Annotated in this window: 43 protein-coding genes and 2 rRNA genes (1 of these 45 only partly in view); 18 read left to right on the top strand and 27 right to left on the bottom strand. The window is 66.7% G+C overall.

Features of this window, described 5'->3' with window-relative positions; genetic code table 11:
• The 3 genes in view from ARC63_RS08335 to ARC63_RS08345 are tightly spaced (at most 10 nt apart) and all read left to right on the top strand, a layout consistent with a single transcriptional unit that may run on beyond the window.
• Positions 1 to 695, top strand: partial view of a TolC family protein gene (locus ARC63_RS08335; protein WP_010482369.1) — the 3' portion only. 559 nt of this gene lie to the left of the window's left edge; only the last 695 of its 1,254 coding nucleotides appear in the window; the start codon falls outside the window, past its left edge; its stop codon occupies positions 693 to 695.
• Positions 692 to 1,897: an efflux RND transporter periplasmic adaptor subunit gene (locus tag ARC63_RS08340; RefSeq protein ID WP_057503010.1), complete on the top strand. Its 1,206-nt coding sequence runs from the start codon at positions 692 to 694 to the stop codon at positions 1,895 to 1,897. The genes ARC63_RS08335 and ARC63_RS08340 overlap by 4 nt, the downstream gene beginning before the upstream one ends.
• 10 nt (positions 1,898 to 1,907) lie before the next feature.
• Positions 1,908 to 5,117, top strand: coding sequence for an efflux RND transporter permease subunit (locus ARC63_RS08345; protein ID WP_057503011.1), 3,210 nt, complete (start codon positions 1,908 to 1,910; stop codon positions 5,115 to 5,117).
• A gap of 59 nt (positions 5,118 to 5,176) precedes the next feature.
• On the opposite strand, the gene ARC63_RS08350 is transcribed toward ARC63_RS08345, so the two are convergent.
• The 9 genes from ARC63_RS08350 to ARC63_RS08390 form a co-directional block, all read right to left on the bottom strand.
• On the bottom strand, positions 5,177 to 6,949 hold the full coding sequence (locus ARC63_RS08350; protein WP_049413225.1) for a DUF885 domain-containing protein: 1,773 nt from the start codon (positions 6,947 to 6,949) through the stop codon (positions 5,177 to 5,179).
• A 161-nt stretch (positions 6,950 to 7,110) separates the two neighbouring features.
• Positions 7,111 to 7,458: a lipid-A-disaccharide synthase N-terminal domain-containing protein gene (locus ARC63_RS08355; protein WP_008267433.1), complete on the bottom strand. Its 348-nt coding sequence runs from the start codon at positions 7,456 to 7,458 to the stop codon at positions 7,111 to 7,113.
• Positions 7,458 to 8,180: a glycosyltransferase family 2 protein gene (locus ARC63_RS08360; protein ID WP_043399632.1), complete on the bottom strand. Its 723-nt coding sequence runs from the start codon at positions 8,178 to 8,180 to the stop codon at positions 7,458 to 7,460. Before ARC63_RS08360 ends, ARC63_RS08355 begins: the two co-directional genes overlap by 1 nt.
• 89 nt (positions 8,181 to 8,269) lie before the next feature.
• Complete coding sequence (locus ARC63_RS08365) at positions 8,270 to 9,235, bottom strand: NAD-dependent epimerase/dehydratase family protein (protein WP_005411650.1); 966 nt, start codon at positions 9,233 to 9,235, stop codon at positions 8,270 to 8,272.
• 51 nt (positions 9,236 to 9,286) lie between these two features.
• Complete coding sequence (locus ARC63_RS08370; RefSeq protein ID WP_057503012.1) at positions 9,287 to 10,018, bottom strand: suppressor of fused domain protein; 732 nt, start codon at positions 10,016 to 10,018, stop codon at positions 9,287 to 9,289.
• A gap of 126 nt (positions 10,019 to 10,144) precedes the next feature.
• Positions 10,145 to 11,068 carry a ParB/RepB/Spo0J family partition protein gene (locus tag ARC63_RS08375; RefSeq protein ID WP_049413186.1) on the bottom strand — a complete coding sequence of 308 codons (924 nt, stop codon included), beginning with the start codon at positions 11,066 to 11,068 and terminating at the stop codon, positions 10,145 to 10,147.
• Positions 11,068 to 11,865, bottom strand: coding sequence for a ParA family protein (locus ARC63_RS08380; RefSeq protein WP_010482381.1), 798 nt, complete (start codon positions 11,863 to 11,865; stop codon positions 11,068 to 11,070). The genes ARC63_RS08375 and ARC63_RS08380 overlap by 1 nt, the downstream gene beginning before the upstream one ends.
• A 112-nt stretch (positions 11,866 to 11,977) precedes the next feature.
• Positions 11,978 to 12,616 carry a 16S rRNA (guanine(527)-N(7))-methyltransferase RsmG gene (gene rsmG, locus ARC63_RS08385; RefSeq protein WP_057503013.1) on the bottom strand — a complete coding sequence of 213 codons (639 nt, stop codon included), beginning with the start codon at positions 12,614 to 12,616 and terminating at the stop codon, positions 11,978 to 11,980.
• A 39-nt stretch (positions 12,617 to 12,655) separates the two neighbouring features.
• Positions 12,656 to 13,255: a 4'-phosphopantetheinyl transferase family protein gene (locus ARC63_RS08390; protein WP_057503014.1), complete on the bottom strand. Its 600-nt coding sequence runs from the start codon at positions 13,253 to 13,255 to the stop codon at positions 12,656 to 12,658.
• Between the two features lie 84 nt (positions 13,256 to 13,339).
• Here ARC63_RS08390 and ARC63_RS08395 point away from each other — a divergent pair, with 84 nt between their 5' ends.
• Positions 13,340 to 13,591, top strand: a complete 252-nt coding sequence (locus ARC63_RS08395; protein WP_005411656.1) for a GlsB/YeaQ/YmgE family stress response membrane protein — start codon at positions 13,340 to 13,342, stop codon at positions 13,589 to 13,591.
• Positions 13,592 to 13,672: 81 nt separating this feature from the next.
• Here ARC63_RS08395 and xth read toward each other — a convergent pair whose 3' ends face one another.
• Both xth and ARC63_RS08405 read right to left on the bottom strand, forming a co-directional pair.
• Positions 13,673 to 14,440: an exodeoxyribonuclease III gene (gene xth, locus ARC63_RS08400; protein ID WP_019337933.1), complete on the bottom strand. Its 768-nt coding sequence runs from the start codon at positions 14,438 to 14,440 to the stop codon at positions 13,673 to 13,675.
• Between the two features lie 170 nt (positions 14,441 to 14,610).
• A complete protein-coding gene (locus tag ARC63_RS08405) occupies positions 14,611 to 16,020 on the bottom strand; it encodes a coniferyl aldehyde dehydrogenase (RefSeq protein WP_057503015.1) in 1,410 nt (469 codons plus the stop codon).
• A gap of 1,509 nt (positions 16,021 to 17,529) precedes the next feature.
• Between ARC63_RS08405 and ARC63_RS23175 the strand changes: the two genes are divergently transcribed.
• The 3 genes from ARC63_RS23175 to ARC63_RS08420 all read left to right on the top strand — a co-directional run bounded on the left by ARC63_RS23175 (position 17,530) and on the right by ARC63_RS08420 (position 19,370).
• Positions 17,530 to 17,970, top strand: coding sequence for a hypothetical protein (locus ARC63_RS23175; protein WP_139042397.1), 441 nt, complete (start codon positions 17,530 to 17,532; stop codon positions 17,968 to 17,970).
• A 99-nt stretch (positions 17,971 to 18,069) separates the two neighbouring features.
• On the top strand, positions 18,070 to 18,681 hold the full coding sequence (locus ARC63_RS08415; RefSeq protein WP_057503017.1) for a hypothetical protein: 612 nt from the start codon (positions 18,070 to 18,072) through the stop codon (positions 18,679 to 18,681).
• 44 nt (positions 18,682 to 18,725) lie between these two features.
• Positions 18,726 to 19,370 (top strand): hypothetical protein, encoded by a 645-nt coding sequence (locus ARC63_RS08420; RefSeq protein WP_057503018.1) that lies wholly within the window; start codon positions 18,726 to 18,728, stop codon positions 19,368 to 19,370.
• 255 nt (positions 19,371 to 19,625) lie between these two features.
• On the opposite strand, the gene ARC63_RS08425 is transcribed toward ARC63_RS08420, so the two are convergent.
• Positions 19,626 to 21,287, bottom strand: coding sequence for an MFS transporter (locus ARC63_RS08425; RefSeq protein WP_057503019.1), 1,662 nt, complete (start codon positions 21,285 to 21,287; stop codon positions 19,626 to 19,628).
• 110 nt (positions 21,288 to 21,397) lie between these two features.
• Positions 21,398 to 22,825, bottom strand: a complete 1,428-nt coding sequence (locus ARC63_RS08430) for a DcaP family trimeric outer membrane transporter (RefSeq protein WP_057503020.1) — start codon at positions 22,823 to 22,825, stop codon at positions 21,398 to 21,400.
• 245 nt (positions 22,826 to 23,070) lie between these two features.
• On the opposite strand from ARC63_RS08430, the gene acs reads away from it, so the two are divergent.
• Both acs and ARC63_RS08440 read left to right on the top strand, forming a co-directional pair.
• Positions 23,071 to 25,014: an acetate--CoA ligase gene (acs, locus tag ARC63_RS08435; RefSeq protein ID WP_049413195.1), complete on the top strand. Its 1,944-nt coding sequence runs from the start codon at positions 23,071 to 23,073 to the stop codon at positions 25,012 to 25,014.
• A gap of 121 nt (positions 25,015 to 25,135) precedes the next feature.
• Positions 25,136 to 25,801: a response regulator transcription factor gene (locus tag ARC63_RS08440; RefSeq protein WP_005420420.1), complete on the top strand. Its 666-nt coding sequence runs from the start codon at positions 25,136 to 25,138 to the stop codon at positions 25,799 to 25,801.
• 102 nt (positions 25,802 to 25,903) lie between these two features.
• Here ARC63_RS08440 and ARC63_RS08445 read toward each other — a convergent pair whose 3' ends face one another.
• Positions 25,904 to 26,359: an REP-associated tyrosine transposase gene (locus tag ARC63_RS08445; protein WP_057503021.1), complete on the bottom strand. Its 456-nt coding sequence runs from the start codon at positions 26,357 to 26,359 to the stop codon at positions 25,904 to 25,906.
• A gap of 346 nt (positions 26,360 to 26,705) precedes the next feature.
• Here ARC63_RS08445 and ARC63_RS08450 point away from each other — a divergent pair, with 346 nt between their 5' ends.
• Positions 26,706 to 27,668: an IS110 family transposase gene (locus tag ARC63_RS08450; RefSeq protein ID WP_019336818.1), complete on the top strand. Its 963-nt coding sequence runs from the start codon at positions 26,706 to 26,708 to the stop codon at positions 27,666 to 27,668.
• Between the two features lie 37 nt (positions 27,669 to 27,705).
• Here the strand turns inward: ARC63_RS08450 and ARC63_RS08455 are convergent, their stop codons facing one another.
• From ARC63_RS08455 to ARC63_RS08465, 3 genes are all read right to left on the bottom strand, one after another.
• Complete coding sequence (locus tag ARC63_RS08455) at positions 27,706 to 28,281, bottom strand: manganese efflux pump MntP (protein ID WP_010482394.1); 576 nt, start codon at positions 28,279 to 28,281, stop codon at positions 27,706 to 27,708.
• A 318-nt stretch (positions 28,282 to 28,599) separates the two neighbouring features.
• The gene (locus ARC63_RS08460; RefSeq protein WP_049454222.1) at positions 28,600 to 32,058 is read right to left on the bottom strand and encodes a hybrid sensor histidine kinase/response regulator; all 3,459 of its coding nucleotides are present in this window, start codon (positions 32,056 to 32,058) and stop codon (positions 28,600 to 28,602) included.
• A gap of 134 nt (positions 32,059 to 32,192) precedes the next feature.
• Positions 32,193 to 34,340 (bottom strand): S46 family peptidase, encoded by a 2,148-nt coding sequence (locus ARC63_RS08465; RefSeq protein WP_057503022.1) that lies wholly within the window; start codon positions 34,338 to 34,340, stop codon positions 32,193 to 32,195.
• A 122-nt stretch (positions 34,341 to 34,462) separates the two neighbouring features.
• Here ARC63_RS08465 and ARC63_RS08470 point away from each other — a divergent pair, with 122 nt between their 5' ends.
• Both ARC63_RS08470 and ARC63_RS08475 read left to right on the top strand, forming a co-directional pair.
• Positions 34,463 to 35,239 carry a hypothetical protein gene (locus ARC63_RS08470; protein ID WP_057503023.1) on the top strand — a complete coding sequence of 259 codons (777 nt, stop codon included), beginning with the start codon at positions 34,463 to 34,465 and terminating at the stop codon, positions 35,237 to 35,239.
• Positions 35,236 to 36,336 carry a hypothetical protein gene (locus tag ARC63_RS08475; protein ID WP_057503024.1) on the top strand — a complete coding sequence of 367 codons (1,101 nt, stop codon included), beginning with the start codon at positions 35,236 to 35,238 and terminating at the stop codon, positions 36,334 to 36,336. The genes ARC63_RS08470 and ARC63_RS08475 overlap by 4 nt, the downstream gene beginning before the upstream one ends.
• A gap of 51 nt (positions 36,337 to 36,387) precedes the next feature.
• On the opposite strand, the gene ARC63_RS08480 is transcribed toward ARC63_RS08475, so the two are convergent.
• The 4 genes from ARC63_RS08480 to glyQ all read right to left on the bottom strand — a co-directional run bounded on the left by ARC63_RS08480 (position 36,388) and on the right by glyQ (position 45,302).
• Entirely contained in the window at positions 36,388 to 40,248 is a 3,861-nt protein-coding gene (locus tag ARC63_RS08480) for a translocation/assembly module TamB domain-containing protein (RefSeq protein ID WP_057503025.1), read from the bottom strand.
• Positions 40,245 to 42,041 carry an autotransporter assembly complex protein TamA gene (locus ARC63_RS08485; protein WP_082587830.1) on the bottom strand — a complete coding sequence of 599 codons (1,797 nt, stop codon included), beginning with the start codon at positions 42,039 to 42,041 and terminating at the stop codon, positions 40,245 to 40,247. The genes ARC63_RS08480 and ARC63_RS08485 overlap by 4 nt, the downstream gene beginning before the upstream one ends.
• A 196-nt stretch (positions 42,042 to 42,237) precedes the next feature.
• Positions 42,238 to 44,313 carry a glycine--tRNA ligase subunit beta gene (glyS, locus tag ARC63_RS08490; RefSeq protein ID WP_057503026.1) on the bottom strand — a complete coding sequence of 692 codons (2,076 nt, stop codon included), beginning with the start codon at positions 44,311 to 44,313 and terminating at the stop codon, positions 42,238 to 42,240.
• Between the two features lie 77 nt (positions 44,314 to 44,390).
• Positions 44,391 to 45,302: a glycine--tRNA ligase subunit alpha gene (gene glyQ, locus ARC63_RS08495; protein ID WP_006403404.1), complete on the bottom strand. Its 912-nt coding sequence runs from the start codon at positions 45,300 to 45,302 to the stop codon at positions 44,391 to 44,393.
• A gap of 83 nt (positions 45,303 to 45,385) precedes the next feature.
• Here glyQ and ARC63_RS08500 point away from each other — a divergent pair, with 83 nt between their 5' ends.
• From ARC63_RS08500 to ARC63_RS08510, 3 genes are read left to right on the top strand one after another with little or no spacing between them, the layout of a single operon-like run.
• Complete coding sequence (locus ARC63_RS08500) at positions 45,386 to 47,221, top strand: GspE/PulE family protein (RefSeq protein WP_057503027.1); 1,836 nt, start codon at positions 45,386 to 45,388, stop codon at positions 47,219 to 47,221.
• Entirely contained in the window at positions 47,193 to 47,939 is a 747-nt protein-coding gene (locus tag ARC63_RS08505; protein WP_010482408.1) for a glutamine amidotransferase, read from the top strand. The genes ARC63_RS08500 and ARC63_RS08505 overlap by 29 nt, the downstream gene beginning before the upstream one ends.
• 50 nt (positions 47,940 to 47,989) lie before the next feature.
• Positions 47,990 to 48,901 carry a BPSS1780 family membrane protein gene (locus tag ARC63_RS08510; protein ID WP_010482409.1) on the top strand — a complete coding sequence of 304 codons (912 nt, stop codon included), beginning with the start codon at positions 47,990 to 47,992 and terminating at the stop codon, positions 48,899 to 48,901.
• An 85-nt stretch (positions 48,902 to 48,986) separates the two neighbouring features.
• Here ARC63_RS08510 and tatC read toward each other — a convergent pair whose 3' ends face one another.
• The 4 genes from tatC to ARC63_RS08530 form a co-directional block, all read right to left on the bottom strand.
• Positions 48,987 to 49,736 carry a twin-arginine translocase subunit TatC gene (gene tatC, locus ARC63_RS08515; RefSeq protein WP_057503028.1) on the bottom strand — a complete coding sequence of 250 codons (750 nt, stop codon included), beginning with the start codon at positions 49,734 to 49,736 and terminating at the stop codon, positions 48,987 to 48,989.
• On the bottom strand, positions 49,733 to 50,191 hold the full coding sequence (gene tatB, locus ARC63_RS08520; RefSeq protein WP_010482411.1) for a Sec-independent protein translocase protein TatB: 459 nt from the start codon (positions 50,189 to 50,191) through the stop codon (positions 49,733 to 49,735). Before tatB ends, tatC begins: the two co-directional genes overlap by 4 nt.
• Positions 50,192 to 50,206: 15 nt before the next feature.
• A complete protein-coding gene (gene tatA, locus ARC63_RS08525) occupies positions 50,207 to 50,434 on the bottom strand; it encodes a Sec-independent protein translocase subunit TatA (protein ID WP_005420453.1) in 228 nt (75 codons plus the stop codon).
• Positions 50,435 to 50,509: 75 nt separating this feature from the next.
• The gene (locus ARC63_RS08530; RefSeq protein ID WP_010482416.1) at positions 50,510 to 51,403 is read right to left on the bottom strand and encodes a lipid-binding SYLF domain-containing protein; all 894 of its coding nucleotides are present in this window, start codon (positions 51,401 to 51,403) and stop codon (positions 50,510 to 50,512) included.
• Between the two features lie 165 nt (positions 51,404 to 51,568).
• Between ARC63_RS08530 and hemH the strand changes: the two genes are divergently transcribed.
• From hemH to ARC63_RS08545, 3 genes are all read left to right on the top strand, one after another.
• Positions 51,569 to 52,531: a ferrochelatase gene (gene hemH / locus ARC63_RS08535; protein ID WP_057503029.1), complete on the top strand. Its 963-nt coding sequence runs from the start codon at positions 51,569 to 51,571 to the stop codon at positions 52,529 to 52,531.
• Complete coding sequence (locus ARC63_RS08540) at positions 52,528 to 53,382, top strand: alpha/beta fold hydrolase (RefSeq protein WP_010482418.1); 855 nt, start codon at positions 52,528 to 52,530, stop codon at positions 53,380 to 53,382. The genes hemH and ARC63_RS08540 overlap by 4 nt, the downstream gene beginning before the upstream one ends.
• Positions 53,383 to 53,672: 290 nt before the next feature.
• Entirely contained in the window at positions 53,673 to 55,778 is a 2,106-nt protein-coding gene (locus ARC63_RS08545; RefSeq protein ID WP_057503030.1) for a methyl-accepting chemotaxis protein, read from the top strand.
• 409 nt (positions 55,779 to 56,187) lie between these two features.
• On the opposite strand, the gene rrf is transcribed toward ARC63_RS08545, so the two are convergent.
• Together rrf and ARC63_RS08555 are read right to left on the bottom strand one after the other, a co-directional pair.
• Positions 56,188 to 56,302 (bottom strand): 5S ribosomal RNA (gene rrf / locus ARC63_RS08550).
• A 127-nt stretch (positions 56,303 to 56,429) separates the two neighbouring features.
• A 23S ribosomal RNA gene (locus ARC63_RS08555) occupies positions 56,430 to 56,548 on the bottom strand; the annotation flags it as partial.

Below are 56,548 nucleotides of genomic sequence, written 5' to 3' on the forward strand. Positions count from 1 at the left end.
AGAGCGAAGTAGCCAATGCCATGGCGTCGCTGGATGAAGCACAGGCGTTCCGCGATGCCGCGCTGGCCCGCCTGGCCGGCACCGCGCTGCTGGATGCGCCGGTGCAGTCGATCGACAACAGCCTGCTCGACCGCGCACCGCCGCTGCCGCGCGGTGCCACCGATACCGCACTGGCAGTGCGCATTGCCGAAGCCGAAGCCGATGCGGCGGGCAAGCTGGTCGACGTGGAGCGCAAGCGCGCCCTGCCCGACCTCAGCGTCACCGCCGCACAGACCCGCTTCCGCGAAGGCGGCGAGCGTGCCTACAACCTCGGGCTCAGCCTCAGCATCCCGCTGTTCGACCGTAACCGCGGTGGCATCCGCGCCGCCAATGCCGACCAGCGCGCGGCCGAGGCACGCCTGGACCAGCAGCGCCGCGACAGCGAGGCCGCACGCCTGTCCGCCGTGGCCGGGCTGAAGGCGGCCGGCAGCCGCACCCGTGCCGCCGATGAAAGCGTGGTCGCCGCCGAAGAGGCCTACCGCCTTGCACGCATCGGCTTCGACGCCGGACGCATCTCGCAGCTGGAACTGCGCAGCACGCGCAGCGCCCTCATCGCCGCCCGCGGCGCCGCCGTGGATGCGCGCCTGTCGCGCGTCGGCGCGGAAATCGATCTTGCCCGCCTTGAAGGGCGCGCACCTTTTGTGGAGGCCCCATGACTCTCTCCCGTACCTTCCCGCTGATCGGCGGCGTGCTGCTGACCGTGCTGCTGGCCGGCTGCGCAGGCAACGCGCAGACACCTGCAAATGAAGACCCCGCCGCGGCCAAGGCGGGCACCGACGATGGCCATGGCCACGCGACCGACAGCAAGGAAGCCAAGGCGGAAGCCGCCAAGGTGCCGGCTGACGCCGATGAAGGCGTGGTGCCGCTGACCCCGGAGCAGATCAAGGCGTCCGGTATCGAGGTGGTCGCCATCGGCCGCGGTGGCGGTGGCTCGACGCGCCTGTCCGGCCGCGTCGAGCCGTCGCTGGGCGCACGTGCCTCGGTGGCGTCGACCGTGACCGGCCGCGTCGAACGCGTGCTGGTCGCACCGGGCACCGCAGTGAAGCAGAACCAGGCCCTGGCCATCGTGGTCAGTGGCGAAGCGGCGGTGTTCCGCGCCAATGCGCTGGCCGCCTCGGCCGAAGCCGAGGCTGCGCGCCTGGCCTATGGCCGCGACAAGGCGCTGGTCGACCAGGGCGTGGTCGCGCGCCAGGAAATGGAAGCCTCGCGCGCACGCTCGCTCGCGGCACAGGCCCAGGCCGCCGCCGCGCAGGCCCAGGCCGCCGCCAACGGTGCGCCCGATGCCAGTGGCCGCGTGCGCATCACCAGCCCGGTGGCCGGCATCGTCGGCAACGTGCAGGTCACCCCGGGTGGTGTGGTCGCTGCCGGCAGCGCGGTGGCCGATGTCGCCGACCCGTCGATGAACGAGCTGGTGTTCACCGCACCGCCGGCGCTCGCTGCACAGGTCACGCCGGGCATGAAGCTGGAAGTGAGTGTGCCGGGGGGCAGCTTCACCGCCACCGTCACCGGCTCGGCCGCCGATGTCCGCCAGCAGGGCGGCGTCGCGGTGATCCGCGCCACGCCGGTGGATGCTTCGCTGCCGCCGGCCGGTTCGCCGGTGTCGGCCGTGGTGGTCACCGAAGGTCAGGACGGCTCGCTCAGCGTGCCCGCCGATGCGGTGCAGAACGTCGATGGCAGCAGTGTGGTGTTCGTCGCCGTCGAAGGCGGCTTCAAGGCGCAGCCGGTACTGGCCGGGCGTCGCGCCGGCGACCGTATCGAGATCCTCGGTGGGCTGACCGGCAACGAGCGCATCGTCGGTGCCAACGCCTTCCTGCTCAAGGCCGAACTGGCCAAGGGCGAAGCCGAGCACGGCCACTGAGGAGGCGACCATGTTCAAGCTGATCATTGAAACAGCGGTGCGCCACCGCTGGCTGGTGGTGTTCATGGCCGCGCTGATCGCCGCCGTGGGCCTGTTCCAGCTCGGCAAGCTGCCGATCGACGCGGTGCCGGACATCACCAATCGCCAGGTACAGATCAACACGGTGGCGCCAGCACTGACCCCGGAGCAGATCGAGCGGCAGGTGACCTATCCGCTGGAAACCGCGCTGGCCGGCATTCCCGGCCTGACCACCACGCGTTCGCTGTCGCGCAATGGCTTCTCGCAGGTCACCGCGATCTTCACCGATGCCACCGACATCTACTTCGCCCGCCAGCAGGTAGCCGAGCGCATGCGCGAAGCGTCGGAAGACCTGCCCGATGGTGCATCACCGATGCTGTCGCCGGTCACCACCGGCCTCGGTGAAGTGCTGATGTGGACGGTGGACTTCACCACGTTCGACCCAGCCAAGCTGGCCAAGCCCGGTGAAGCCGGCTGGCAGGCCGGTGAGGTCTACCGCACACCGGAAGGCAACCTGCTGCGCACGCCGGATGAACGCGCGACCTACCTGCGCACCGTGCAGGACTGGATCATCGCGCCGCAGATGCGTTCCAGTCCGGGGCTGGCCGGCGTCGATACGGTTGGCGGCTACGTCAAGGAGTACGGCGTGCATCCGGACAGCGCCAAGCTGGCCGCGCACGGCCTCGGCCTGGCCGACCTGGTCACTGCCCTGCAGCGTTCCAACGTGCAGGCCGGTGCCGGTTTCGTGCAGCGTGCCGGCGAGGGCCTGGTGGTACGTGCCGACGGCCTGGCGCTGACCACCGACGACCTGGCGCAGGCGCCGGTGGCCACCCGCAATGGCGTGGTGGTGCGCGTAGCCGATGTGGCCGACGTCGACCTGAGCCGCGCGCCGCGCCTGGGTGCGGCCAGCCGCAATGGCCATGAAGCCGTGCTGGGTACCGCGCTGATGATCGCCGGTGGCAACAGCCGCACCGTGGCGCAGGCAGCTGCGGCGCGCCTGGAACAAGTGAACAAATCGCTGCCGGCCGACATCGTGGCGGCACCGGTGCTGGACCGCAGCGTGCTGGTCAATTCCACCATCAAGACCGTGGCCAGGAACCTCACCGAGGGCGCACTGCTGGTGGTGGTGGTGCTGTTCCTGCTGCTGGGCAACCTGCGTGCGGCGACGATCACCGCGCTGGTGATCCCGCTGTCGTTCCTGTTCGCAGTGATCGGCATGAACCGCTTCGGCATCAGCGGCAACCTGATGAGCCTGGGTGCGCTGGACTTCGGCATCCTGGTGGACGGTGCGGTGATCGTGGTCGAGTCGACCCTGCTGATGCTGGGCCAGCGCCGCGCCGAACTGGGCCGTGCGCTGACCGCGATGGAACGCCTGCGCGTGGCCGCCGATTCGGCGCTGAAGATGGCGCGCCCGGCGGCGTTCGGCCAGCTGATCATCCTGCTGGTGTTCGCGCCGATCCTCACCCTGGAAGGCGTGGAGGGCAAGACGTTCCACCCGATGGCGGCGACCTTCATGCTGGCCCTGGTCGGTGCCTTCCTCTTCTCTTTCACCTTCGTGCCGGCGATGGCCGCACTGCTGGTGCGCGAGCCGAAGCTGAAGGACGGCGAGGCACACAGCGATGATGGCGAGCACGAAACCAAGCTGATCCGTGTACTGCGTGCGCGCATCGAGCCGGTGATCCGCAAGGCCGTGGCGCATCCGCGCACGGTGGTGGCCGGTGCGGTGATGATGGTGGTGGTGGGCATCGGCTCGTTCTCGCTGCTGGGCCGTGAGTTCATGCCGACGCTGGACGAAGGCAACGTGGCGATGCAGGCCCTGCGCGTGCCATCGACGTCGCTGGAGCAGTCACTGGCCATGCAACTGGCGTTGGAGAAGGTGATTGCCAAGCAGCCGGAAGTGGAGACGGTGTTCTCGCGTACCGGTACCGCCGAGGCGGCGATCGATCCGATGCCGACCAATATCTCCGACAGCGTGATCATGCTGAAGCCGCGCAAGGACTGGCCCGATCCGAAGCTGGACAAGGAAGCCCTGGTGGCGCGCTTCGAGAAACTGGCCGGCCAGCAGCTGGGCAACAGCTTCGAGTTCAGCCAGCCAATCGAGCTGCGCTTCAACGAGTTGATTTCCGGCGTGCGTACCGACCTGGCGGTGATGGTCTTCGGCGATGACTTCAGCCAGCTGCAGAAGGTGGCCGACCAGGTGGCGCTCAAGCTGCGTGCGGTGGATGGCGCTGCCGATGTGCGGGTGGAACAGATTTCCGGCCTGCCCACGCTGAACGTGGCGATCGACCACGTGGCGGCGGCGCAGTACGGGCTGACCGCCGCGGACGTGAGCGATGCGCTGTCCACCGGCATTGGCGGCACTGCGGCCGGCAAGATCTTCGAAGGTGATCGCCGCTTCAACGTGGTGGTGCGCCTGGACGATGCCTCGCGCAACGATCCGGACCAGCTCGCGTCACTGCCGATCGCCACGCCGTCGGGGCTGGTGATTCCGCTGTCGTCGGTGGCGCGCATCACGGTGAGCGAAGGGCCGAACCAGATCAGCCGCAACAACGGCAGCCGCCGCGTGGTGGTGCAGGCCAACGTGCGTGGGCGCGACCTGGGTGGCTTCGTCGGCGAGGCGCAGGCCGCCGTCGCCAACGTGGCACTGCCGCCGGGTGCCTACCTGACCTGGGGTGGCCAGTTCGAGAACCTGCAGCGCGCGGAGAAGCGGCTGGCGACGGTAGTGCCGGTGGTGTTCCTGCTGATCGGCAGCCTGCTGTTCATGGCCCTGCGCAGCGGCAAGGAAGCCATTCTGGTGTTCAGCTGCGTGCCGTTGGCGCTGGTCGGCGGCATCCTCGCGCTGCTGCTGCGTGGCATGCCGTTCTCGGTATCGGCGGCGGTTGGCTTCATCGCCGTCTCCGGCGTGGCGACCTTGAACGGCCTGGTGTTGATGCAGGCGATCCGCGAACGCCTGGATGCCGGCGACCTGCCGCTGCAGGCGGCGATCAACGGTGCCTCCAGCCGCATCCGCGCGGTGTTGACCACGGCGCTGGTGGCGATCGTCGGCTTCATTCCGATGGCGATTGCCAGTGGTTCCGGCGCGGAGGTGCAGAAGCCGCTGGCGACGGTGGTGATCGGTGGCCTGATCACCGCCACCGTGCTGACCCTGCTGGTGCTGCCGACGTTTGCCGCGCGCGTGGCCAAGCCGCGGTCGGTGGGGTGAGGTGAGAGGGGGTCGGAGCCCCGCCCTTCGGGCGGGGCTCTGACCCGATCACACGACGGTCAGGCCTTCTTGCGTTCGGCGATGTAGGCCTGGATCTGCTGTTCCAGCACCGGCAGCGGCACCGAGCCCTGCTTGAGCAGGGTGTCGTGGAAACCCTTGATGTCGAACTTGTCGCCCAGCTCCTTCTCGGCCTGCGCACGCAGGCGCACGATGGCGATCTCGCCCAGCTTGTAGCTCAGCGCCTGGCCCGGCCAGGAAATGTAGCGGTCCACTTCGGTGGTCACTTCATGCTCGCTCAGCGCGGTGTGGTCACGCAGGTAGGCCAACGCCTGCTCGCGGGTCCAGCCCTTGCTGTGCACGCCGGTGTCGATCACCAGGCGCGCGGCGCGCCACATCTCATAGGTCAGGCGGCCGAAATCCTCGTACGGGGTTTCGTAGATGCCCATCTCCACGCCCAGCTTCTCGCAGTACAGCGCCCAGCCTTCGCCATAGGCGGAGATGTAGGCGTTGCGGCGGAACTCGGGCAGGTTCTTCTGCTCGGCGGCGATGGCGCCCTGCAACGCGTGGCCCGGATCGGACTCATGCAGGGTCAGTGCCGGCAGGTTGTACAGCGGGCGCGACGGCAGGTTGTAGGTGTTGAGCCAGTAGGTGCCCATGCCACCGCGGCCGGCGGTCCAGAACGGCGCAATGTCCGGCGGCACCGGCACGATGGTGAAGCGGGCGCGCGGCAGCGTCATGTACTTGCCAAGCTGGCCATCGGCGCGCTTGGAGATCCACGCGGCACGCGACAGCAGCTCTTCCGGCGTCTTGGCGTAGAACTGCGGGTCGGTACGCAGGAAGGTCAGGAATTCGGCGAAGCTGCCCTTGAACTTCACCTGCTTGATGATGTCGTTCATTTCCTTCTGGATGCGTGCGACTTCATCCAGGCCGATGCGGTGGATCTCGTCCGGCGACAGGTCCAGCGTGGTGTATTCGTGGATCTGCTGCTTGTAGTACGCCTTGCCGTCGGGCATCGCTTCGGCGGCCAGGGTGGTGCGCGCCTGCGGCACGTACTCGTTGACGAAGAAGGTGCGCAGCTGCTGGAACGCGGGCACCACCTTGCCACTGATCGCTTCACGCGCCTGCGCCTGCAGCCTGGCCTGTTCGGCCGCCGGAACGGTGTTGGGCAGCTTCTTGAACGGCGCGTACAGCGGCGATTCGGTCGGGTCCTTCAATTCGGCGACGGTGGCGATGGAGACCTCGCGGCCATCGAGCACGGCACGCGGCACGCTGAAGCCGCGCTTCAGGCCGGCGCGCATGTTGTCGGTCTGCTGGCCGAAGTAGCGCGGCACATCGTTCAGCCGTGCGATGTAGTTCTGGTAGTCCTGCACGGTCTTCATCTCGCGCCGGGCCATGAAGGACAGGTTGGACCAGAACGAGGAGTCGGCGTTGAACGGCATCTCGTAGCCACGCAGGCGCGTCTCTTCGGCCAGGTTGAACACCTGGTCGTGGTAGATCGCGTAGTTGACCTGGTTGTCGGGCGACAGGGTCTTCGGATCGATCTTCTTCAGCGCGGCGAGGGTCTCGTCCCACACCTTCAGGCGCGCCTGCTGCGCGGCCGGGCCGACGTCGGGCATGCGGGTGGCGTTGGCCGGAGCGTCTTCGTCCTCGCTGGCCTCGCCGCCGCCATCCTGGCGCCACTTCCATTCCTTCTCGTACAGCGCGCGGAAGGCGGCATCGGCGGGCGATTCGGTGGCCACGCTGGCCGGTGCGGCGGTGGCGGGCGGCGCGGCCAGGGCCACGGCAGGGGCGGACAGGGCGATCAGCAGGGCAACGGCAAGACGGGTTTTCACGAGCACAGGTTCCCGGGAAGGCAGACCCCGATCATGGCACCGCTCATCGTCCGTGGCATGGGACGAAGGTCCTGCCTGCGCCGCGGACCGGGGCCCCGGTAGCGGCCAACCTGGGTTGGCCCCAAACCCAGCGCCGACCAAGGTCGGCATCTACCGGAGACCTAGTGGCTGGCCCTGTCCCGCTTCCAGCCCCGGTGCTTGATGTCCAGCTGCAGGCTGTACAGCGCGGTGAACGCCGGGAACAGGTTCTGCAGCACGCCCACCGAGTCCTGCTTGGCCGAGAACAGGAAGTAGCTCAGCGTCATCAGGCTGCCGACCACGCTCATGTACCAGAACAGCCGCGGGATCACCGGCTTGCCCGCACGCTTGGACGCGATGAACTGGACCAGCCAGCGGCCACCGAACATCAGCGCGCCGGTATAGCCGATCAGCTTCCAGCCGGTCACATGCAGGCCGGTCCAGTACAGCCAGGTCAGCGGCTGGTCGAGCCAGTGCAGTTCCAGCCCCATCACCGCTCTTCCACCGCAGTGCGCTTGCTGCGGGTGATCAGCCAGGCCACGCCGCGCAGATCACGAATGCCGACCAGCGCGCGGCCCAGATTGTTGTACTTGGACACGCCGGCGGTACGGTGGCGGTGGTTGACCGGCACGCTAGTGGTCTTCCAGCCAGCACGCTGCATCAGCGCCGGCAGGTAGCGGTGCATGTGGTCGAAGTACGGCAGGTCGAGGAACGCGCTGCGCTCGAACAGCTTGATGCCGCAGCCGGTATCGGGCGTATCGTCGCGCAGCATGCGTGCACGGATGGCGTTGGCCCACTTGCTGGCCCAGCGCTTGCTGCCGCTGTCCTGGCGGTTGACACGCCAGCCGGCGAACAGCTTCACCTGCGTCTCGGCGGCATCGCGCGCGGCCAGCAGTTTGGGAATATCGGCCGGATCGTTCTGGCCGTCACCATCGAGGGTGGCGATCCAGGGCGCCCGTGCGTGCTTGACGCCGGTGCGCACGGCGGTGCTCTGCCCGCTCTGGTTCACGTGGTGCAGCACCCGCAGTTCCGGCGTGGTCGCCTTCAGGCCCTGCAGCACAGACAGGGTGTCATCGCGCGAGTGATCGTCGATGTAGACGATCTCGAACGGCAGCCGCCCGCGCAGTGCAGCGGTGATTTCGGCAACCAGCGGGGCGACATTGTCGCGCTCGTTGAATACCGGGACGACAACGGAAAGCTCGGGTTGGCTCATAAGGCACTCGGCCAAAGGGGGACAAAGACCGCGCATTCTCCGAAGCCGAGGTTATCCGAAGATGAATCCGGCTGTGTGAGGATCCCTCCTCAGGCGCGATCACCAAAGTACTCGCGGCACCACTGCACGACGGGGGGCAACCCTTCTTCGATCGGGGTCACCGCATCGAAGCCGAATGCGTCATGGGCGCGCCGGGTGTCGGCCATCGTGCGTACCATGTCGCCGGGCTGCATGGGCTTGTAGACCTTCTGCGCGGGGCGGCCGGCCGCCTGCTCGATCACGCTGATGAAGCGCTCCAGCTCGACCGGCGTATGGTTGCCGAGGTTGAACACCCGGTGCGGTACCGGACCATCGGCCGGATGCGCGAGCGCGCCGAGAATACCCGACACGATGTCGGAGACATGTGTGAAATCGCGCTGCATGCGGCCTTCGTTGAACACGTCGATCGGCCGCCCCGCCAGCACCGCGCGCGAGAACAGCAGCGGCGCCATGTCCGGCCGGCCCCACGGGCCATACACGGTGAAGAAGCGCAGGCCGGTGGCATGCAGGCCGTAAAGCTGCGCGTAGGTGTAGGCCATCAGCTCGTTGGCCGCCTTGGTCGCCGCGTACAGCGAGCGCGGCTGGTCCACGCGCTGGTCCTCGGAGAACGGCGGCGTGGCCGAATCGCCGTAGACCGAACTGCTGGAGGCATAGACCAGGTGTTGCACGCCACGGTGGCGACACAGCTCGAGCATGTTGACGAAGCCGACCAGGTTGCTGTCGACGTAGGCATGCGGGTTTTCCAGCGAATAGCGCACGCCGGCCTGCGCGGCCAGATGGATCACCGCGGTCGGCTTCACTTCGTCGAACAGTGCCGCCAAGCCCTGCTGGTCGGTCAGGTCCAGGGTGCGCAGGTCCAGCGCCGGGCACAGCGCTGCCACGCGGTCGCGCTTGATCTGCGGGTCGTAGTAGTCGTTGAAGTTGTCCAGGCCGACCACCGGCTGGCCCGCCTCCAGCAGCGCGCGGGCGGTGTAGGCACCGATGAAGCCGGCAGCGCCGGTGAGCAGGATGGTCATGGCAGTTGCCTGGAGATCAATGAGTACAGGTGCAGAGGATACGCTGCGAGCTCAGAACAGCCCGAAACGCTTCTTGGCCACATTGGCGCGGCCGGGTTCGATCACGTCCTGGATCTTCTTCGCATCGAAGCGGTCGAGCAGCGCCTCGGCGCCCTTCTTCAGCTTCAGATCCATCTCTTCCGGATACAGCGGAACCAGGGCCATGAAGCTGATGGTCTTGCCGTCGTCCAGTTCCAGCGTGGCGAAGTCCTCCGGGGTCGTCACCGGCGGCAGCACAATGGCACCGTCGAAGCCCACGCCCTGCGCGTAGGGCTCGCTGGGGTGGCCGTTGGGAATGGTGTGGCCGAAGCCCAGCCAGGTGTCGTACTCGTGCGGCAGCCGCGCCATGCCCTTCAGCAGGCGCACCGGCCAGTAATTGCGTTCGTCCTCGAAGGCATCCTGCGAGATCGGCCAGTCAGCCGGCAGGGTCACCATCAGTTCCATGTAGCGGGGCACGTCCGCGTCCACCTCGGCGGGCACGGTCATCGGCAGGTCGCTCATGCCGGAGGTGACCAGTCGCAGGTACGGACACTGGTCAGTGGCCGGTACCACGTGCACGTCGATGTGCACCAGGTCGGAGATGATCTCGTGGAAGACACCGGACACCGGACCCAGATGGCGCTCGATGTGCGCGCCGATCGCCTCGATGTGTTCTTCGCCCTGTGGCGGGGTGAAGTCCTTCTGGCGGCTGTGCACCATGATCGGGCTGCCGCCCGGGCTGACGTCGTCGAATGTGTTGCTCATGTCCTGCTCCCTGGATGAGGCCACGGACCGGAGAGCGATGCATCCCCCGGCGCGCGCGGCGGTGCGTTCCCTGTCACCTGCAGGACGCGGCAGGAACAGGCCGCATCCCCTGGCGCTGCGCCGGGCTCAGCCCTGGCGCGTACGCAGCTTTTCCAGCACGCCGTCCAGGGTATCCAGGTCGGTGTAGTGGATGATCAGCTTGCCCTTGCCACCCCGGCCGTGGCTGATCGCCACCTTGGCGCCCAGCGTTTCGGACAGTTCGGTTTCCAGCGAGGCGATGTCGGCCTGCTGCACCTTCGGCGTGGCGACCGGGCGATTGCTCGGCACCTTGCCGGCGGCGAAGGCCTGCGCACGGCGCTCGACCTCGCGCACCGACCAGCCTTCATCGGCCGCTTCCTGCGCCAGCTTGCCGGCCAGCTCGGGGGCCAGGGTCAGCAGCGCGCGGGCGTGGCCCATTTCCAGGCGGCGGGTTTCCAGCAGCAGGCGGATCGCCACCGGCAGCTCCAGCAGGCGCAACAGGTTGGACACCGCCGCGCGCGAGCGGCCGACGGCCTCGGCGGCCTCGGCATGGGTCAGGGTGAATTCGCTGATCAGGCGCTGCAGCGCCTCGGCTTCTTCCAGCGGGTTGAGGTCTTCGCGCTGGATGTTCTCGATCAGCGCCATCGCGATGACGGTGCGGTCTTCCAGCTCGCGCACCACCACCGGCACTTCGTCCAGGCCGGCCAGCTGCGATGCGCGCCAGCGGCGCTCACCGGCGACGATTTCGTAGTTGCCGGCGGGCAGCTGGCGCACCAGGATCGGCTGGATCACGCCCTGCGACTTGATCGAGTCGGCCAGCTCGGACAGCTTGCCCTCGTCCATCTCGCGGCGCGGCTGGTACTTGCCCGGCTGCAACTGACCCACGGCCAGCTTGCGCAGCACTTCACCCGGCAGCGGCTCGATCACCGCGGTGGTGGCCTGCACCTGACTGACCGCGCCTTTCGGGCCCAGCAGCGCATCCAGGCCACGGCCGAGGCCTCGCTTCTTGGCTGCCGGCTTGCTGCTGGTCATCAGACGGTCTCCACGGCCTTGGTGGCCTTGTTGCGTTCGTTGTTGCGGCGGATGATCTCGCCGGCCAGGCCCAGGTAGGCCACGCCACCGCGCGAGGCGCGGTCGTAGCCGACGATGCTCTGGCCATGGCTGGGCGCCTCGGCCAGGCGCACGTTGCGCGGCACGATGGTGCGGAACACGCGGTCGCCGAAGTGCTCGGTGAGCTCGGCCGAGACCGCGTTGGCCAGGTTGTTGCGCACGTCGAACATGGTGCGCAGCACGCCTTCGATCTCCAGCGCCGGGTTAAGGTTGGCACGCAGCGCATCGATGGTTTCCACCAGCGCGCTCAGGCCTTCCAGCGCGTAGTACTCACACTGCATCGGCACGATCACCGAATCGGCGGCGGCCAGCGCGTTGAGCGTCAGCAGCGACAGCGCCGGCGGGCAGTCGATCAGGATGTAGTCGTACTCGTCGCGGATTGGTGCCAGCGCGCGCTTCAGCCGCTGCTCGCGCTCGCTCTGCGCCATCAGCTGGATCTCGGCGGCGGTCAGGTCGATGTTGCCGGGCAGCAGGTCGTAGCCTTCGGCGGTCTGCACGCGCACGTCGGCGGCGCTGGACTCGCCCAGCAGCAGATCGTAGGTGGAAGCGGCCAGCTCACGCTTGTCCACGCCACTGCCCATGGTCGCGTTGCCCTGCGAATCCAGGTCGACCAACAGCACGCGCTTGGGTGCGTTGGCCAGGGAAGCGGCCAGGTTGACGGCGGTCGTGGTCTTGCCGACGCCACCCTTCTGGTTGGCGATGGCGATGATGCGGGCCATGCGGGTGTGCCTCGTCGACGTGTGCTGGGACCGGTCATTATGCGTACAACCGGCCCCTTGCGGAAATCGTGAATCGCCAACCCGTTGTTCCACAAAGGGCTGGCGGCGGGAATCAGGGGCCTGTAACCGTGACCAGGTGGCGTTCGCCGGCCAGGCCGGGCACGCTCAACGGGGTCACCTCACGCACCTGCCAGCCAGCCGGCAGGTCCGCGATCTCCTCATGCGGGTAGACGCCCTTCATGGCCAGCAGTACGCCGCCGGGGCGCAGCAGGTGGCCACCAACGCGGACGATACCGGCCAGGGTGTCCATCGCGCGCGCGGTCAGCTGGTCGTAGCGGCCGGCCTCGTCCAGCGCCTCGGCGCGCGATTCGGCCACGCGGGCATTGTCCAGACCCAGCTGGCGCACGGCCTCGCGCATGAAGCGCGCCTTCTTGCCGTTGCTCTCGACCAGGGTGACCTGCAGGCCCGGGCAGGCGATCGCCAGCGGGATGCCAGGCAACCCGGGGCCGGTGCCGAGGTCGGCCAGGCTGCCATCAGCCACGAACCGCTGCATCGCCAGCGAGTCGAGCAGGTGGCGGGTGACCATCTCCTGCGGATCGCGGATGGCGGTGAGGTTGTAGGTGCCGTTCCAGCGGTGCAGCAGGGCCAGGTAGCGCAGCAGCGGCGGCGCCAATGCGGCGTCCAGGCCCATGCTGGCCAGGCCCTGTTCCAGCGTGGCGGCCACGCTGGCGGGAAGTGGGTGTTCGCTCATGCCGGCATTATCGCCGGTTTTGCGCGCTGATTCCCCGCTTCAGTGCGGATACCAGGCCAATGCCGCACGGAACTGGCCGCTGGCCTGCCATTCGTGCAGGTGCCAGCGCGCGGCCTCGCCCAGTTCCGGGTCGCACCAGCGCAGGTGCAGGGCGCCATCGGCCCCCGGCGCCAGCTGCAGGCGGTGCAGGCCGAACGAGATGCCCTGTCCATGCGCCTTCAGGATGGCCTCCTTGATGCACCACACGCGGAAGAACCAGTGCTCGCGCCCGACCTCGTCCAGGCTTTCCAGCCAGGCCACCTCCTCGGGGTGGAAGAAGCGCTGCACGATCTCCAGCAGGCGGGCCCGCGGCCGCAGCAGTTCCAGGTCCACGCCCAGCCGCACACCTTCGCCCAGCGCCACCAGCAGCACCTCGCCGCTGTGGCTCCAGCTGGTGCCGTAGTGGGCCAGTGCGCCGCTCAGTTCCGGCCGGCCCTTGTCATCGCGGACCAGCGGCAGCGTCTCCGGGTCGGCACCCAATGCCTGTGCCAGCACCTGCCGCGCCTGCGGTTCACCGCGCTGGCCCGGCACGTGCGGACGCCGCCAGACCGTCACCGGGCCGAAGCGCCACGGGCCATCGAGGGTGGCTGGCAGGCTCATCCGCACGCGCCCGTCACGCAATTGCACGACGGGTTCACAGCCCTGCGCGTCAACTGGTCACAGTTCCCCACCGGAGGTTCGATCATGGGCATCATCATCTGGCTGATCGTCGGCGGCATCGTAGGCTGGCTGGCCAGCATCATCATGAAGCGCGATGCCCAGCAGGGCATCATCCTCAACATCGTGGTCGGCATCGTCGGCGCGCTGATTTCCGGCTGGCTGTTCGGCGGTGGCATCAACGAAGCGATCACCATCCGCACCTTCCTGTTCTCGCTGATCGGTGCGGTGATCCTGCTGGCGATCGTCAACCTGTTCACCCGCAAGAGCATACGGTGATCTGGGGGGTAGCGCCGGGCCATGCCCGGCGTCACCCTGCCGCCGCTGCGCTCGCCGGGCATGGCCCGGCGCTACCTCAACTCAACCCAACTGTACCCACGCCGGCGCATGGTCGCTCGGGCGTTCCCAGGTGCGCGGCTCGCGGTCGATGCCCGAAGCCACCGCACCGCTCTTCAGCGCATCGGAGACCAGGGTCAGGTCGATGCGCAGGCCCAGGTTGCGACGGAAGCCGGCGGCGCGGTAATCCCACCAGCTGAAGGTACCCGCCTCGTCGTTGTGCAGGCGGAAGCCATCGTGCAGGCCCAGCTGCAGCAGCTTGTTCAATGCGCCGCGCTCGGCGGTGGAGGTCAGGATGTGGTTGTCGTTCCACACCGCCGGGTCGTGCACGTCGCGTGCGTCCGGGGCGATGTTGAAGTCGCCCATCACGATCAGCTTCGGGTGGCGCTGCAGCTCTTCGGCGATCCAGGCATGGACCGCTTCCAGCCAGCGCAGCTTGTAGTCGTACTTGTCGGTACCGATGTCCTGGCCGTTGACCACGTACAGGTTGATCACGCGCAGGTCGCCGAAGGTACCGGCGATGACGCGCTTCTGCTCGTCCTCGAAGCCGGGAATGCCGATCTGCACGTCCTGCGCAGGCTCACGCGACAGCAGCGCCACGCCGTTGTAGGTCTTCTGGCCGGCGAACACACTGCGGTAACCCGCGGCGATCAGCGCCGAATCGGGGAACTTGTGGTCCTCCAGCTTGGTTTCCTGGATACCGACGATGTCCGGGCCGAAATCCTTGAGCCACTGCTCCAGGTGCGGCAGGCGGACATTGAGCGAATTGACGTTCCACGAGGCGATCTTCATGCGGGCATTCTAACCGGGTGGCTAGGATGGGCGTCGGCCCGGATTCCCGTGTAGAGCCGAGCCCACGCTCGGCTGCATTGATCAGGCACCCAGCCAGGAGCAGCCGAGCGTGGGCTCGGCTCTACAGAAGAATCGGGCGCTGATTCCGTAGAGCAACGCCATGCGTGGCTTCACCGCAGCAACAGCCTCAACAACCCCGCAATCTTCGAGTACGGCGGGCGCAGCCGGTCACTGGTCGCCCAGCGTGACTGCCACAGCACCGGCAGCCGCTTGCTCATCGCGTCGAACCCGGCCCGGCCGTGGTATGCACCCATGCCGCTGGCGCCAACCCCGCCAAACGGCAGCCCATCAGCGGCGAAGTGCAGCAGTGTGTCATTCACGGTCACCCCGCCCGCCACCACCTGGCCGAGGATGTGCTCCACCGTCGCCGTGTCGTGGCTGAAGGGATACAGCGCCAGCGGCCGGTCACGCGACAGCACGTCGGCCAATGCGGCATCCAGATCCGGATAGGCGCGCACCGGCAGGATCGGCCCGAAGATCTCCTCGCGCATCAGCTCCAGGTCATCCGGCGGGTCCAGCACCACGGTCGGCACCAGCAGGCGCTCGCGGTCGGCGCGCACCTCATCCACCTGCGCCAGCGGAATCACCGGCACGCCGCGTTGCCGCGCCTGTGCCAGATAGCCCTGCAGGCGCCGGTACTGGCCTTCATTGATGATGCGGGTGTAATCGTCGGCATCGCTGAAGTCGCCATAGCGCTCGCGCACCTGCTGCTGCAGCGCCTGCACGAACTCGCGCTGGCGCGCGGTATCGATCAGCACGTAATCCGGCGCGATGCAGGTCTGGCCGGCGTTGAACCACTTGCCGGTGGCCAGCCGCGCGGCGGCCTTGTCCAGCGGGAAATCTCGGCAGACGATGGCCGGCGACTTGCCGCCCAGTTCCAGCGTCACCGGCACCAGGTGCTCGGCAGCGGCAGCCATCACCTTGCGACCCACGGCCGTCGAGCCCGTGAACAGCAGATGGTCCAGCCGCAGCGAGGACACCGCCGCAGCCACATCCGCCCCGCCCTGCACCACCGCCACCCGATCGGGCGGGAACACGCTGGCCAGCAGATCGGCCAGGAACGCGCTGGTACGCGGCGTGTGTTCGGACGGCTTCAGCAGCACGTGGTTGCCGGCAGCAATCGCGGTGGCCAACGGCACCAGCGCCAGCGTGACCGGGTAGTTCCACGGTGAGATCACCCCGACCACACCCAGTGGCGTCGGCCGCAGCTGCGCGCGCGCCGGCCAAAGCTTCCAGCCGGCCCGTACGCGCTGCGGCTTCGACCAGCGCCGCAGGTGGCGGCGCAGGTGGTCGATGGCCGACAGCACGCTCATGCCATCGGCCAGCTTCGATTCGGTGTGGGCGCGGTGGCCGAAGTCGTCGGCGATGGCCGTGGCCATTTCGTCCAGGCGTGGCGTCAGCGCTTCGCGCAGGCGGCGCAGGTCGGCTTCGCGCTGGTCGAGCGTGGGGCGCTGCGACTGCCAGGCGCTGCGCAGGGTGTGCAGGATGGCGGGAAGGTCGGCTGGGGCGGTGGTGGTCATGGGCCGACTATACGGGGTGCTGCGCCATGTAACGGTAGAGCCGACTGCTCTTGGCGGGACACCTCAAAACCCCGCGCTGCGCGCGATAGTCGACTCTACCCACCCATTCCCCCGCGATTCCCAGCCACATACAGAAAGGCCACGATCCACACCGCGTCCTCTCTTTCTGTGCCTTACTCAGAATCAAGCTGTTGCCAAGATCCTCGCAGGATTTCAACCTCCTTCGCAATCAGCGCAGATTCTGCTGCTGGGGCATCAGAGAACATTTCACCTGACATTGGAGTCATCCTCAGCGGGGCATTTCGGGTGCCAACGATGAAGTAAGGTGTAAAGCAGTAGGGTGCATCACCCACTTCGGAAGGCTGTTTCACCAAGGTCGCGAAGACGGCATTGATCGGTGTTCTCGGTTTAGTGCCTGTGCACCAAGGATGCGACGCAAGGATGTCCGGAACTCGCTCACCGTAACGATTGAACTCCGCGACACTGGAAACCTTGCCCAGAGTGACGCGACGCACCCGAGGCGAAGCATCCTTCAATCCTGTTTCGACAAGCCATCCGGAATTGTCATGCGAAGTGCAACTGCAGTCGCAGGTTACTAACGTTGCGCCGGGCACGGCGTTGTTCCAGGACTACCAGACCTTCTCTGTCTCGCATGCATCCTGGATCGTGGGTGATCTTCGCTCTATCTGGACACGACCGTGTCGATTCTCGGCGATGAGATCCTTCACTACCCGAGGATCACCTGGAAGCGTCGAGCGCATCTGCGCAGAGTCCATTCCATCCCGCACGCCTGGAACCATACCGGTGACTACCTGTACTGATGCATTGGCGGCCGGCGCTGCCGCCGCGATGGCCGCTGCAAGAAATAGGCTGTGCATGGTCCGTGCCGATTAATGGATTATCCATGTTAAGGAAGACGCTGGCGTAAGAGCTAGTGGTCATATGCGTCACCGATTGTCAGCTCTACCCGACAGGCCCTCTCCAGAGCTCAGCCAAACACGTCATCTCGTCTCAGAACAGTACGAAGATGCCCAGTTTCGTACTTCTTTCATTGTCGAGCAGCGTCATGTCTACCAGTGTGCATGTCTGACGTGCCGAAGAGCAGGATGTGATGCGAGGGATACCCACCGTTCTAGGCGGCTTGATGCTGATGGCCTTTTCGGCCGGAGCCTCAGCTCCGCCTATTGAATACGAGAAGGTGGGAATGGTCGGTGTCCAAAGAGTGACGGGGCAATGGGTGCGTTACATCTTGCTCGCGGAGGACTCGGCTTGCATCACGGTTCAGATCTTCAAAGGCGCGAACATGGAAGGACTCGTTCGCCAGAAGACAATCTGTTCGCTCGGGGAGATGCACTTTCACCGTGACTTCGCGCTTGTCGACGTGTGGAGGGTCGACTTTGAGCCAGACCGACTATCACTGGAGATCGAATTCATCAAACTTCGCGGTAGCGGCCATGAAGTGAGACCTTGTTCAATTGAAATCGGAAATAGGTCTATCGGAGATCTGGAATGTTCACTCGAGTATGGAAGCGTGTACTACTGACCACGCCATGGATTGTTCTTTACGCTGCGTCAACCCTTTCGGGTAGCCCCGCCAAAGCATCGGAGCGGCACATCGACTATTCAAAAGTCACGAAGGCTGAAGGGGCAATTGTTCGGGAGCGTTCCTTCAGGTATCTCGTAATCGCCAACAATCCATGCCTGACAATTCAGTCCTTTAGGCTCGGCCATCCAAGCAAGCCCGATCGCGAAAAGTTCATCTGCTCGCTCGGCGAGGCCCGCTTTGATCGCGACTTCGCTTTGGTCGACTTCAAGACACTCGATTTCCACGATGACCGTCTGGATGTAGAAGTGGAATTCACTCCCTCACGAAGGGGACGCAAGGTGATCAGGTGGTGCTCCATCGCCCTGCAGCCTGATTCCATTGGCGATCTGGTGTGCAATCGATGATGGTGGCTCTCGTGATGGCCCTAGCACTGTCTCTGTCTGAAGCGTCGACTACCCCTCCGCCGCCCAATGGCCATTTCGCGCAGGATACAAAGCGCGAGTATGTCCCGATGGTGGGCGACAGCCTGGCTGTCGCTTGTGGGCGAGCTGGACGGTGAGCCCACCTCTGGCGCCACCATCGATCGGGTGCTGGCTGCTTTGGAGGAGCGACTGAAGCGTACCCCATGCAGGTCAGCGGGACTTGGCAATACGCAGTCGCAACCACGTGGCATCACCTGCAACGTACCCGATGCAGAGCGGCTTTTTCCCTACTACGCGGCCCTGCGGCGGGCAGAGACGCCAGCAGAGCACGATCGCCGGGGCCGTCGCTTCCTGGACGCCTATGCGACGTTGCTCAAGAATGCACCGGATGTCGCCCTCACGCGACCAAGCGAGGATGAAGCGGCAGATGGCTTGTTACATGTGCTCTTTCCGTTCGAGATCTGGGACAGAAAGCTGAACATCCCACGCCATCAGGTGCACTTCCCGTTCGTTCCTGTGTGCAACCTCGTTGTCGCCCGCGCTGCGCGTTGCCCGGGAGCCGACCAGCTGCGCAGGAAGATTGGGCAGGCAGGCGATGAGAGTGAACAGCGATTGTTCTGCATCAAGGAGTTCTCGACGCGACGGCTGGCGGAGGAAGGTGAATGCGCGGAAGTGGCTACCACAAGCCCCTGATGCCCATCGCATGCTCCCGCATGTAAAAGACGGTTTCCTGGAGAATGAATTTGCTGAGCTTGATCTTCACCGTGCTCGCAACACTGGCTTCAACAGAGGATGCGAAGGCTGACAGCGGGAGATGGGTTCACGCTGGCAGCAGCATCACACTGCGATACGACGGCGAGGAGAATGGTCGCTACCGGAACCTGTCGGTGATGAAGCAGGGCAAGCTGGTGCGCCGCATGGTACTGGGCGAGCGCTCTTACTCCCTGTTCGAGTACGACCCCGATCCGGCGACGTCCCCTGACGGTCGGTATGTGCTTGTCACTGACGTGGAATCCGGTGAGGTTGGTATGCCGGATGGACGCCGTTCTCTGCATGAAAGGCAGTACTGCGGTTTCATCGACACACGAAGCGGCTGCCTGTTCGCGCGTCAGACCGGGCAATTCTGTGGAGGGCAATTCAATGACGCTGGCGCCTGGGTATCTCCCGCCCTTCCTGACCTGCACCCTTCTGAGGTGCGTCCCACTGCGGAGGACTATGCCTCAGCCCGCCTAAGTCCATCGGATGCACCCGATGGTTCCCTCGACAATCTGCTTCGCTGCGACCCGCCAGGTCCAGGCAACAGGGACCACTACGGGAAGGTGATCGATGCGGGGATCTTTGACGTCACTCCCTCGCAGAGGAAGGCGCTGTACGGCGGGTAGAGCCGACTGTTGATCGACTGCACCAGGCTCTAGCTTGCCCTGCCTATCGCGATGGGAGCGATACGAGGTGTGGCTTCGGATACTTTTCAACCGCGATTACGGCATTGAACGCTGTCTGTTCGCATCTGCGGAATTTTGTGCCGCGCGTTGCGCGGTCGCCGAGCATGGCTCGGCGCTACAGGGAAACGAAAAGGCCGTGGTCTGCACCACGGCCCCTGAAACCCGGTGGGTGCCGACCGTTGGTCGGCACGCCGGTTATTGGGTGATATCCACGTCCTTGGTTTCGCGCAGGAACAGGCCACCGATCACCACCGACATCAGCGCGATGATGATGGGGTACCACAGGCCGTAGTACAGGTTGCCGGTACCGGCAACCAGCGCGAACGAGATCGCCGGCAGGAAGCCACCGAACCAGCCGTTGCCGATGTGGTACGGCAGCGACATCGAGGTGTAGCGGATGCGGGTCGGGAACAGTTCGACCAGGTAGGCGGCGATCGGGCCGTAGACCATGGTCACGTACAGCACCAGCAGCCACAGCATGAAGATCGTGCCAGCGATATTGATGCGGGCGCCGTCCGCCTTGGCCGGATAACCGGCGGTGGTCAGGGCGGTCTTCAGTTCCGCACCGAACGCGTCGGCCTTGGCCTTGCCTTCTTCCTTGGTCAGGCCCGCGGCTTCATACGAGGTGACGCTGGCGCTGCCCACGTTCACCATCGCCAGCGAACCGGCGGCGGCGGGCTGCACGTCGTACGGCACACCGGCCTTGGTCAGCGCGGCGGTGGCCACGTCACAGGAGCTGGTGAACTTGCGCAGGCCCACCGGATCGAACTGGAACGAGCAGGTAGCCGGATCGGCCACCACCAGCGCCGGCGAGCTGCTGCGGGCTTCTTCGATGGCCGGGTTGGCGAAGTGGGTCAGGCCCTTGAAGATCGGGATGTAGGTGACGGCGGCCAGCAGGCAGCCGGCCAGGATGATCTTCTTGCGGCCGATACGGTCGGACAGCCAGCCGAAGAAGATGAAGAACGGCGTGCCCAGTGCCAGCGCTGCGGCGATCAGCAGGTAGGAGGTGGTGGCATCGACCTTCAGCATGCTGCTGAGGAAGAACAGCGCGTAGAACTGTCCGCCGTACCAGACCACGGCCTGGCCAGCCGCTGCACCGAGCAGGACCAGCAACATCAGCTTCAGGTTGCCGCCCTTCAGGCTGTCGCGGAACGGGGTCTTGGAGCCCTTGCCTTCAGCCTTCATCTGCTGGAACAGCGGCGACTCGCTCAACTGCAGCCGGATCCATACCGAAATGCCCAGCAGCAGGATCGACACCAGGAACGGAATGCGCCAGCCCCAGGCCTCGAACGCCTCGTTGCCCAAGGTCATGCGGCAGGCCAGGATGATCAGCAGCGACAGGAACAGGCCCAGCGTGGCGGTGCACTGGATGAAGCTGGTGTACAGGCCGCGCTTGTCGTCCGGTGCGTGCTCGGCCACATAGGTGGCGGCACCGCCGTACTCGCCGCCCATCGCCAGGCCCTGGGCCAGGCGCAGGATGATCAGGATCACCGGTGCGGCAAAACCGATCGAAGCGTAGTTGGGCAGCACGCCGACCAGGAAGGTCGAGATGCCCATGATCAGGATGGTGACCAGGAAGGTGTACTTGCGGCCGATGCGGTCGCCGAGGCTGCCGAAGAAGGCCGCGCCGAACGGACGCACGAAGAAGCCGGCGGCAAACGCCAGCAGGGCGAAGATCATGCCCGTGGTTTCATTGACGCCACTGAAGAACTGCTTGGCGATGATGGCCGCGAGCGAGCCGTACAGGAAGAAGTCGTACCACTCGAACACCGTGCCGAGGCTCGAGGCGAAGATGACCTTCTTGTGACCCTTGGTCAGGGTGCCCGCTTTGTGTGCGGTACTGGGTGTGCTGGACATGGGGCGTTTTCCCTCGGTAGATGCCGACCTTGGTCGGCACTCAATTCGGTAGGTGCCGGCCGCTGGCCGGCACGCAATCTCTGTAGGTACCGACCTTGGTCGGCACTGCTTTAGAAGCTGTACTTGGTGGTGAACTGCAGACGGGTGATGTCACCCTTGTTGCCGTTCTCCACTTCGCGACGGCCGTACATCAGCTCCGCACCGATATCGACCTTGGGCAGCGGCGAATAGAAGATGTTGCCGCGGATGCTCTGCACGCTCTTGGTTACCAGCGGGCCGAGGATGCTGTCGTTGTCGTAGTCGCTGCGCGCGTAGATCAGGTTGGTGCGCAACTTCGGCGAGAACGCATGCCGCCAGCCCACGTAGCCGGCAAGCACGCCGGTCGGGTTGAGTTCGTCGCGGGCCACGTCATAGGCACTGTCGGCGGTGATGCCCAGGCCGATGTAGCGGGCGATGCCTTCGCCGCCAGTCAGCTGGTAGTGCAGCGAATCGCTGTCACCCATCACCCATTTGCCGCCCAGGGTCAGGCCGCCAGCCACCTTGTCGGCCTTGGCGCCGGTGGCCTGGTTGTCGACCTTCAGCTGACGGACGATGCCCCCGACACCGAAGGTGCCCCAATCACCCTTCCAGCCATAGCGCATGGTCAGATCGGGCAGGCTGCCACGGTCGGAGTTGGCGCTGGCGTTGGTCCATGCCCCGGTGACCGGGTTGCGGGTACCGGTGAGGGTGGTGGTTTCCGGGTTTTCCAGCGCGACGCTGAAGCCACCCTGGGTGTAACGCACCTGGGCCTGGCGCACGAAGATCACGCCATCGGTGGGGCCGACGAAGTCGACCGCCTCGGGCAGCGCGGCCGCGTCCATGAAGTTGGACCAGGTCTGGCCGGCCATCCAGTTGTTCCAGTACATGTAGGCGTGGCGCAGGGTCACACCGTAGGTATTGGTGGCGGTCTGGTTGCCCAGTGAATTGCCGAAGAAGTCCATCTCGAAGAACGCACCGGCCTTGTTGCCCGATTCGCTCACGTTGTCGATGCCCAGGTTGAAGCGCGAGAACTTGGCGTGGGCATTGAAGTCGGTGCCCGAACGCTTGCCGCTGCCGCCAGCGCCTTCCACCGGGGTCTGGCCCGGCAGGTACAGCGAGCGGCCGGTGGCGTCGTCGGCCAGCTGGCCATCGCTGGTCTGGGTGGCCAGGAAGTCGGCCTTGATGAAGCCGCCGGTCTTGACCGTGGTGCCCGGCGCCGCGCCCGGGGTGAGGGTGGTGACCTGGATGGGCTGCTTGCCGGCCGGCACCTGTGCGACCGGCTTCTGCTCGGCCTGCACCGTGCGGACTTCGGTTACGGCCTGCTGGGTCTGGCTGATCTGGGTCTGTTGTTGTTGCTGCGAAGACAGCAGCAGCTGGACCTGGCGTTCCAGTTCGGCAACGCGTGCTTCCAGCGCCTTCTCTTTGGCGGTCTCTGCGAACGCCATGCCCGGTGCGACCAGGGCGACCAACAGGCAGGCCGCCAAAGGTGTGCGCACGGCTTTCAACGTACGGTGGCTCATGTTGCCCTCTCTCCCAAGTGGCAAGGTGATGCCGCGCGTGGGGCACGGTCGAGCCGAGACTGCGGGGCGATTATGTATAGCGGCTATTCGCCATTGGTCGAACCCGGCCCTGCTGGGCGCTCACTTTCGACCATGGTCTAACCAGAGTGGTGACGCGACCGGGGGTGGATGGGGCAAACTGAGGGGGATCGGTCGCTGCGATGCTGCGACCGCACACACAAAGTCAACGTGCAAGTGAGGGTGCCATGGCTGATATCTACCCCGTCGATCCGCAGTTCGCCGCCAAGGCACGCATCGACAAGACGTCGTACGAACAGCAGTACCAGGCTTCGGTGACCGACCCGGATGGTTTCTGGGGCAAGGCGGCAGAGCGCCTGCAGTGGATGCGCAAGCCGACGAAGATCAGGAACGTCAGCTACGACCTGTCCGACTTCCACATCAAGTGGTTCGAAGATGGCGAACTCAATGCCAGCGTGAACTGCCTGGATCGCCAGCTGGAAACGCGCGGCGACAAGACCGCCCTGCTGTTCGAGCCGGACGGCCCGGATGCACCGGCCCAGCACGTCACGTATCGCGAGCTGTACGAGCGCACCTGCCGCCTCGGCAACGCGCTGCGCAACCTCGGCGTCAAGAAGGGCGACCGGGTCACCATCTACCTGCCGATGATCGTCGACGCCGCGGTGGCCATGCTGGCCTGCGCCCGCATCGGTGCGATCCACTCGGTGGTATTCGGTGGCTTCGCGCCGAACTCGATTGCCGACCGCGTCAGTGACTGCCAGAGCAAGCTGATCATCACCGCCGACGAGGGCCTGCGCGGTGGCCGCAGGATTCCGCTGAAGGCCAACGTCGATGCCGCGCTGAAGCTGCCGGGCACGAACACGGTTGAAACCGTACTGGTGGTGCGCCACACCGGCGGCGCGGTGGACATGCAGGCCCCGCGCGACCGCTGGTTCCACGATGTGGTGGACAGCCAGCCGGCCACCTGCGAACCGGAACGCATGAACGCGGAAGACCCGCTGTTCATCCTCTACACCTCCGGTTCCACCGGCAAGCCGAAGGGCGTGCTGCACACCACCGGCGGTTACCTGCTGTACGCGGCCTACACCCATGAAGCGGTGTTCGACCTGCGCGAGGACGACATCTACTGGTGCACCGCCGACGTCGGCTGGGTCACCGGCCACAGCTACATCGTGTACGGTCCGCTGGCCAACGGCGCGACCTCGCTGATGTTCGAAGGCGTGCCGAACTACCCGGATACCTCACGCTTCTGGAACGTCATCGACAAGCACAAGGTGAGCATCTTCTACACCGCCCCGACCGCCATCCGTGCACTGATGCGCGAAGGCGAGGAACCGGTGAAGAAGACCTCGCGCGCGTCGCTGCGCCTGCTCGGCAGCGTGGGCGAGCCGATCAACCCGGAGGCCTGGCGCTGGTACTACGAGGTGGTCGGCGACAGCCGCTGCCCGATCGTCGATACCTGGTGGCAGACCGAGACCGGCGGCATCCTGATCTCGCCGCTGGCCGGTGCGATGGATCTGAAGCCGGGTTCGGCCACCCTGCCCTTCTTCGGCGTGCAGCCGGCGCTGGTCAATGCCGATGGCGAGATCCAGGACGGCCCGACCGAGGGCAACCTGATCATCCGCGACTCCTGGCCGGGCCAGATGCGCACGGTGTACGGCGACCACCAGCGTTTCATCGATACGTATTTCCGCACCTACCCGGGCAGCTACTTCACCGGTGACGGGTGCCGCCGCGACGAAGACGGCTACTACTGGATCACCGGCCGCGTTGACGACGTGATCAATGTGTCCGGCCACCGCATCGGCACCGCCGAAGTGGAAAGCGCGCTGGTCTCGCACCCGAAGGTGGCCGAAGCGGCCGTGGTCGGCTTCCCGCACGACGTGAAGGGCCAGGGCATCTATGCCTACGTGACCCTGGTGGCCGAAGAAGCGCCGAGCGACGAACTGCAGAAGGAACTGGTCGCGTGGGTACGCAAGGAAATCGGCCCGATCGCCACGCCGGACCACCTGCAGTGGGCGCCGGGCCTGCCGAAGACCCGCTCGGGCAAGATCATGCGCCGCATCCTGCGCAAGATCGCCGAGAACGCGCCGGACCAGCTCGGCGACACCTCGACCCTGGCCGATCCGTCGGTGGTGGCGTCGCTGGTGGACGAGCGCAAGGTGCGCTGATGGCGTGACTGCAGGCGCAGGACGCGCCAGGGACGTGGCCGGGAGGAGGGACCCGGCCGCGTCCGACCCGTCCTGCACCTGCCATCACGTCGCTCTTTTTCCTGATCGATAAGCTCGACCCATGACCACCCTCCTGATTGCCGATGACCACCCGCTGTTCCGCGAAGCCCTGCGTGGGGCCGTGCAGCGGGTCATCCCGGGCGTACAACTGTTCGAGGCCGACAGCGTGGAAGCACTGTACGCGCTGGCCGATCAGCACAACGACGCCGACCTGGTCCTGATGGACCTCAACATGCCGGGTGCGCAGGGCTTCAACGCACTCGTGCACATGCGCTCACTGCATCCGCAGCTGCCGGTGGTGGTGGTGTCCGCGCGCGAAGAAGCCACGGTGATGCGTCGCGCGCTCGACCACGGTGCGCTCGGCTTCATTCCCAAATCGGCCGACTCGGACACCATCGGCCATGCACTCGGCACCATCCTCGATGGCGAGACCTGGGCACCGCCGGAGGCGCACAACGTGCCGCCCACCGGCAGCGAAGAACGCGAAGTCGGCCAGCGCCTGCGCGAGCTGACCCCGCAGCAGTTCCGCGTCCTGCAGATGCTCGGCGCCGGCCGCTTGAACAAGCAGATCGCCTACGACCTCAACGTCTCCGAAGCAACGATCAAGGCCCACGTCACCGCCATCCTGCGCAAGCTCGGCGTGACCAACCGCACCCAGGCCGTGCTGATGGCCGGCAAGCTGGCCATCGACGACGACGCCATCGTGCTGCCGCCGGAAGAAGATTGATTGTGACCGACTATGGAGCCGAGCATGGGCTCGGCTCTACAGACGTCATGATGCCCCTGTAGAGCCGAGCCCACGCTCGGCTGCTCTTTGCCTCAATACCAATCACTCCTCAAGCGGCCATCGACTCCACCCATAGGGGTATTCCCCGATGCGCGTGGCCAGCCCAGCACGCACCGGATTGGCCGCGATATACACCGCCTGCGTGTGCAGGCATTCATCGCTGCGCAGCGCGTGGTCGTAGTATCCCGGCTGCCAGATCGGCGCGTTGGCATCAGCGCGCCTGCCGATGGAACGCCCGCTCCGTGATTTGAGGATCTGCATGCAGCCGGCAAGCGTGCAGGTACGGAGTTCGAACAGCCAATGCAGATGATCCGGCATCACCACCCAGGCGAGGGAGGAGGTCCGCCCCGTTCGCTCTACGGTGCGCAGTGCTTCGATCAGCAGATCGACGTTGGCCTTGTCGTCGAACCAAGGACGGCGTGCGCGTGTCACAGCCGTGATCGCGTAGACATTGCCGGTCTGCGACCAGCGACCAAAGCGGAGTGCGGGACTGGCCACGCGAAGAGGCTATGGCACGCATGACAGCCCTTCCATCAGTGCAACACCGCAATGCTTGTCAGCCAACACCCTGAGGTAGAGCCGAGCCCATGCTCGGCTGGCGCGCGAAGCAGCCGAGCATGGGCTTGTATGTTCCTCCCGGCTCCTACCAAGTATGTAGGAGCCAGGGTGGAGGGACCGTCAACATGATATCTGCGGGTACCAGCCGACAGACGAGCCGAGCGATCCCCATCCCGCACCTTAACGTCGATAAGGGATCTAGCGGCCTTTGAGGACCGCCGATGTAGGCAAGCCAACGTGGTGCGGTACCACCCCAGCCCCTCAACAATAGCTGGGAGTTGCGCAGATGTCAGATCGTTTGGCCTTCGGCATCGATGCCGATTCAAAGACCCTTGTGGTGGCCCATCACGGCACCAAGGGCAGCGCCCGCATCACCAATTCAGCGTCGGCCATCACTAAGTGGGTGTCCGCCCTGCCGGCCAGATCTCGCATTGGAGTGGAGGCAACCAATCGCTACCACGAGCTTGTGGTTCAGGCTGCCCAGAAGGCCGGTCACGCCGTCTTTGTGCTCAATCCGCGCGACATCAAACATTACGCCAAGGGCGTGGCCTGCCGCGGCAAAACCGACTCAGGTGACGCGCAGGTTATCGCGCGTTACATCGCTAAGGAGGCCGACAATCTGCATGAGCATGTCGCCCGTTCACCTGCGCAGGAGCAGCTGCATGTGCTACTCCAGCAACGCGACAGCCTGGTCCGGAGCAAGGCGAAGTTGAATCTCTCGCTAGGCGCGGGAGCGTCGGAGTCGGCCATCTTTGGGCGCATCTTCGGTGGTCTGAAAGAGGCCATTGCCATGCTCGACCAACAGATTCAGCAACTGTGCCGCAGCGGCGAACAGCGCGACCTGTATCGGCGGATCATGACCATCCCGGGGATCGGACCGACGGTTGCGGCCTTTATCACCCATCACATCACGCGCTGGCCCTTGACCAGCTCAGACGCTTGGATTGCCTGCAGCGGTCTGGATCCGCGACCCAACGAATCCGGTGCGCGGATCGGCAGACGGCGCCTGTCCAAGCGTGGCAACGCCAGCCTGCGCCAGATCCTCTACATGGCGGCCATGGGCCTGACCCGATCCAAAGGCGGTAAAGCCCTTTATACGGCCATCCGCGAACGTGGTCACAGCAGTACCGCCAGCTTTAACATCCTGGCCAGAAAGCTGGCCAGGATCGCCTGGGGGGTCTTTAAAAGCGGTCGGGACTTTGACCCCGCCATGCTGAAAGTGGGTCAAGCCTGCTTCCAGCAGGCTTGACCGCGAACATAGGATCTCGGCTCTACAGGAACAGGCGTTACCCCACGCCGTGCAGGTGTTCGTACAGGATCGTCGCGCCGATGATCACCAGGATCACGCCACCGATGATCTCGGCGCGCTTGCCGACCATGCTGCCCAGCACGCGGCCGAGCATGATGCCGACGGTGACCATGGTCAGCGTGCACAGGCCGATGACTGCGGCCATCACACCGATATGCACGTCCATGAAAGCCAGGCCGATACCCACCGCCATCGCATCGATGCTGGTTGCGAAACCGGTCAGCGCCAGCTTCCAGAAGCCGTGGTGCTGCGAAGGATCTTCGTCTTCCTCGGCGCTGTCCGGACGCAGGCCGTTGTAGATCATGTGGATGCCCAGCGCACCGAGCAGGCCGAAGGCGATCCAGTGGTCGAACGCTTCCACGTACTGCAGGGCGGCACGGCCGAGCAACCAGCCGATGATCGGTGTGATCGCCTCGATGACGCCGAAGATGATGCCGGCGCGCAGCGCATCGCGGAACACCGGCTTGCGCATGGCCGCACCCTTGCCGATCGCCGCGGCGAAGGCATCGGTGGACATGGCAAAGCCGATCAGGAGGATCGAAATGGGGGACATTGGCGGCTGCTGAGGTCGGGCAAGGACGGACGCACGGCTCGCGCTCGCGCCCAACCTGACGTTGCGCGCGCGGGCCGCTGGTCTCGCCAACCATCATGGTTGTCCACGCCACGGCGCACTGGCCGAGTGTGTTGACGTGGACGATTCCTGCGAAGGAATCCGGCTACTCCCCAAGGGGACGCGCAGCTTAGCACCGAGATTCGCGCATGGCGCATCTGCGGCGAAACGCGCAGGCAGGGCTGGTTTGTATAGCGATGGCTATATCAGCCCCGCACTGCGTGCCGGAGCCGAGCGTAGGCTCGGCTCTACAGTTGCCCGTCAGGCATCGTTGTTGCCGGCATCGCGCAGCGCGCCCAGGAAGGCGCGCAGCGAGGCCGGCTTGATCGGCTTGGTCAGCACGCGGTAGCCGCGTTCGCGCGCCATCCGCTTCAACTCGTCGCGACCATCGGCGGTCAGCAGCGCGCCGGGCAACGGGTAGCCCGCAGCCTCGCGAAGTGCCACCAGCGCATCCAGGCCATCCATGCGGTCGTGCAGGTGGTAGTCCACCAGCATCACCTGCGGGCGCTCGGCGATCTTCTCCAGCGCCTGGTCGACGGTGGCGGCAGTGATCACCTGCACCTGCCAACGGCCAAGCAATGCACGCATGCCGTCGAGGATCTCCTCATCGTTGTCCACGCACAGCACGCGCAGGCCGGCCAGCGAATCGCTGCGCACCGGTGCGGCCACCGCCTGTACCGGCGTGGCCAGCTCGGCGTAGCCCGGCAACGGCGCCACACGCGGCAGGATGATCGAGAACATCGAGCCGCTGCCGACGCGGCTGCGCGCATTGAGGCGATGGTCAAGCAGGCGCGAGATGCGCTGGCAGATCGACAGGCCCAGCCCCAGACCCTGCTCGCCCCAGTCGAACGGCTGCTGGTAACGGTGGAACTCATCGAAGATCTGCCGCATGTGGTGCTCGGGAATGCCGGGACCGGTATCCCATACCTGCAGCTCCACTTCGTCGCCACGATGGCGCACCGCCAGCACGATGCGCCCCTGGCGGGTGTAGCGCAACGCGTTGGCCAGGAAATTCTGCAGCACGCGGCGCAGCAGGCGGCGATCACTGCGTACCCACGCCGGGCGCGCGAACAGGTCCAGGCGCAGGCCACGACCGGCGGCGACTGGCGTGTACTGCGCCGCCAGTTCGCGCATCAACGCACTCACGTCGAACTCGCCGATCACCGGGTGCAGGCCACCGGCATCCAGCCGCGACACGTCCAGCAGGCCATCCAGCAGTTCTTCGGCCGCGCGCAGCGACGCATCCACGCGTTCGGCCAGGTGCTTCTGCTCATCGCTCACGTGGTCGCTGTCACGCAACGCCGAAGCGAACAGGCGCGCGGCGTTCAGTGGCTGCAGCACGTCATGGCTGATCGCTGCCAGGAAACGCGTCTTCGACTGCTGCGCGACCTCGGCCTCGTGCGAGCGCTCGGCCACGCGCTGTTCCAGCGTCTCGTTGGCTTCCAGCAGTGCTTTTTCCGCGTGCTTGTAGTCGGTGATGTCGTTGTAGCTGGTCACGTAGCCGCCGCCGGGCAGCGCCTGCCCACGCATCTCGATCACCTTGCCGTCGCTGCGGGTGCGCTCGAACACGTGCGGTGAACCGGCGCGCATGTAGCCGATGCGGCGGTTGATCTGCACTTCGATATCGCCCTCGCCCAGTTCGCCGCGCTCGGCGTTGTAACGGATCAGGTCGGCCACCGGGCGGCCCACGTAGAGCATCCCGTCGGGGTAGCCGAACATGTCCTGGTACCGGCGGTTCCATGCGGTCAGGCGCATGTCCGGATCGACCACGCTGACCCCGGCGCTGATGTTCTCCAGCGTGGTCGACAGGATCTCGCGGTTGAAGCGCAGCTCCTGCCCGGCTTCGTCCAGCACTGCCACCACTTCGCCCAGGTCCATGCCCGAGCCACGCAGCAGGCTGGTCAGCAACAGGCGTGCGGATGCCGCGCCGATCGACGCGGCCAGCAGGCGTTCGGTGAACTGCACCCACGGGCGGTCTGCAGGCGCGGAGGATTGCAGTTCACGGCCCAGCGACTGCGCCTGCTCGAAGAACGAACGCCGCGCATGGCGCTCGCCGACCACGCGCGAGGCCAGTGCCAGCAGATCGCCCACATGCACGTGGCCGGGCCAGCCACCGGCCACCGACGGGCGCTCGGCATAGGGGTCGAGGAACGGCGCGGCGCGCAGCCGCTCGTCCACACCGGGGCGCCAGCGCGCGGACACCAGCATCATCGTCGCCGCGTTGACCAGCAGCGACCAGAACGTGCCGTGGGTCAGCGGATCCCAGCCGGTCATGCCGAACAGCTGCTGCGGACGCAGCCACTCGATGCCGAACGGACCGTGCTGCACCCAGGCGGCATCAACCCAGCCGGCCATGGTCATCGCCGGCAGCAGCAGCGTGTACAGCCATGTCGCGAAGCCGAGCAGCATGCCCATCTCGACGCCACGCCGGCTGGCGCCACGCCAGTACAGGCCGCCGATCAGGCCCGGTGCGAACTGCGCCACTGCAGCGAACGCCATCAGGCCGTACGACGCCAGCGTGCTGTCGTTGCTGCTGGTGCGGTAGTAGCTGTAGGCCATCAGCGCCAGCAGCAGGATCGCCAGGCGGCGGATCCACAGCACGCGCGAGGCGACATCGGCGGCTTCCTGATGGTCGCCACTGCGGCGCAGCAGCACCGGCATCACCAGGTCGTTGCTGACCATGGTGGCCAGCGCGATGGACGACACGATGACCATGCCGGTGGCGGCAGAGAAACCGCCCACATAGGCGATCAGCGCCAGCGCATTGCGGCCTTCGGCCAGCGGCAGGGCCAGCACCATCGAATCGTCGGCGACGCTGCCGCCGGTGCCGAACAGGGTCACGCCGGCGGTGGCGATTGGCAGCACCATGCCCGAGATCAGCACAAGATAGCCACCGAACATCCAGCGCGCGCGGCGCACATCGCGCACGTCACCACATTCGACCACGGCCACGTGGAACTGGCGCGGCAGGCAGATGATGGCCAGGAAACTCAGCAGCGTCTGCGAGATGAATCCCACCGGCGGCAGGCCGGTGAACAGCGTATGCACCGACTCGACCACCGCGTCGGTGCGGTTGCTCAGCCACAGGTAGGCGAACACGCCCACCGCCACCATCGCCAGCAGCTTGATCACCGATTCGAAGGCGATCGCCAGCATCATGCCGTGGTGGTGCTCGGTGGCATCGACCTGGCGGGTGCCGAACAGGGTGGCGAACAACGCCATCAGCAGCGCCACGTACAGCGCCGGATCGGTGAAGAAGCCGGTCGGGCCGGTGTTGCCGGTCAGTACCTGCAGGCTCATCGCCACTGCTTTGTACTGCAGCGCCAGGTACGGAATGATGCCGATCAGCGCGATGATCGCCACCAACGCCGCCAGCCGCCGCGAACGGCCGAAGCGCGAGGAGATGAAATCGGCGATGGAAACCACGTTCTGGCTGCGCGCGATCAGCGCCAGGCGCTCGATGATGCGCCAGCCGAACAGCAGCAGCAGCAGCGGGCCGATGTAGATGGGCAGGTAGCCCACGCCGTTGCGCACGGCGGTGCCGACCGCGCCGTAGAAGGTCCACGACGAGCAGTACACGGCCAGCGCCAGGCTGTAGACCACCGGCCGCAGCCACGGCCGGTCGGGATACATCGGCCGACGGTCGCCCCACCACGCCACGCCGAACAGCAGCGCAGCATAGGCAACCGAGACCAGCAGCAGGATCCAGCTGGAGACCACGCGTGCGTTTCCGTCGGAAGAACCCGCAGTGTAGGCCAGGCGTGGCCGGGGGTGCGGGCTCGTTGGGGCAACCACCCCCACCAGGGTGGGGGCCTACGCGGTGCGGGCCACGACCGTTGGTCGTGGCCGGCTCCTTACTGGGCCGGCACGCCCATTTCCTTCAGCAGCTCGGGCGCCGGGTAGACTTTGGCCAGCAGCCAGCGCAGGTAGCGCATGTCTACGTGCACGGCGCGCTTGTAGCGCGGATCGAACCACCAGCTGGCGCTGACCGACTCCCAGTTGCTGTCGAAATTCAGGCCGATCAGTTCGCCCTTGGCGTTGAGCACCGGCGAGCCGGAGTTGCCGCCGGTGGTATCCAGGTTGGTCAGGAAATTGACCGTCTGGGTCTTCAGCGCCGGGTCGGCGGTGCTGCCGAAGTCGCCCTTGGCGATCGCCGCCAGCAGCGGCTTGGGTGCGTCGAACGGATAGGCGTTGGTGTTCTTCTCGACAATGCCGGCCACGGTGGTCACCGGCGAATAGGTCACGCCATCACGCGGGTGCAGCGCCTCGACCTTGCCGTAGCTGATGCGCAGGGTGCGGTTGGCGTCCGGGTACACCGCACGGCCCTGCTTGGCACGCCAGGCGAACAGCGCCTGCATGTACGCCGGGCGCAGGCGCAACTGCTCGCCTTCGCGGGTCTTGCTCTCGTTCTCGATGCGCAGCTGCGCGGCCACCAGCGGGCCGGCCACGGCGATCAGCGGATCGGCGGCAAGTGCCTTGCCCTCGCGTGCGGCAGTGAAGCGCGACAGGCGCTGCGCCTCGTCACCCAGCTGGGTGCCGGCATAGAGGGTGCCCAGCGCCTTGGCCAGCTGCTCCGGGGTACGGCCGAAGGCCGCGTCGAACTCGGCCACGCGCTGCGCGTCCGGCAGCTGCTGGTAGCGGGTCAGCAAGGTGGTCAGCAGGGCCTTCTCGACCTCCGGTGCGTAGCGGCGCTGGACCTGCTTGAGCACGCCTTCGATCATCGCCTGGTCGCGCTGCTGGTAACCGCTCTCGCGCTGCGCGTCCGGCTTGGCCGATTCGATGCGCAGGCGCTCCAGCAGCAGTGCCGAGCGCAGCAACTGGCTCTGCGCAGCCATCTGATCCAGCAGCAGGTCACGCTCGCCCACCGCCGCACCCTGCGACAGGTTGGCCAGCAGCGCCTTGATGTCGCCCTGGTACTTGCGGTCGGTGGCAGCCAGCATCGCCGTCTCGTCGGCGGCACGCTGGGCCTTGGCGTCGCTGCGCAGCAGGCCTTCCAGCTCACCGGCGGCGCGCTTGCGGTTGTTCTTCAGCGACTGCAGCTGCGAGGCGTAGCGGGTACGCGCCTGCGCATCTTTGGCGCTGGCGGCCTCGATGGTGTCGATCATCTGCTGGAACACCGACACGCGGCGCGGCAGCACGGTATCGATCTGGCCGGCGAACTCGGCGGCGGTACGGTGGCGGTAAGTGATGCCCGGGTAACCGGCCAGCATCGCGTAGTCGCCTTCCTTCGGGCCTTCCACCGACATCTGCAGGTGTGCCGGTGCCTGGTAGGGCACGTTGTCCTTGCTGTAGGCGGCCGGCTTGCCGTCCTTGCCCACGTAGGCGCGCAGCAGGGTGAAGTCGCCGGTGTGGCGCGGCCACATGAAGTTGTCGATCTCATCGCCGTAGTTGCCGATCGCACGCGGCGGCGCATACACCAGGCGCACGTCGCTCAGTTCCAGCTGGGCGATGCGGTAGAAGTCGGTGCCGTAGTACATGTTGGCCACCGAGCAGCGCACGCTGCCGTCCTTCTCGCACTCGGCCACGATCTGCTTGCTGGCCGCATCGACGGCATCGAAGTAGGCGCGACCGGTCTTGCCACGCGCCTGTGCCAGCACCTGGTCGGTCACCTTGTCGAAGCCGACGGTGACCAGCACGCGGAAGTCCGGGTTGGCCGGACGCTCGTCGGCACGGTCCTTGGCGATGAAGCCACCGTTGATCAGGTCGTGCTCGGGCGAGCTGTTGTACTGGATCACGCCCATCGCCACGTGGTGGTTGGTCAGCAGCAGGCCGTCGGCGGACACGAACGAACCGGTGCCGCCACCGGCGCGCACCACCGCGCTCAGCGGCGGCGCAGTGACGTTGGCTAGGTCGGCCGGATTGCCCTTGAAGCCGGCTGCCTGCAGCGGCTTGGCCAGTTCCGGCAGCTGGGTCGGCATCCACATGCCTTCATCGGCGTGGGCACCTGCGGCGAGGGTCAGGCCCAGGGCCAGGGCGGTGGGAAGGGCTTTGCGTGGTGACATGAGGCAATCCGGTACGACAGAACAGCCCGGGACCATAGCCGCTGGGGCCGGATGGGGCAACGGCCGATGGTTGGGGGCACCGATGCTGGCTAGAATCAGGCACGGATACCAGGGAAGGACCGATGATCGCAGGAATCGATCTGGGCACCACGCATTCGACAGGGCCATCTGCCGCCGAGGCGCTTGCCGACCGCATCGTCCGCAACGGTCAGCAACGCGATCCGGCAGACTTCGCAGCCTGGCTGCAGCAGTCCCCGGAACTGCAGCCCCCTGCGGATGCTGACGCGGTGAACCTGGCAACCTGGCAACGGCTGATGAAGGGCACTACGCCGTTCCCGCAAGCGAACTTCGAGCAGCTGGCCGACCGCTTCCAGTGGTATGACCAGGACAGTATCCGCGAGTGCTACGACATGGCCGCCCTCGGCCACAGCATGCACCTGTGCTGGTTGCTGCTGCCAGGCAACGAGACCGCGCTCGCCCGTTACATGCATCTCGAGAATGCGCCGGTTTCGGTGGTGCAGGCCCGCACCCGTGTCGCCCGGCTCAGTGGCCCCTGGCACCCACTGCGCGCGCACATCCAGGCGCTGTCCGCGCGCACGCGGCACGAAATGCGTGAAACGCTGCATTACCTTGTCGGCGTGCCTGTGATGGCGCACGTGGCGCTCCCACCGCCATTGCAGCGCAGGCAGGTCATGTTCTGGGCGGCCGCATGCGACGCCCTGCACCATTCCGTGCCGTCACGCAGACGCTTCACGCGGCGAACGGTCGCTTTGGCACTGCTTCTGACGTGCGCCCTGCTGGCCACCATCGCAATCCTCCGCGGGGCATTTTCCAGCTCCCCCGGCAATGCACACAGTGATCGGTCAAGCCTGCAGCCCCCACACGAGGCAAACCCATGAGCAACTGGATGGACCTGCTGGAGCGCGCCAAATCCACCGACCCGCAGCCTTTCGCGGTGTACCTGCAGGGCCTGCGCAGCCAGTGGTCCCTGGACGAGCGCGCTGAAGCCAGTGCCAGGGTGCTGCAGGCGCTGCGCGCGCGGCAGGCGCCCATGAACCTGTCCGAAGCCGCGGCGCTTTACCAGGCCTTCGGCTGGGACGACGCGGGCTGCGGCCTGGCACCAGGCGAACTGCGCGAGCTGGCCGAACACGCCTGGCAGGACTGGCTGCAACTGCCCGCGCAGACCGATCTGCTGGCCCAGCAGATGGAGGCGCGTGGCGGACGCTGGACCAGCCACGATGACGCTGCCAGCCGCCTTCAGCAGCTGCGCGAACCGCGTTCGCACCTGCGCAACCTGATGTCCGCGCTGCCGCTGCGCGCGCCGCGCCAGGCCGCAGCGTTGATGGACGTACTGGGCTGCCAGGAGGACCGTCCTCTGCCGCCCGGCATCGATGCGGGCCAAGCCCGTTTCTGGGCCGGCGCCAGCGATGTCACCCGCCTCACCGCGGCACAGTTGTCATTGCTGCGTGCACTGCTGGCAAGCGTGGCGCTGACGTTGATGGCCTTCATCGCGTTGGCCACCACCCAGATCGCCAGCACGCTGCTGCCCTACCAGTCGGAAGAGCAGCGCAGGGCGATCGTCCTGGGCACGGCAGCGCTGGCGCCACTGCTCGGCACGCTGCTGGCCATTGGCCTGCGTCATCTGTTCGTCTGGCAGAGCGCCCCTGAAGACCCGTCCGTGCCGCCTTCCCGGCTGCGTTGGCTGACCCTGCCGGTCGCCTGCGCAGCCATCGCAGCGGTCGGTACCGCCGTCTACCTGTGGGTGCCCTCGCCTTCGCTGTGGTTGGCACCGCTGTGCTGGCTGCTGGCCTGGACCGTGCTGGCCACGGCATGGATCCGCTACCAGCTGCGCCGGGGCAAGCCCGTCCGCATGGAATTGCCAGTGTCATTCCTGGTGATGCTGTCCGTGCTCAGCGTGCTGCCGGCGCTGCTGGGTGCGCTGCTGCTGTGGAGCATGGACCTGTCCGGGCACCGCCAGCGGCTGCGCCGGAGCTGAAGAAGCCGGGGGTCGGACCCTCTCAACGAAAGGGCACCGCCCCCGACCCGGTCATTTCTCCCGCCGCCAGTTGATCGACCCACGGTTTTCCACCGTGCTCGATTCCACTTCCACGTCGAAGCCGCGACGCAGCAGGTATTTCAGCGTGATCACCGAACCGGCACCGACCAGCGACACGCCGTAGCCGACGTACAGCTTGGGCGAGATGTACTTGCCGACACCGATCACCGAGCCGCCCAGCGCGCGCGACTGGCTCACACCGGCGTCGTCCAGGCCCAGCTTGGCGCCCAGCTGCGAAGCCAGCAGGCCGCTGCCGGCCGAGAGCGCCGCGGAAGCCGCGTTGACCTGCTGGGTCTGGTCGCTGCTGGCACCGGTCAGGCTGCGGCCCAGCACCAGGTAGGCCAGTGCTTCGGACTGCGACATCGCCGGATCGGACCACACGTCCGCACGCGGCTGCTGCGCACGCCCGGTCACGTCGATGCCGGCGGTGACATCACCGATCCGGCGCTCGGCACGGATGTTGATGCGCGGGTCGGACACCGCGTTGTAGTTCCAGGTGAGGTTGCCACGGGTGATGGTCAGGTCCTGACCGTACGCCTTGTAGCGGCCACTGACTTCCAGCCCGCCATTGGCGGTCATTTCGCGGCCAGGCTTGGCCCAGACCTGCATCTTGCCGGTCAGCGCACCCTTCAGGCCGAAGCCGGTCATCTTCACCTTGTCGCCAAGGCTGACGGTCAGGTCCATGTCCAGCGGCGAGGTGCGCGACTCCTCCGGATCGGCCGGGTCCAGCACCACCACGTCTTCGGACACCGAGGTGCCACGGTCCAGGCGTTCGAGATCGATGTCGGCCTCGGGCACGTGCACGGTGCCACGCAGCTCCATCGCCGCCTTGGCCAGGGTGAAGTCCAGGTTGGGATTGGCGACGATGCGCAGCTCGCTGGTGTTGGACAGCAGCACGTTTTCGCCGTGGATCTTCAGCTGCAGCGGCTGTGCATCGCCAAACCAGGACAGGCCACCATCCACGTACAGCGTGCCCTGACCAGAGTTGGCCTGCGCGGTGATTTTGGCCGAACCGTCGGGCTGCGCCACGAAGCTGCCCTTGCCCTGGTCGAAGGTCAGGCCCAGCGCGGGGAATTCACCCTTGAAGTTGCTCAGCTGCGCGTCGCCACCCAGCGACGGCTGGCCACGCGTACCACGCAGGCTGACGTGGCCCTCGATCAGGCCGGTCGGTCGCACGATGTCCGGCGAGAACAGCTCCAGCCAGTACAGCCGCGACATATTGAGGTAGAGCTCGCCGTTCAGCGGTGCACTGGCTTCCCAGCCGGTCTGCATCCTGGCATCGACGAAGCCGTTGCCCTGGAAGCCCATGCCCAGATAGCCCTTGATGCTGGCCGGGGTCATGTCGAGCTTGAGCGAGAACTGGTCATAGCGCACCAGCTCGCCGCGGGTGGTGTCCCCCACGGTGTTGCGGTTCTCACCCAGGCGCACGCCGCCTTCCTTCGAGCGCACTTCCACATGGCCTTCCCATGCATTGCCGCGCGGGCGGATCTGCGCGTCCAGGCTGACATCGCCACGCAGGTAGATGCGACGGCCGGACTGCGGTGGCAACCACGGCTGCACCAGCGCAAGCGGCAGTGCATCACTGCGCACCACCAGGCCCTCGCGCGGCCAGTTGGCCTGTGCGCACAGTGTGCCGCTGCTGGTCGCGGCCAGGCAGGCTTCGCCCAGGGTGTAGGTGCTGCCGTTGATCGCGAACGCCGCCGGTGCACGCAGCGACCAGGCATCGCCCTTCACCGGTGCGATGCGCAGCGCGGCCAGCTCGCCACGCCACTGCGCGCCCTGCTGGCGGACGCTGCCCTGCAGCTCGATCGCGCCCATCTCGTTGCGGGTCTGCGCGGCCAGGCGCAGGTTGGAGACACTGCCCTGCGCATCCACGTTCAAGCGTTCCAGCAGCATGCCGGCATTGACCTGCTGGCCCTGGATCGCCAGCGTGCCGCTGTCGCCGCGCCACGGCAGGTGGCCCTTGATGCTCACGCTCTCGGCGCCGTAGCCGTCCCAGTTGAGGTTGTTGCCGACCAGGTCGGCGGTGATGTCCGGCGCATCGCGCGGGCCCTTCACCTGTACCTGGCCACGCAGGCCGCCATCGGCGCCCGGCAGCAGATCGCTCAGCTGCAGTGGCTCAAAGCGTGCATCGATGTCGAGGCGATCACCGACCTTGCCCGACGCGGTCACCCGGCTGCTGCCCAGCGACAGCTTCAGGTCACCCTGGCCCTGCGCGCCCTGCAGCGCGAACTTGCCCTGCGCGTCGAGGTTGCGCTGGCGCAACACGCCCTTCAACGACGGCAGATCGACCGTGGCTTCCAGCGTGCCGGCGGTACCCGGCGGTGCGATTGCCGGCGGCGGCAGCTGGCGGCCCTTGGAGGCCAGGTTGCCGGACAGGCGGCCATTCCAGCCCGGCACGAAATAGCCGGGGTCGAAATCCTTCAGCGTGGCCTTGGCATCCCAGTCCAGCTGCGGTGCCCACGCCACCTGGCCTTCCACCTGCAGCTGGCCACCCGGCGTCTGCGCCTGCAGCTGGTGGATCGACGCGGCCTGATCGTTGCCGCGCACGTCGAAGTGCAGCTGCGCCTTCTGCGCGTCGCGCTCGACCTCGGCGCGGCCGATCGCCGCCCAGGCCTTCAGGGTACCGGCCAGACCGAAGCGTGCTTCCTTCAGGGTGACCGGCACCGGTGCGCTGCCGGCGGTGTTCGGATCGGGCGCCGGTACGTAGGTCAGATCATGGGCGACCACCGAGAAGTTGAGCTTCTGCTGGTCTTCCTGGCTGAAATCGGCGGTGCCTTCCAGGCGCACCTCACCGCCAAGCCCCTTCACCAGCAGCGGCGAGACCTTCAGCACCTGGTCCTTCAGCGACACCACCGACGGTGCGAGTTCCAGTGCCTGATCGCCCTGCTTCACCTTGCCACGCAGGTTGGCGTTGCCGCCCTTGCCGGCGGCGGTGAAGTCCAGTGCCAGTGGTGCGATCGCCGAGCTGGCCAGTGCCGGCGACAGCAGCGCCAGATCCAGCTCGTCGCTGCGGATGCTGGCGCTCCAGCTCGGATCGGTGCGGCCATCGAACACCAGCATCGCGTGCAGCGGCTTCGGCGCGCGCCCAGCTACGGCCACCTCCATGTGCGACAGGTCGCCACGGGCGACCAGGCCGACGGTGGCGGCCGTGCGGCCACGCGGCGCCGGCAGCACGGCGGTGACGGTCACGTCGGTGTCGTAGTCCTTGGCCGGGATATAGCGGCCCTGGGCAGTGAAATTGCCCATGTCGCTGTCCACCACCAGTTTGTGCGCCTGGAACTCGCCGTTGGCGATCTCGATGCCGCCACGCACGCGGCTGATGTCGATCACCGGCTCGTTGGCCTGGCTGATGCGGAAGCCATCGATGGCGATGGCATCGGCCTGGATCGCCAACGGCATCTCGATCTGCGGCAGCGAATCCGGCCACGACGGCAGCTTGAACGGCTCGTCACTCTTGGCCAGGTTCAGCGTCGCGTTGGTCAGCTCCAGCTTGTCCAGCAGCAGCTTGCGGCCCAGCAGCGGACGCAGGTCCGGCTCCAGGTGCGCGCGCTCGGCGTGGAAATGGATGTCGTCGTAGCGGAAGTCGACGTTGTACAGGGTCAGCGGGCCGGCCACCGGGCCGTCCACCTTGTCCCAGGTGAAGCTGGCGCCCACCGGCAGCCGCGCCACCACCTGTGCCAGCAGCACGTCACGGCCGGCCACGGTCTGCAGCAGCCAGTAGACCGCCAGCAGGGCCAGCAGCACCAGGCCCAGCACGCCCACACCCGACCAGGCCCAGAAGCGGCGGCGGCGGTAGAAGCGCACGCGCGGCGGCGTGGTCGGGTTCGGAGTGGGTGCGGGCGTACTCACAGGTCCGCTCCGATGTTGAGGTACAGCTGGAACTGCGAATCGGGGTTGTTCAAGCCATGCGCGATATCCACGCGCACCGGACCCACCGGCGATTTCCAGCGCACGCCGAAGCCGACGCCGGTGTGCAGATCAATGGTGTTGTCGAAGGCGCTGCCGGTATCGACGAACACCGCCGCACCCCAGGGGCCACCATTGAAATAGTGCTCGTACTCGGCCGAGCCGATCACCAGGTTCTTGGCACCCAGCGCGTATTTGTCCGGTGCAGGGGTCCGCGGGCCCACCTCGCGGTAGGCATAGCCGCGGATGCTGCGGTCACCACCGGCGAAGTAACGCAGGCTCGGCGGCATCGCCACCAGATCGCTGGTCCAGGTGGTGCCACCCTCGCCGCGCAGGATCAGGCGGTTGCTTTCGCCCACCGGGATGTACCAGCGCAGCACCGCATTGGCCTGCACGAAGCTGGTGTCCGAGCCGGCACCTTCAACGCCGGCACGCATGGTCGCGGTACCGCTGATGCCCTTGCGCGGGAACAGTTCGTCATCGACGTTGACGTAGTCAGCGACCAGCTGCGGGTAGACCAGCGTCGAGGTGTTGTAGACCGCGTCGGTGAATTCGGTGCCGGAGGCATAGCGCCAGCGCTCGCGCAGCGCGTTGATCGAGGCGATCGCGGTCCAGTGTTCGTTGATCTCGCCGCTGCGGCTCGCGATCAGCTTGAAGTTGCGCAGGTCGATGTAGTCGGTCTGCTCGTCGTAGGCGCTGGCAGCGAAGGTGTACCAGCCATCAAGCCAGTTGAAGGCCGGAATGCGGTAGCTGGTGACCAGGCTCTTGCGCTTCTGCGCATAGTCCAGCTGCGTGTTCATCTTGTGGCCGCGGTTGTTCAGCCACCGCCGTTCGATGCCACCGCGCACACCCGGGCCACTCTCGCTGCCGTAGCTCAGACCCGCGGTGTAGATGGTGCGCTTGGCACGGGTCAGCTTCACATCCACTGGCACTTCGCCATTCGCATCGGCCTGGTCGGGCCGCGGCTGGATGTCGATCACGCTGAAATAGTCCAGCTTGGTCAGCGACTCGCGCAGCCGGTCCAGCTTGCCCTCGTGGAAGTAGCTGCCCTGGTCCCAGTACACCAGCGGGTCGAACAGCTTGTCGACGAAGTAATCCTGCTCGAAACGCACCGGCCCCATGTTGTAGCGGCGACCGCTGTCCCAGGTCAGGTCGATGTCGGCGGCGTTGTCGGCACGGGTGATCTGCACCTGGCGCTGGGTGTAGTCGGCATCGAAATAACCACGCTCCGCCAGGCGACGGGTGACGGTGATCTTGCTGGCTTCGTACTGCGTGTGCTCGAAACGCTGGCCCTTGCGCGGCTTGAACGCGGCCAGGTCGTCCTGCAGGTACTGGTCGTACATCGCCGGTCCGGTGATGTCGATGTGCTCGCGGCGGACGGTCACCGGGGTGCCCTTGTCGACATGGATCAGCACGCGCACGTGCTCGTCCTCGCGCGGCGCCTCGACCTTGATCACCGGGTTGTAGTACCCGAACGGTTCCAGTGCCTGGCGGGTCTGCCGCTCGGCCTGCGACAGCAGGTACTCCAGGCGCGATTCGCCCTGTTCCTTGCCGATCGTGTCGTACAGCGACAGCGATTCCTGGATGTTCTCGATGATTGCGGCGTCGTCGCCCTTGTCCAATCCCTTGATGTCCACCTTGTCGATGGTGCCGCGCGCGTGGACCACAGAGGTGGCGGCCAGCGACAGGACCATCAGCGGCAGGGCGTATTTCTTTGGCTGCATGCGGCACAGCATACCGACCGAAGGTGACGATGCGAAATGCATCACGTCATTGGGGATCGGTTGTTAAGTGGCGGTCAAAATACGCGCCTTTGTGGCGATCATCGTGATCGCAGGCGAGGATGCCGGCATCGTGCGCGATGCCGGCAATGACCCCGATGGACATCCACCGGCACTACCGGTGGGTGCCAAGCTTGCTTGGCACTACATCTCAGCTCGACAGATGCTCGATTGCCGCGACCTTGCCCAGGCGCTCGCCCAGCATCGTCAGCAGCGCCAGGCGGTTGCCACGCAGCGCCGGATCTTCCGCGTTGACCATCACGCCATCGAAGAACGCGTCGACCTGCGGGCGCAGGCGCGCCAGGCGCGCCAGCACGGCCACGTAATCCTTCTGGTGGAGGCTGGCGCCGGTGTCGTCGATGGCGGCGGTGACCGCTTCGGCCAGCGCGCGCTCGGCGTCTTCCTGCAGCAGCGCCGGGTCGATCTGGCCGGGAATCTCGCCTTCGGCCTTGCGCAGGATGTTGCGGATGCGCTTGTTGGCCGCGGCCAGCGCTTCGGCTTCCGGCAGCGCGGCGAAGGTGCCGATCGCATCCAGGCGGCGGTCAAAGTCATACAGCGAGGCGGGCTTCAGCTCGGCCACGGCGTTGAAGTGCGTGGCCGGCACGCCCTTGTCAGCGTAGTAGCCCTTCAGGCGGTCAAGGATGAAGTCGTACAGTTCGCCGATGTCGGCCTGCACGTTGCGCGCGGCCAGGCCGGCGTTGGCACTGGCCAGCAGCGCGCGCAGGTCCAGCTCGAAGCCGCTTTCGATGATCGTGCGGGCCAGGCCCAGCGCGTTGCGGCGCAGGGCGAACGGGTCCTTGTTGCCGGTCGGCTTCAGGCCTGCGGCGAAACCACCGGCCAGGGTGTCCACGCGCTCGGCAATCGCCAGCACCTTGCCCAGCGGCGACAGCGCGATGTCGTCACCGCCGAAGCGCGGCTGGTAGGCCTCGTCGATGGCCAGCGCCACCTCGGCCGATTCACCGCCGGCCACGGCGTAGTGGCGGCCGGCGATGCCCTGCAGTTCCGGGAATTCGTTGACCATGCGCGACTGCAGGTCGTTCTTGGCCAGCTGCGCGGCGCGCCTGGCCTGCGCGGCGTCAGCACCGACCTGCGGCGCGATCACTTCGGCCAGGGCGGCCACGCGCGCCACCTTGTCGGCCACGCTGCCCAGCTTGGCCTGGTAGGTCACCGTCTTCAGGCCATCGCCCATCGATACCAGGCCCTGCTTCAGGTCCTCGTCGAAGAAGAACTTGGCATCGGCGAAACGCGGACGGATCACGCGCTCGTAGCCCTTGGCCACTTCGGCCACGTCCCTCGATTCGATGTTGGCGATGCCGATGAACTTCTCGGTCAGCGTGCCGCTGTCATCCAGCACCGGGAAGAACTTCTGGTTGATCTCCATCGTCTCGATCAGCGCTTCCTGCGGCACCGCCAGGAACGCGCGCTCGAAGCTGCACAGCACCGCCGACGGCCACTCGACCAGGTTCACCACCTGCTCCAGGTTGTCGTCGGTGATGCGGGCGCTGCCACCGGCCTTGGCCGCAGCGGCCTCGACCTCGGCGACGATGCGCGCACGGCGCTCGCTCGGATCGACCAGCACGAACGCAGCGCGCAGGGCTTCAACGTAGTCCTGCGGCTGCGCCAGCGACACGGTCTGGTCGTGGTGGAAGCGGTGGCCACGGCTGACGCGGCCAGCCTGCAGGCCGAACAGTTCGGCCTCGACCACGTTGGCGCCGTGCAACAGCACCAGCCAGTGCGCCGGGCGCGCGAAGCCCCAGGCGTGGTCGCCCCAGCGCATCGGCTTGGGAATCGGCATTGCCGCGATCGCCTCGCGCAGAATCTCCGGCAGCAGGCTGGCAGTGCTCGCGCCCGGGGTCACCGCGCGGTGCACGAAGCGCTCACCCTTGTTGTCGGTGGTCTTTTCCAGCGCGGTCCAGTCGATCCCGGCCTTGGCGGCGAAACCCTGCAGGGCCTTGGTCGGCTGGCCTTCGGCGTCCAGCGCGATGTTCAGGTACGGGCCCAGCACTTCGCTGTGCTGCTCAGGCTGTTCCAGGCCGACGCCCGGCAGCAGCACGGCCAGTCGGCGCGGGGTCGACAGCGGGCGCGCATCGCCCAGTTCCAGCGCGACGCCGCGCTTGCGCAGGCCTTCGACGACTCCGTCGAAGAACGCCTGGGCCAGGCCCGGAAGCGCCTTGACCGGCAACTCCTCGGTGCCCAGTTCGATCAGCAGGGGGGACAGTTGGCTCATCGGTTCGATCCTGTGATGGGGGCGCAGCGCGCAACGCGTCCGGCGCCCCGGAAGTTGAGAGAGGGAGGGAGCGGCCGTCAGGCCTTCTTCGCGCCCGGGAAGCCCAGCTTCTCGCGCTGCTCGTAGTACGCCTTGGCCACCGCCTGGGCCAGCGCGCGCACGCGCAGGATGTAGCGCTGGCGCTCGGTCACGCTGATCGCACGGCGTGCATCGAGCAGGTTGAAGGTGTGGCTGGCCTTCATCACCTGCTCGTAGGCCGGCAGCGGCAGGTTCACTTCCACCAGCTTCTGCGCTTCACGCTCGCAGGCGTCGAAACGGTGGAACATTTCTTCCACGTCGGCGTATTCGAAGTTGTACGTGCTCTGCTCCACCTCGTTCTGGTGGTAGACGTCGCCGTAGGTCACCGGCTGGCCGTCCGGGCCGTAGGTCCAGACCAGGTCGTAGACGTTGTCGCAGTTCTGCAGGTACATGCACAGGCGCTCGAGACCGTAGGTGATCTCGCCCAGCACCGGGCGGCATTCCAGGCCACCGGCCTGCTGGAAGTAGGTGAACTGGGTCACTTCCATGCCATTGAGCCAGACTTCCCAGCCCAGGCCCCAGGCGCCCAGGGTCGGCGATTCCCAGTTGTCTTCCACGAAGCGCAGGTCGTGCACCAGCGGATCGATGCCCAGTGCCTTCAGCGAATCCAGGTACAGCTGCTGGATGTTGTCCGGCGCCGGCTTCATCGCCACCTGGTACTGGTAGTAGCGCTGCAGGCGGTTCGGGTTCTCGCCGTAACGGCCGTCGGTCGGGCGTCGCGACGGCTGCACGTAGGCCGCGTTCCAGCTTTCCGGCCCGATCGCACGCAGGAAGGTGGCCGGGTGGAAGGTACCGGCACCCACCTCCAGGTCGAGCGGCTGGATGAGCACGCAGCCCTGCTGGGCCCAGAACTGGTTCAGGGTCTGGATCAGGCCCTGGAAGGTGATCGGAACGGTCGGGGTCGCGGACATGCGTACGAGTCTTGGCCGGCAAGGGGGTGCGCTAGTATAACGGCCGACCTGCGGGGCATTCCGTACCCGGGAGGAGCAGGCAGATGGAACATCGGCTGCCGGCAGGCACGCCCGGCGAGGCGGGCGGCGTCCCGCTGCCCTGGGGACGGCTGCATTTCGAGCAGATTGCCGCGGCCCTGGTCGCCGATGACCTGGTGGCCGAGCAGGACCGCGAGCGCATGCGGTTTTCCGCGCAGGGCGCACGCAACGCCAGTGAAGTGCATCCGCTGGTACTGCTGTCCAACCTCAAGCTGGCCGCCACCGGCGGCGGCGAACTGACCCTGGAGCGCCTCACCGAGTGGCTGGCCCGGCGTACCGGCAGCCGCTACCTGCGCATCGACCCGACCCGGGTCGACGTCGCTGCCGTGACCGCGCTGGTCTCCCACGCCTACGCGCGCCGCCACCGTTTCCTGCCGCTGGCGGTGGATGCCGAGCGCGTGCTGGTGGCCACCAGTGAGCCACTGGTGCAGGAATGGCGCCGCGACCTGCAGCACCTGACCCGCCGCCGCATCGAACTGGCGGTGGTCAACCCGCTGGACCTGCACCGCTACACCATGGAGTTCTACGGGGTGACCCGCTCGGTGCGCGGCGCCCGTGGCGACGTGCGTGGCGAGGCCAACACCACCCTGCCCAGCTTCGAGCAGCTGGTGGAGCTGGGCCGCACCGGCGACGTCAATGCCGACGACCAGCACATCGTGCACATCGTCGACTGGCTGCTGCAGTACGCCCACGAACAGCGCGCCTCGGACATCCACCTGGAGCCACGCCGCGAGATGGGGCGCATGCGCTTCCGCATCGACGGCGTGCTGCACAAGGTGTTCGAGGTACCGCCGGCGGTGATGACCGCCGTGGTCAGCCGCATCAAGGTACTCGGCCGCATGGACCTGGCCGAGCGCCGGCGCCCGCAGGACGGCCGCATCAAGACCCGCTCGCCGGGCGGCCGCGAAGTCGAGATGCGCCTGTCGACCATGCCCACCGCCTTCGGCGAAAAGTGCGTGATGCGCATCTTCGACCCCGATGCTGCCTTCAAGAGCATCGACCAGCTCGGTTTCAGCCCGCAGGAAGCGGCCGGCTGGAATGCGCTGGTCGAGCGCCCGCACGGCATCGTGCTGGTGACCGGCCCGACCGGCTCGGGCAAGACCACCACCCTGTATTCCACGCTGAAGCGGCTGGCGACGCCGGACGTGAACGTCTGCACAGTAGAGGACCCGATCGAGATGATCGCGCCCGAATTCAACCAGATGCAGGTGCAGACCAACATCGACCTGGACTTCGCCAGCGGCGTGCGCACCCTGCTGCGGCAGGACCCGGACATCATCATGATCGGCGAGATCCGCGACCTGGAAACGGCGCAGATGGCGGTGCAGGCCTCGCTGACCGGCCACCTGGTGCTGTCCACCCTGCATACCAACGATGCGCCGTCGGCGGTCACCCGCCTGCTCGACCTGGGCGTGCCGCATTACCTGCTGGCCAGCACCCTCAACGGCATCCTCGCCCAGCGCCTGGTGCGCACGCTGTGCCCGCACTGCAAGCAGCCGCACAGCCTCGGCGCCGCCGATTGGGCGGTGCTGGCTGATAGCCATGCTGCATATCCAGATGCCGCCACGCCCTGTCGGCCGGTCGGTTGCCTGGAGTGCCGGCGCACCGGATTCCTTGGCCGCATCGGGCTGTATGAGTTGCTGCCATTGGGCTCGCGGCTGCGCGGGCAGATCCGTGCCGACATGGATCTGGCCGGTTTCAGCCGGGCCGCACGGGCTGAAGGGCTGCGAACCCTGCGCCAGGCCGGGCTTGAAAAGGTGGCGCAGGGGCTGACTACAATCGAGGAAGTCCTGTCAGTCCTGCCGCCCCCGGATGAACCCAGCCCCGTTCCTGATCCTTGAAACCGGCCGCCCGGTACCGTCGCTGCGCCGCTACGGGCGCTTTCCGCACTGGATCCGGGTCGCCGCCGGGCTGGAAGAACACGAGACGGTGGTGGTCGATGTCGAACACGGTGGCGCTCTGCCCGACCCACATGCGTTCGCTGGCGTGCTGGTGACCGGCTCGGCCGCCTTCGTCACCGACCACGCCGAATGGAGTGAGCGCAGTGCCGCATGGCTGCGCCAGACCGCCCACGACGATCTGCCGGTGTTCGGCATCTGCTACGGCCACCAGCTGCTGGCACACGCGCTGGGTGGCGAGGTGGCCTACAACCCGGCCGGGCGGGAGTCGGGCACGATCGAGCTGGAACTGCAGCCGCAGGCGGCGCAGGACCCGCTGTTCCAGGGCCTGCCGCAGCATTTCGCCGCCCATGCCACCCATCTGCAGACCGTGCTGCGCGCACCTGATGGCGCCGAAGTGCTGGCACGCTCACCACTGGACGGCTGCCACGCCTTCCGCTGGGGCCGCCAGGCCTGGGGCGTGCAGTTCCATCCGGAATTCGCCACCCACCACATGCGCGGCTACGTGCGCGCCCGTGCCGACTGCATCGGTCGCCACGGCGGTTGTGCCCGCAGCATCGAGCGTGCGGTCAGCGCCGCGCCGCTGGCCCGCCAGCTGTTGCGCCGCTTCGTCCGCCAGGCGCGGCTGTCTTCAGCCCAGCCGGCGGCAAAACAGGGATAATCGGCGGCACGGGCAGCCGCCCGGCCCCCTCCTGTCCTTCCCGGATGTCCATGAAAGAGATTCGCAAGCTGCCGGCTTCGGCGGGCGCCCAGTGGTTGCTGGATACGTTCTCGCTGTACCGGCGTGCGCCGCTGCAGCTGGCCCGGATCGGCCTGACCTGGCTGCTGGTGAGCTGGGTGGTGACCTTGCTGTCGACGCTGATTCCCGGCGCCGCCGGCATGGCCGTACAGCTGATGACCCTGGCCATCTCGCCGATCATGTTCGGCGGCATGCTGTATGCCGTGGGCGAGATCGACGAAGGCCGCCCGGGCCTGGCCTCGCACCTGCTGCAGCCGATCCGCGACCACCGCGTCAGCCACCTGCTGGTGCCGCTGGCGATCCAGGTGCTGGCGGTGCTGCTGCTGGGCGCGCTGCTGTTCCTGATGATCGGCCGCGAGGGCTTCACCGCCTTCAGCGAGGTCATGACCAAGATGGAAGAGATCAGCCGCAGTGGCCAGCAGATCAAGCCGGACGATGCAGCGGCGCTGGTCGCCAACCTGCCGGCCAAGCGCATCGCGCTGTGGATGCTGCTGGTGTTCCTGAGCGCGGTGGCGCTGTCGCTGGCGATGTTCACCCAGCCGGCGCTGGTGGTGTTCGACAAGCAGAGCGGCATGCATGCGCTGCGCCTGAGCCTCCAGGGCTGCATCGAGAACATCGGCGCGATGTTCGTGTTCGCCGCACTCGGCCTGATCGCCGCGTTCTGCATGTACATCCTGTTCGTGATCGTGATCCAGATCGCGATGCTGATCGGTGGCCCGCTGGCCGCGGCCTTCATCGCCCAGCTGGTGCTGACCACGGTGCTGATGCCGCTGTATGTCGGCGCGGTCTACGCCGCGTGGAAGCAGATGTTCGTGCACCGCGGCAGCCGCGCGGCGCCGCCGATTCCGACCACGCCGACCTCGAGCGACGTGTTCCACGCCTGACCGGCCCCACCGGTAGCGCCGGGCCATGCCCGGCGGTGGCATCACATCGAACCCGGCACGCCGGGCATGGCCCGGCGCTACCGCATCAGGCGGCGGGTTTCTTCACTACCGACGACGGCACCAGCCAGCGTGCGGCGTGGATGCCCAGCTCGTACAGCAGGCACATCGGGATCGCCAGCATCAGCTGCGACACCACGTCCGGCGGGGTCAGCACCGCCGCCACCACGAAGATGCCGACGATCGCGTAACCGCGGCCTTCCTTGAACTGCTGCGGCGTCACCCAGCCGAGCAGCACCAGGATCACCATCGCCACCGGCAGTTCGAAACTGCCGCCGAAAGCGAAGAAGATCGCCAGCACGAAATCCAGGTAGGCATTCGCATCCGGAGTGATCGCAATCACGTCCGGGCTGAAGGTGGTCAGAAAATGAAACACCGCCGGCAGCACCAGGAAGTAGGCGAAGGCGCAGCCGGTGTAGAACAGCAGTACCGACGACACCAGCAACGGCACCGCCAGGCGCTTCTCACGCGCATACAGGCCCGGGGCAACGAACGCCCACAGCTGGTACAGCAGCCAAGGCACCGCCACGAACAGGGCCACGAAGAAGGTCAGCTTCAACGGTGCGAAGAAGGCACCGGCCGGGTTGGTGGCGATCATCGTCTGCCCGTTCGGCAGCTGCGACACCAGCGGTTCGGCCAGCGCGTTGTACAGCTTCTGGGTAAACGGCAGCAGGGCCAGCAGCAACACGCCCAGGCCCAGCAGTGCGCGCACCAGGCGGCCGCGCAGTTCCACCAGATGTTCGACCAGCGAGCTTTCGCCGAAATCCTGTTCACTCATGGCTGGCGCTCCGTGCTCTGCGGCGGCGGCGCACCGGCTTCAGGGGGTGTCGCCGGCGTCGGCTCGGGAGCAACGCTCTCCTGTGCCGGCGCATCGGCATCGGGCGCAGCGCTCATATGCGGCGGCAGATCCGCAGGCGCCGGTGCGCGAACCTCCTGCGCCAGCGTATCGCCCTGCTGCTGGGCCTCCTGCGCTTCGCGACGGATCGCTTCACCGCTGGCGCGCAGCTGGTTCTCGGTGTCCTGCATGCCCTGGCGCACGTCCTGCATCTGCCGCTTGATGTCCTCGGCCTGCAGTTCGCGCTCCAGTTCCTGTTTCACCGAATCCCACTGATTGCGGGCACGACGCACCCACAGGCCGGCGAAGCGGGCCGCCTTGGGCAGGCGCTCGGGACCGAGCACCACCAGGGCGACCACTGCAATCACCAGCAGTTCGCTGAAGCCGATATCGAACACCGCAACCGCTCCGGATCAGCGAGCGTTACGGTCGTGCTCGTCCTGCGCAGTGCGCGAGGCGTCCTGGCTGCGCGACTCATCGCCCAGCTGCGCGTTCGGCTTGTCTTCGTCGCGCATGCCCTTCTTGAATTCCTTGACCGCCGAACCGAGATCCTTGGCGCCGCTGGTCAGGCGCTTGGTGCCGAACACCAGCAGGACGATGGCCAGCACGACCAACCAATGCCAGATGCTGAAACTGCCCATAAAGACGCTCGTTACGTTAGTGATCAGGCTGTCGAGCATAGCGCACCGGGTGTTAGCCGGCGCGCGTGACGAAAGTCAGTTTCCGCCCAGCGTTTCCGTGCGGATTTCGCCGTCGTTGACCGGCTGGAAACCCTGCTGCTGCGGCGGCGGGTTCTGCGGCACGTTCTGCAGCGGCGCGGTGGTGGCCTCGGCTGGGGCGGCCGGCGCTGCCTGAACAGGCGCTGGAGCAACCGCCGGGGCCGCTGCCGGACGCGGGGCGCTGCCGCCGTTGCCGCTGCGGTTGTTGCGCGCGGCGTAGGTGGCCTCTTCCAGGCGATCGCGGAAGGCGACCACATCCATCGACGGCGAACCGGCGGCGCGGCCTTCGAAGATCATGCGCGGCGTGGTGTTGCTGCCGTATGCATCCAGATTGGCGGCATCATCGATCTGCAGCACCGCACCATCCAGCGCGACACCGGCGAACAGGCCGCGTGCGCGCGACCAGGACCAGATCTCGGCTTTCAGCTGGCCGTCGGTGGCAGCGGCGGCATTGCGGCCGACCGGGCCGGCGGCGACACCGGCATCGGCGCCCAGCGTGAACTTGCCGTTGACCAGATTGTCCAGGCTGCGGTCGTTGCGGAACACCAGCACCACATCGGAGGACTGCACACCGGCCTGGAAGCCGATGCTGCCGCCAGTGAGCTTGACGAACACCGGATTGGACCAGGCGCCATTGGGCATGCGCACCGACATCAGGCCGTGGCCACGGCGACCGCCAATGACCAGACCGGCCTTGATCGTGTCGGGAATGACGATGACCGCGCGGCCTTCGTCGAGCAATTTGTCCGGAATGCCCTGTTCAGGGATTTCCTGGATTTCAGCCAGCACGCGCACGGCATTGCGGGCACGCTGGTCTTCCTGCGGTCCGGCCATGGCCTGGCTGGACAGCAGGCTGGCGGCGATCAGCAGGGCTTGGATCGGGCGACGCATGGCAGGCTCCAGAAGTCAGTCCATAGGAAGATATAGCAAGTGACTGAAATTAGTAGTGTTGTCATGAATCTCCAATGAGCGTTCCCTGCTCACATTGACGCGCGCTATGCCTGCAATCCGAACCCTGCATCCCGGCACGGCGCCGGATCGGCGACAATACCGCCCATGCTCGACGCACCCGATACCGCCGTGCTGGCGGTCAACCTAGGCACGCCCGAGACGCCGACGGCCCCCGCCGTACGCCGTTACCTGGCTGAATTCCTGTCCGACCCCCGCGTGGTCTCGATCCCGGCACTGCTGTGGCAGCCGCTGCTGCGCGGGTTGATCCTGCCGCTGCGCAGCGGCCGTTCGGCGGCCAAGTACGCCCAGGTCTGGCTGCCCGACGGCTCACCGCTGATGGTGCACACCCGGCAGCTGGCGCAGGCGATGCAGGCCCTGCTGCCGACCCTGAAGGTTCGCCATGCGATGCGCTATGGCGAACCCGCCCTGGCCAGCGAGCTCGACCGCCTCGCCGCCGAAGGCGCGCGTCGCATCGTCGTGCTGCCGTTGTACCCGCAGTACTCCACCACCACCACCGCCTCGGTCGAAGACCGCGTCGATGCGTGGCAGCGCCGCAACCCGGGCGTAACCGTCAGCCTGGTGCGCGACTACTCGGTCGATCCGGGCTGGGTCGAGGCCGTGGCCGGCTCGATCCGCCGCTACTGGGAAGAGCACGGTCGCGGCCAGAAGCTGATGTTCTCCTTCCACGGCATCCCGCAGCGCCTGGCCGATGCAGGCGATCCGTATCCGCAGCGCTGCGAGGCCAGTGCACAGGCCATCGCCAGGGCACTGGAACTGGGCAGGGACGAGTGGCAGATGGGTTACCAGTCGCGGTTTGGCCGCGAGCGCTGGCTGCAGCCCTATGCCGAACCCAGCCTGTGGGCGCTGGCCGAATCCGGCGTGAAGCAGATCGACGTTGTCTGCCCGGGCTTTGCCACCGATTGCCTGGAAACGCTGGAGGAAGTGGCGCTGGGGTTCACCGAGACGCTGGCCGAGCGCGGCGCGACGATGCGCTACATCCCGTGCCTCAACGCCGATCCGGAACACGCTCGCGCCCTGGCGCGGCTGGCCGTGGCCTCGCTGGCATGAGTCTGCAGCCGTTTGAACTGGAGGTCGGTGGCGCGCGCGTCGCCGGCCTGCGCAACCACGGCGACGGCCCGCGCGTGTTGGCCCTGCATGGCTGGCTCGACAACGCGGCCAGCTTCGTGCCGCTGGCGCCGCATCTGTCGTCGCTGCAATTGGTGGCGATCGACCTGCCCGGTCACGGCCACAGCGCGCATCTGCCGGCGGGTGCCAGCTACACCACGGCCGCCGCGATCTGCCACGTACTCGATGTCGCCGATGCACTGGGCTGGGACCGCTTCAACCTGCTCGGCCATTCGATGGGCGCCGGCATCGCCAGCCTCACCGCCTCGGTCAGTGATCGGGTCGAACGGCTGGTGGCGATCGAAGCACTCGGCGGCCTGCGTGGTCCCGAGGAAGAAACCGCCAACCGCCTGCGCGAGCATGTGAATGCCACGCGTGGGCTGGCACGAAAGCAGTTGCGCGTGTTCCCCGACCTCGCCGCGCCGATCCGCGCGCGGATGATGACCAACCAGCTCAGCGAACGCTGTGCACGGCTGCTGGTCGAGCGCGGCGTGGAGCCTGTCGAAGGCGGCTACCGCTGGTGCAGCGACCCGCGCCTGATGCTGCCCACTGCGATCCGCCTCAGCGAAGGCCAGATCGACAACCTGCTGCAGGCCATTGCCTGCCCGACGCAGGTGATCTACGCCACGCCGGCACAGTCCTACTATCCCGAGCCGATGCGCAGTGATCGCCTGCAGCACCTGCGCAATGGCCGTCTGGCGGTGTTTGCCGGCAACCATCACCTGCACATGGAAGATCCGGAACAGATCGCAGATGTGATCCTGCACTTCTTCAACAACGACAACGGCGGCTGAGCGCAGGCACCGGCGCGCTTCACTCTGCGCGTCTGCGGCCGATACATCAGTTGCGGGCCCTTGCGTCCGCAGCACGCAGGTCCGGTCGGGCCTGCGGCGTGTGTCTGGTTCTGCAAGGAAGTCCGCATGCCCGCTCCATTGCACCGCCACCCACAGGATGTGGTCACGGTGTCCCGTCTCCGCGTCGCTGATCGCGTCGCATTCCCCGAATTCCCGGCTCGCGCCCTGGTCACGCACTCCTGCGTGCGCCGCGGCGTGGCCGTTGTCGTTTGCTGATCCAGGAGTCGCCGATGTCCGTTGCATCCTCCCGTCCCCCCGATACCGCCCGACTGCCGCATCTGCAGCAGCTCGCCCGCCGCGCTGACCGCCGCCTGCTGATCGGCAGCGCGGTCCTGGCCCTGGCTGGCCTGGTGCTGGCCCTGCGTGGTCCGCAGCTGCAGGCCGCCGCGTTGGTGGCCGTCGCCGTGCTGCCAGCCGCGTGGTTCGGCGGACCGCAGGCAGGCCGGGCCGTCGCCCGCAACGGCTTGGCATTGCTGTTGTCGCTGCAGCTGGCCGTGTTGTGCGCGATCGCCGGCCTGTCACCGGCGTTGCCGATTGCCCTCCTGCTGGGCGTGCTGCTGGGCCACCGCGATCGCCTTCCGGTGTGGCTGGCCGGTGGCGTCGGCACGCTCGCGCTGCTGGCACCGCTGCAGGCGGGCGCTGCCGCGTGGCCAACGCTGCTGCAGGCCGGCATGTTCGCGGGCCTGACCTTGTTCCTCGGCCAGGCCGCACTGCGCCTTCGGCAGCAGGCCGAAGCCCTTGGCCATGGCCCGCATCGGCTTGCCGCGCTGGCACGTGACATCGCCACCGGTGCCGATCTTGGTGCACATGCCGACACCAGCGCCTATGCACCGGGTTCACTCGCCCACGCCCTGGCCGACACCGCACGCCACGTGCAGGCACAGCGTGGACGCGAGGCGGCGGCCCATGCCGAGAACGCGCAGATCCGCCAGGCGCTGGATGCCTCGCGGACCGCGATGATGATCGCTGACAACGACCACGTGATCCGCTATGTGAACCGCTCGGTGGTAGCCCTGCTGCGCAACCAGCAGGCGACGCTGCGACAGGCCTGCCCCGATTTCGATGCCGAACGCCTGGTCGGCAGCAGCATCCATCGTTTCCATGCCAACCCGGACCGTATCCGCGCCATCCTCAACGGCCTGCAGGTCACGCACAACGGCAAGGTGCAGATCGGACCGGTGCACTTCGCCCAGGTGGTCACCCCGGTGTTCGACGCGCAGGGCATGCGCCTGGGCTTCGCCGTGGAGTGGCATGACCGCACCCATGAGCTCGCGCTGGAGAACGCCGTGGCCGGCATCGTTGCAGCGGCAGCGGCCGGTGACCTCGACCAGCGCCTGCAGGCCACTGAAGGTGCCAGCTTCCTCGATGGCCTGACCGGTGGCATCAACCAGCTGCTCGATACGCTCGGCAGCACCGTCAACGAAGTGCGGCAGATGCTCTCGGCATTGGCCAACGGTGATCTGGATCGGCGCATGCACGGCGAGTATCACGGCGCTTTCGCTGCGATCCAGCGCGATGCCAATGCCACGGCCGGGCAGTTGGCACGCATGGTCGGTCGCATCCAGGAATGTGCGGCGTCGATCAGTACCGCCGCCAGCGAGATTGCCGCCGGCAACGGCGCATTGTCCGAGCGCAGTGAGCGCCAGGCCGCGCACCTGCAGGAGACTGCAGCATCGATGGAGGAACTCACCGCCACCGTGCGCCAGAACGCCGCCCATGCGCGTGAGGCCAGTGCGTTGGCCGCCTCCACGCAGAGCGCTGCCAGTGACGGCAACACGGCCATGCAGCGGGTGGTGGATACCATGCAGGCCATCGAAGGTGCCTCGAAGCGGATCGGCGACATCACCGGCGTCATCGACGGCATTGCCTTCCAGACCAATATCCTGGCGTTGAACGCAGCGGTGGAGGCGGCACGCGCCGGCGAGCAGGGCCGAGGCTTTGCCGTGGTGGCCAGCGAGGTGCGCGTGCTGGCACAGCGTTCGGCGGCGGCCGCACAGGAGATCAAGAAGCTGATCGACGAAGCAGGCCGGCAGGTGGGCGAAGGTGCCCAGCTGGTGGCCGACGCCGGCCAACGCATGCAGGGCATTGTGGGCGGCGTGGAGGATGTCAGCCACCTGATGCGCGAGATTTCCGCAGCGTCGCAGGAGCAGTCCATCGGTATCGAGCAGATCAACCAGACCGTGGTGCAGATGGATCAGGCCACGCAGCAGAACGCGGCGCTGGTGGAAGAAGCCACCGCTGCCGCACGTGAGCTGCAGTCGCAGGCGGGGACGCTGACTGAGGCGGTCTCGGTGTTCCGCCAGCAGGAAGCACATGAGGAGGCTCTGGTCGCCTGATCCCGTTTTTCAGGTGATCCCGATGAAGACGGCGCCCGCGGGGCGCCGTTTTTTTGCGTGTTGTGCGTGATGGGTCACGCCGGTAGCGGCCTGCACTGGTTGGCGCCGTGGTTTCTCGCGGAGAGCATCCACGCGCGGCGTCGACCTATTTGGCAAACGATTGCGGCGCGGGCCTGCTGTGGGTTAGTTGCCAACCTTGGTTGGCGCCTGGGTTCCTTGCGGGGAGCATCCACGCATGGCGTGGATCTACCGCTGATCCCTCTGCCATCGGTAGTCGCCAACCTTGGTTGGCGCCGCCGCTCGCGGCGGTTCCATCAACGCGTCTGCCGGCCAGTGGCCGGCATTACCCGGAATTTCCTGCGCACAAAGAAAAACCCCGCTGCGCAAGCAGCGGGGTTTTGGGTGTAAACCCTGGCGATGACCTACTCTCGCATGGCTTGAGCCACACTACCATCGGCGCAGCTGCGTTTCACTTCCGAGTTCGGGATGGGATCGGGTGGTTCCACAGCGCTAATTTCACCAGGGAGGCGGTTGGAGCGTCGCCATCCGATACAGCTGGATAAGGCGCCTGCCTCTCGTAGTTCTTGTGACGTAGCGTGCACTTGGATGCTCTTACGACGCTGTCGTAAAGCCAAGGCAACTTGAGGTTATATGGTCAAGCCGCACGGATCATTAGTATCAGTTAGCTCAATACATTGCTGTACTTACACACCTGACCTATCAACCACGTAGTCTACATGGTTCCTTCAGGGGGCTTGTGCCCCGGGAGA

This window comes from Stenotrophomonas geniculata ATCC 19374 = JCM 13324 (genome assembly GCF_001431625.1).
GTDB classification, from domain to species: Bacteria; Pseudomonadota; Gammaproteobacteria; order Xanthomonadales; family Xanthomonadaceae; genus Stenotrophomonas; species Stenotrophomonas geniculata.

What these genes read in the sequence shown, in the direction of transcription:
- ARC63_RS08355 (WP_008267433.1), bottom strand. Translation starts at nt 7,458, where the DNA reads ATGGGGCTGGAACTGCACTGGCTCGACCAGCCGCTGACCTGGCTGTAC.
- ARC63_RS08405 (WP_057503015.1), bottom strand. Translation starts at nt 16,020, where the DNA reads ATGACCACCACCGCCCCAGCCGACCTTCCCGCCATCCTGCACACCCTG.
- ARC63_RS08420 (WP_057503018.1), top strand. Translation starts at nt 18,726, where the DNA reads ATGAATTTGCTGAGCTTGATCTTCACCGTGCTCGCAACACTGGCTTCA.
- ARC63_RS08375 (WP_049413186.1), bottom strand. Translation starts at nt 11,068, where the DNA reads ATGACCAGCAGCAAGCCGGCAGCCAAGAAGCGAGGCCTCGGCCGTGGC.
- ARC63_RS08530 (WP_010482416.1), bottom strand. Translation starts at nt 51,403, where the DNA reads ATGCGTCGCCCGATCCAAGCCCTGCTGATCGCCGCCAGCCTGCTGTCC.
- ARC63_RS23175 (WP_139042397.1), top strand. Translation starts at nt 17,530, where the DNA reads ATGTTCACTCGAGTATGGAAGCGTGTACTACTGACCACGCCATGGATT.
- ARC63_RS08500 (WP_057503027.1), top strand. Translation starts at nt 45,386, where the DNA reads ATGGAACATCGGCTGCCGGCAGGCACGCCCGGCGAGGCGGGCGGCGTC.
- ARC63_RS08475 (WP_057503024.1), top strand. Translation starts at nt 35,236, where the DNA reads ATGAGCAACTGGATGGACCTGCTGGAGCGCGCCAAATCCACCGACCCG.
- ARC63_RS08430 (WP_057503020.1), bottom strand. Translation starts at nt 22,825, where the DNA reads ATGAGCCACCGTACGTTGAAAGCCGTGCGCACACCTTTGGCGGCCTGC.
- ARC63_RS08470 (WP_057503023.1), top strand. Translation starts at nt 34,463, where the DNA reads ATGATCGCAGGAATCGATCTGGGCACCACGCATTCGACAGGGCCATCT.
- ARC63_RS08545 (WP_057503030.1), top strand. Translation starts at nt 53,673, where the DNA reads ATGTCCGTTGCATCCTCCCGTCCCCCCGATACCGCCCGACTGCCGCAT.
- ARC63_RS08450 (WP_019336818.1), top strand. Translation starts at nt 26,706, where the DNA reads ATGTCAGATCGTTTGGCCTTCGGCATCGATGCCGATTCAAAGACCCTT.
- rsmG (WP_057503013.1), bottom strand. Translation starts at nt 12,616, where the DNA reads ATGAGCGAACACCCACTTCCCGCCAGCGTGGCCGCCACGCTGGAACAG.
- glyQ (WP_006403404.1), bottom strand. Translation starts at nt 45,302, where the DNA reads ATGTCCGCGACCCCGACCGTTCCGATCACCTTCCAGGGCCTGATCCAG.
- xth (WP_019337933.1), bottom strand. Translation starts at nt 14,440, where the DNA reads ATGAAGATCGCCTCGTGGAACGTCAATTCGCTCAATGTCCGCCTGCCG.
- ARC63_RS08360 (WP_043399632.1), bottom strand. Translation starts at nt 8,180, where the DNA reads ATGAGCCAACCCGAGCTTTCCGTTGTCGTCCCGGTATTCAACGAGCGC.
- ARC63_RS08510 (WP_010482409.1), top strand. Translation starts at nt 47,990, where the DNA reads ATGAAAGAGATTCGCAAGCTGCCGGCTTCGGCGGGCGCCCAGTGGTTG.
- ARC63_RS08370 (WP_057503012.1), bottom strand. Translation starts at nt 10,018, where the DNA reads ATGAGCAACACATTCGACGACGTCAGCCCGGGCGGCAGCCCGATCATG.
- tatC (WP_057503028.1), bottom strand. Translation starts at nt 49,736, where the DNA reads ATGAGTGAACAGGATTTCGGCGAAAGCTCGCTGGTCGAACATCTGGTG.
- ARC63_RS08390 (WP_057503014.1), bottom strand. Translation starts at nt 13,255, where the DNA reads ATGAGCCTGCCAGCCACCCTCGATGGCCCGTGGCGCTTCGGCCCGGTG.
- ARC63_RS08340 (WP_057503010.1), top strand. Translation starts at nt 692, where the DNA reads ATGACTCTCTCCCGTACCTTCCCGCTGATCGGCGGCGTGCTGCTGACC.
- ARC63_RS08455 (WP_010482394.1), bottom strand. Translation starts at nt 28,281, where the DNA reads ATGTCCCCCATTTCGATCCTCCTGATCGGCTTTGCCATGTCCACCGAT.
- ARC63_RS08540 (WP_010482418.1), top strand. Translation starts at nt 52,528, where the DNA reads ATGAGTCTGCAGCCGTTTGAACTGGAGGTCGGTGGCGCGCGCGTCGCC.
- ARC63_RS08380 (WP_010482381.1), bottom strand. Translation starts at nt 11,865, where the DNA reads ATGGCCCGCATCATCGCCATCGCCAACCAGAAGGGTGGCGTCGGCAAG.
- ARC63_RS08425 (WP_057503019.1), bottom strand. Translation starts at nt 21,287, where the DNA reads ATGTCCAGCACACCCAGTACCGCACACAAAGCGGGCACCCTGACCAAG.
- ARC63_RS08505 (WP_010482408.1), top strand. Translation starts at nt 47,193, where the DNA reads ATGAACCCAGCCCCGTTCCTGATCCTTGAAACCGGCCGCCCGGTACCG.
- ARC63_RS08440 (WP_005420420.1), top strand. Translation starts at nt 25,136, where the DNA reads ATGACCACCCTCCTGATTGCCGATGACCACCCGCTGTTCCGCGAAGCC.
- ARC63_RS08365 (WP_005411650.1), bottom strand. Translation starts at nt 9,235, where the DNA reads ATGACCATCCTGCTCACCGGCGCTGCCGGCTTCATCGGTGCCTACACC.
- ARC63_RS08395 (WP_005411656.1), top strand. Translation starts at nt 13,340, where the DNA reads ATGGGCATCATCATCTGGCTGATCGTCGGCGGCATCGTAGGCTGGCTG.
- glyS (WP_057503026.1), bottom strand. Translation starts at nt 44,313, where the DNA reads ATGAGCCAACTGTCCCCCCTGCTGATCGAACTGGGCACCGAGGAGTTG.
- ARC63_RS08485 (WP_082587830.1), bottom strand. Translation starts at nt 42,041, where the DNA reads ATGCTGTGCCGCATGCAGCCAAAGAAATACGCCCTGCCGCTGATGGTC.
- ARC63_RS08415 (WP_057503017.1), top strand. Translation starts at nt 18,070, where the DNA reads ATGTCCCGATGGTGGGCGACAGCCTGGCTGTCGCTTGTGGGCGAGCTG.
- tatA (WP_005420453.1), bottom strand. Translation starts at nt 50,434, where the DNA reads ATGGGCAGTTTCAGCATCTGGCATTGGTTGGTCGTGCTGGCCATCGTC.
- ARC63_RS08465 (WP_057503022.1), bottom strand. Translation starts at nt 34,340, where the DNA reads ATGTCACCACGCAAAGCCCTTCCCACCGCCCTGGCCCTGGGCCTGACC.
- acs (WP_049413195.1), top strand. Translation starts at nt 23,071, where the DNA reads ATGGCTGATATCTACCCCGTCGATCCGCAGTTCGCCGCCAAGGCACGC.
- hemH (WP_057503029.1), top strand. Translation starts at nt 51,569, where the DNA reads ATGCTCGACGCACCCGATACCGCCGTGCTGGCGGTCAACCTAGGCACG.
- ARC63_RS08345 (WP_057503011.1), top strand. Translation starts at nt 1,908, where the DNA reads ATGTTCAAGCTGATCATTGAAACAGCGGTGCGCCACCGCTGGCTGGTG.